Annotated in this window: 51 protein-coding genes and 2 pseudogenes (1 of these 53 cut by a window edge); 11 read left to right on the top strand and 42 right to left on the bottom strand. The window is 60.1% G+C overall.

The annotated features are described in order from the left end of the window. Positions 1 to 1,003: 1,003 nt before the first annotated feature. The 19 genes and pseudogenes from ASC90_RS19135 to ASC90_RS19210 all read right to left on the bottom strand — a co-directional run bounded on the left by ASC90_RS19135 (position 1,004) and on the right by ASC90_RS19210 (position 16,240). Positions 1,004 to 1,789, bottom strand: coding sequence for an HNH endonuclease signature motif containing protein (locus ASC90_RS19135; protein WP_156393057.1), 786 nt, complete (start codon positions 1,787 to 1,789; stop codon positions 1,004 to 1,006). A gap of 32 nt (positions 1,790 to 1,821) precedes the next feature. Next, a complete protein-coding gene (locus ASC90_RS19140) occupies positions 1,822 to 3,561 on the bottom strand; it encodes a hypothetical protein (RefSeq protein ID WP_156393059.1) in 1,740 nt (579 codons plus the stop codon). A 40-nt stretch (positions 3,562 to 3,601) separates the two neighbouring features. Then, positions 3,602 to 5,635, bottom strand: coding sequence for an SIR2 family protein (locus tag ASC90_RS19145; RefSeq protein WP_056543714.1), 2,034 nt, complete (start codon positions 5,633 to 5,635; stop codon positions 3,602 to 3,604). A gap of 263 nt (positions 5,636 to 5,898) precedes the next feature. Beyond that, complete coding sequence (locus tag ASC90_RS19150) at positions 5,899 to 6,879, bottom strand: HNH endonuclease signature motif containing protein (protein WP_056543717.1); 981 nt, start codon at positions 6,877 to 6,879, stop codon at positions 5,899 to 5,901. A 114-nt stretch (positions 6,880 to 6,993) separates the two neighbouring features. Then, positions 6,994 to 7,248 carry a helix-turn-helix transcriptional regulator gene (locus ASC90_RS19155; RefSeq protein ID WP_056543720.1) on the bottom strand — a complete coding sequence of 85 codons (255 nt, stop codon included), beginning with the start codon at positions 7,246 to 7,248 and terminating at the stop codon, positions 6,994 to 6,996. A gap of 74 nt (positions 7,249 to 7,322) precedes the next feature. Then, positions 7,323 to 7,451 carry a hypothetical protein gene (locus ASC90_RS30295; protein ID WP_280138333.1) on the bottom strand — a complete coding sequence of 43 codons (129 nt, stop codon included), beginning with the start codon at positions 7,449 to 7,451 and terminating at the stop codon, positions 7,323 to 7,325. 149 nt (positions 7,452 to 7,600) lie between these two features. Then, on the bottom strand, positions 7,601 to 8,314 hold the full coding sequence (locus tag ASC90_RS19160) for a recombinase family protein (RefSeq protein ID WP_056543722.1): 714 nt from the start codon (positions 8,312 to 8,314) through the stop codon (positions 7,601 to 7,603). Positions 8,315 to 8,453: 139 nt separating this feature from the next. Continuing rightward, positions 8,454 to 8,660 (bottom strand): annotated as a pseudogene (locus ASC90_RS30080) (sulfite exporter TauE/SafE family protein); the annotation flags it as partial. Positions 8,661 to 8,717: 57 nt separating this feature from the next. After that, positions 8,718 to 9,371 carry a hypothetical protein gene (locus tag ASC90_RS19165; protein ID WP_056543725.1) on the bottom strand — a complete coding sequence of 218 codons (654 nt, stop codon included), beginning with the start codon at positions 9,369 to 9,371 and terminating at the stop codon, positions 8,718 to 8,720. 110 nt (positions 9,372 to 9,481) lie between these two features. Continuing rightward, positions 9,482 to 9,634, bottom strand: coding sequence for a hypothetical protein (locus tag ASC90_RS28970; protein WP_156393061.1), 153 nt, complete (start codon positions 9,632 to 9,634; stop codon positions 9,482 to 9,484). Further along, positions 9,627 to 10,262, bottom strand: coding sequence for a terminase small subunit (locus tag ASC90_RS19170; RefSeq protein ID WP_244480424.1), 636 nt, complete (start codon positions 10,260 to 10,262; stop codon positions 9,627 to 9,629). Before ASC90_RS19170 ends, ASC90_RS28970 begins: the two co-directional genes overlap by 8 nt. Then, the gene (locus ASC90_RS19175) at positions 10,259 to 10,603 is read right to left on the bottom strand and encodes a hypothetical protein (protein WP_056543728.1); all 345 of its coding nucleotides are present in this window, start codon (positions 10,601 to 10,603) and stop codon (positions 10,259 to 10,261) included. The genes ASC90_RS19170 and ASC90_RS19175 overlap by 4 nt, the downstream gene beginning before the upstream one ends. 188 nt (positions 10,604 to 10,791) lie before the next feature. Continuing rightward, positions 10,792 to 12,000, bottom strand: coding sequence for an AAA family ATPase (locus tag ASC90_RS19180; RefSeq protein ID WP_056543732.1), 1,209 nt, complete (start codon positions 11,998 to 12,000; stop codon positions 10,792 to 10,794). After that, the gene (locus ASC90_RS19185; RefSeq protein WP_056543735.1) at positions 11,993 to 12,874 is read right to left on the bottom strand and encodes a bifunctional DNA primase/polymerase; all 882 of its coding nucleotides are present in this window, start codon (positions 12,872 to 12,874) and stop codon (positions 11,993 to 11,995) included. The genes ASC90_RS19180 and ASC90_RS19185 overlap by 8 nt, the downstream gene beginning before the upstream one ends. Next, the gene (locus ASC90_RS19190) at positions 12,871 to 13,050 is read right to left on the bottom strand and encodes a hypothetical protein (protein ID WP_056543738.1); all 180 of its coding nucleotides are present in this window, start codon (positions 13,048 to 13,050) and stop codon (positions 12,871 to 12,873) included. The genes ASC90_RS19185 and ASC90_RS19190 overlap by 4 nt, the downstream gene beginning before the upstream one ends. Beyond that, a complete protein-coding gene (locus ASC90_RS19195; protein ID WP_056543741.1) occupies positions 13,043 to 13,375 on the bottom strand; it encodes a hypothetical protein in 333 nt (110 codons plus the stop codon). The genes ASC90_RS19190 and ASC90_RS19195 overlap by 8 nt, the downstream gene beginning before the upstream one ends. Positions 13,376 to 13,498: 123 nt before the next feature. After that, complete coding sequence (locus tag ASC90_RS19200) at positions 13,499 to 13,729, bottom strand: helix-turn-helix domain-containing protein (RefSeq protein WP_056543743.1); 231 nt, start codon at positions 13,727 to 13,729, stop codon at positions 13,499 to 13,501. Between the two features lie 119 nt (positions 13,730 to 13,848). Then, positions 13,849 to 14,772, bottom strand: a complete 924-nt coding sequence (locus ASC90_RS19205) for a hypothetical protein (RefSeq protein ID WP_056543747.1) — start codon at positions 14,770 to 14,772, stop codon at positions 13,849 to 13,851. 151 nt (positions 14,773 to 14,923) lie between these two features. Then, entirely contained in the window at positions 14,924 to 16,240 is a 1,317-nt protein-coding gene (locus ASC90_RS19210) for a site-specific integrase (RefSeq protein WP_056543752.1), read from the bottom strand. Between the two features lie 343 nt (positions 16,241 to 16,583). On the opposite strand from ASC90_RS19210, the gene ASC90_RS19215 reads away from it, so the two are divergent. Next, positions 16,584 to 18,110 (top strand): ABC-F family ATP-binding cassette domain-containing protein, encoded by a 1,527-nt coding sequence (locus ASC90_RS19215; protein ID WP_056543755.1) that lies wholly within the window; start codon positions 16,584 to 16,586, stop codon positions 18,108 to 18,110. 36 nt (positions 18,111 to 18,146) lie between these two features. On the opposite strand, the gene ASC90_RS19220 is transcribed toward ASC90_RS19215, so the two are convergent. After that, positions 18,147 to 19,394: a hypothetical protein gene (locus ASC90_RS19220; protein WP_056543758.1), complete on the bottom strand. Its 1,248-nt coding sequence runs from the start codon at positions 19,392 to 19,394 to the stop codon at positions 18,147 to 18,149. A gap of 229 nt (positions 19,395 to 19,623) precedes the next feature. On the opposite strand from ASC90_RS19220, the gene ASC90_RS19225 reads away from it, so the two are divergent. After that, entirely contained in the window at positions 19,624 to 20,604 is a 981-nt protein-coding gene (locus ASC90_RS19225) for a transglutaminase-like cysteine peptidase (protein ID WP_056543761.1), read from the top strand. A 66-nt stretch (positions 20,605 to 20,670) separates the two neighbouring features. Here the strand turns inward: ASC90_RS19225 and ASC90_RS19230 are convergent, their stop codons facing one another. The 4 genes from ASC90_RS19230 to ASC90_RS19245 are packed head-to-tail and all read right to left on the bottom strand — an operon-like array spanning position 20,671 to position 26,162. Continuing rightward, positions 20,671 to 21,330 (bottom strand): ribbon-helix-helix domain-containing protein, encoded by a 660-nt coding sequence (locus tag ASC90_RS19230; RefSeq protein WP_056543764.1) that lies wholly within the window; start codon positions 21,328 to 21,330, stop codon positions 20,671 to 20,673. Between the two features lies 1 nt (position 21,331). Then, on the bottom strand, positions 21,332 to 22,624 hold the full coding sequence (locus ASC90_RS19235) for an HlyD family type I secretion periplasmic adaptor subunit (RefSeq protein ID WP_056543767.1): 1,293 nt from the start codon (positions 22,622 to 22,624) through the stop codon (positions 21,332 to 21,334). Beyond that, positions 22,621 to 24,780 carry a type I secretion system permease/ATPase gene (locus tag ASC90_RS19240; RefSeq protein ID WP_056543771.1) on the bottom strand — a complete coding sequence of 720 codons (2,160 nt, stop codon included), beginning with the start codon at positions 24,778 to 24,780 and terminating at the stop codon, positions 22,621 to 22,623. The genes ASC90_RS19235 and ASC90_RS19240 overlap by 4 nt, the downstream gene beginning before the upstream one ends. Positions 24,781 to 24,800: 20 nt before the next feature. After that, positions 24,801 to 26,162, bottom strand: a complete 1,362-nt coding sequence (locus ASC90_RS19245; protein ID WP_056543774.1) for a TolC family outer membrane protein — start codon at positions 26,160 to 26,162, stop codon at positions 24,801 to 24,803. A gap of 512 nt (positions 26,163 to 26,674) precedes the next feature. Between ASC90_RS19245 and ASC90_RS19250 the strand changes: the two genes are divergently transcribed. Beyond that, positions 26,675 to 27,241, top strand: coding sequence for a GGDEF domain-containing protein (locus ASC90_RS19250; protein WP_244480425.1), 567 nt, complete (start codon positions 26,675 to 26,677; stop codon positions 27,239 to 27,241). Positions 27,242 to 27,302: 61 nt separating this feature from the next. Here the strand turns inward: ASC90_RS19250 and ASC90_RS19255 are convergent, their stop codons facing one another. The 4 genes from ASC90_RS19255 to ASC90_RS19270 form a co-directional block, all read right to left on the bottom strand. Then, positions 27,303 to 35,351 (bottom strand): VCBS domain-containing protein, encoded by an 8,049-nt coding sequence (locus ASC90_RS19255; protein ID WP_056543780.1) that lies wholly within the window; start codon positions 35,349 to 35,351, stop codon positions 27,303 to 27,305. 337 nt (positions 35,352 to 35,688) lie between these two features. Beyond that, on the bottom strand, positions 35,689 to 36,468 hold the full coding sequence (locus ASC90_RS19260) for a VOC family protein (protein WP_056543784.1): 780 nt from the start codon (positions 36,466 to 36,468) through the stop codon (positions 35,689 to 35,691). 60 nt (positions 36,469 to 36,528) lie between these two features. After that, positions 36,529 to 36,996, bottom strand: coding sequence for a DUF1579 domain-containing protein (locus tag ASC90_RS19265; protein WP_056543786.1), 468 nt, complete (start codon positions 36,994 to 36,996; stop codon positions 36,529 to 36,531). A gap of 33 nt (positions 36,997 to 37,029) precedes the next feature. Next, positions 37,030 to 37,758 carry a thioredoxin family protein gene (locus ASC90_RS19270; protein ID WP_056544874.1) on the bottom strand — a complete coding sequence of 243 codons (729 nt, stop codon included), beginning with the start codon at positions 37,756 to 37,758 and terminating at the stop codon, positions 37,030 to 37,032. Positions 37,759 to 37,842: 84 nt separating this feature from the next. Here ASC90_RS19270 and ASC90_RS19275 point away from each other — a divergent pair, with 84 nt between their 5' ends. Next, positions 37,843 to 38,289 carry a MarR family winged helix-turn-helix transcriptional regulator gene (locus ASC90_RS19275; RefSeq protein WP_056544876.1) on the top strand — a complete coding sequence of 149 codons (447 nt, stop codon included), beginning with the start codon at positions 37,843 to 37,845 and terminating at the stop codon, positions 38,287 to 38,289. Here ASC90_RS19275 and ASC90_RS19280 read toward each other — a convergent pair. The 3 genes from ASC90_RS19280 to ASC90_RS19290 form a co-directional block, all read right to left on the bottom strand. Further along, positions 38,286 to 39,041 carry an RES family NAD+ phosphorylase gene (locus ASC90_RS19280; protein ID WP_056543789.1) on the bottom strand — a complete coding sequence of 252 codons (756 nt, stop codon included), beginning with the start codon at positions 39,039 to 39,041 and terminating at the stop codon, positions 38,286 to 38,288. The two genes, ASC90_RS19275 and ASC90_RS19280, sit on opposite strands and share 4 nt — an antisense overlap. After that, on the bottom strand, positions 39,001 to 39,384 hold the full coding sequence (locus tag ASC90_RS19285; RefSeq protein ID WP_056543792.1) for an MbcA/ParS/Xre antitoxin family protein: 384 nt from the start codon (positions 39,382 to 39,384) through the stop codon (positions 39,001 to 39,003). Before ASC90_RS19285 ends, ASC90_RS19280 begins: the two co-directional genes overlap by 41 nt. 91 nt (positions 39,385 to 39,475) lie before the next feature. Next, on the bottom strand, positions 39,476 to 39,898 hold the full coding sequence (locus tag ASC90_RS19290) for an organic hydroperoxide resistance protein (RefSeq protein WP_056543795.1): 423 nt from the start codon (positions 39,896 to 39,898) through the stop codon (positions 39,476 to 39,478). 124 nt (positions 39,899 to 40,022) lie between these two features. Here ASC90_RS19290 and ASC90_RS19295 point away from each other — a divergent pair, with 124 nt between their 5' ends. Beyond that, complete coding sequence (locus ASC90_RS19295; protein ID WP_156393063.1) at positions 40,023 to 40,490, top strand: MarR family transcriptional regulator; 468 nt, start codon at positions 40,023 to 40,025, stop codon at positions 40,488 to 40,490. Between the two features lie 125 nt (positions 40,491 to 40,615). Here ASC90_RS19295 and ASC90_RS19300 read toward each other — a convergent pair whose 3' ends face one another. The 5 genes from ASC90_RS19300 to ASC90_RS19320 form a co-directional block, all read right to left on the bottom strand. Then, positions 40,616 to 41,335 carry a L,D-transpeptidase gene (locus ASC90_RS19300; RefSeq protein ID WP_056543803.1) on the bottom strand — a complete coding sequence of 240 codons (720 nt, stop codon included), beginning with the start codon at positions 41,333 to 41,335 and terminating at the stop codon, positions 40,616 to 40,618. A gap of 169 nt (positions 41,336 to 41,504) precedes the next feature. Then, positions 41,505 to 42,341 (bottom strand): L,D-transpeptidase, encoded by an 837-nt coding sequence (locus ASC90_RS19305; RefSeq protein ID WP_056543806.1) that lies wholly within the window; start codon positions 42,339 to 42,341, stop codon positions 41,505 to 41,507. Between the two features lie 78 nt (positions 42,342 to 42,419). Further along, positions 42,420 to 43,343, bottom strand: coding sequence for an alpha/beta fold hydrolase (locus tag ASC90_RS19310; protein ID WP_056543809.1), 924 nt, complete (start codon positions 43,341 to 43,343; stop codon positions 42,420 to 42,422). 111 nt (positions 43,344 to 43,454) lie between these two features. Then, entirely contained in the window at positions 43,455 to 45,083 is a 1,629-nt protein-coding gene (locus ASC90_RS19315; RefSeq protein ID WP_056543812.1) for a cisplatin damage response ATP-dependent DNA ligase, read from the bottom strand. Then, positions 45,083 to 46,093 carry a ligase-associated DNA damage response exonuclease gene (locus tag ASC90_RS19320; protein WP_056543815.1) on the bottom strand — a complete coding sequence of 337 codons (1,011 nt, stop codon included), beginning with the start codon at positions 46,091 to 46,093 and terminating at the stop codon, positions 45,083 to 45,085. Before ASC90_RS19320 ends, ASC90_RS19315 begins: the two co-directional genes overlap by 1 nt. A gap of 133 nt (positions 46,094 to 46,226) precedes the next feature. On the opposite strand from ASC90_RS19320, the gene ASC90_RS19325 reads away from it, so the two are divergent. Together ASC90_RS19325 and ASC90_RS19330 are read left to right on the top strand one after the other, a co-directional pair. Further along, positions 46,227 to 47,603, top strand: a complete 1,377-nt coding sequence (locus ASC90_RS19325; protein WP_056543817.1) for a TIGR03808 family TAT-translocated repetitive protein — start codon at positions 46,227 to 46,229, stop codon at positions 47,601 to 47,603. Between the two features lie 100 nt (positions 47,604 to 47,703). Continuing rightward, the gene (locus ASC90_RS19330) at positions 47,704 to 48,363 is read left to right on the top strand and encodes a glutathione S-transferase family protein (RefSeq protein ID WP_056543820.1); all 660 of its coding nucleotides are present in this window, start codon (positions 47,704 to 47,706) and stop codon (positions 48,361 to 48,363) included. Here the strand turns inward: ASC90_RS19330 and ASC90_RS19335 are convergent, their stop codons facing one another. After that, positions 48,364 to 49,260, bottom strand: coding sequence for a LysR substrate-binding domain-containing protein (locus ASC90_RS19335; RefSeq protein ID WP_056543823.1), 897 nt, complete (start codon positions 49,258 to 49,260; stop codon positions 48,364 to 48,366). A gap of 358 nt (positions 49,261 to 49,618) precedes the next feature. Between ASC90_RS19335 and ASC90_RS19340 the strand changes: the two genes are divergently transcribed. Further along, positions 49,619 to 49,969 (top strand): MmcQ/YjbR family DNA-binding protein, encoded by a 351-nt coding sequence (locus ASC90_RS19340; protein ID WP_056543826.1) that lies wholly within the window; start codon positions 49,619 to 49,621, stop codon positions 49,967 to 49,969. 17 nt (positions 49,970 to 49,986) lie between these two features. Here ASC90_RS19340 and ASC90_RS19345 read toward each other — a convergent pair whose 3' ends face one another. Both ASC90_RS19345 and ASC90_RS19350 read right to left on the bottom strand, forming a co-directional pair. Beyond that, positions 49,987 to 50,604 (bottom strand): glutathione S-transferase family protein, encoded by a 618-nt coding sequence (locus tag ASC90_RS19345; RefSeq protein ID WP_056543829.1) that lies wholly within the window; start codon positions 50,602 to 50,604, stop codon positions 49,987 to 49,989. A gap of 87 nt (positions 50,605 to 50,691) precedes the next feature. Continuing rightward, a complete protein-coding gene (locus tag ASC90_RS19350; protein ID WP_056544879.1) occupies positions 50,692 to 51,057 on the bottom strand; it encodes a hypothetical protein in 366 nt (121 codons plus the stop codon). A 120-nt stretch (positions 51,058 to 51,177) separates the two neighbouring features. Here ASC90_RS19350 and ASC90_RS19355 point away from each other — a divergent pair, with 120 nt between their 5' ends. Then, positions 51,178 to 51,933, top strand: coding sequence for a DeoR/GlpR family DNA-binding transcription regulator (locus ASC90_RS19355; protein WP_056544882.1), 756 nt, complete (start codon positions 51,178 to 51,180; stop codon positions 51,931 to 51,933). Here the strand turns inward: ASC90_RS19355 and ASC90_RS19360 are convergent. Then, the gene (locus ASC90_RS19360; protein WP_056543830.1) at positions 51,908 to 52,657 is read right to left on the bottom strand and encodes a hypothetical protein; all 750 of its coding nucleotides are present in this window, start codon (positions 52,655 to 52,657) and stop codon (positions 51,908 to 51,910) included. The genes ASC90_RS19355 and ASC90_RS19360 overlap by 26 nt on opposite strands. Before the next feature lie 139 nt (positions 52,658 to 52,796). Beyond that, positions 52,797 to 53,804, bottom strand: coding sequence for an asparaginase (locus tag ASC90_RS19365; protein WP_056544885.1), 1,008 nt, complete (start codon positions 53,802 to 53,804; stop codon positions 52,797 to 52,799). A 153-nt stretch (positions 53,805 to 53,957) separates the two neighbouring features. Between ASC90_RS19365 and ASC90_RS19370 the strand changes: the two genes are divergently transcribed. Both ASC90_RS19370 and ASC90_RS19375 read left to right on the top strand, forming a co-directional pair. Further along, entirely contained in the window at positions 53,958 to 54,695 is a 738-nt protein-coding gene (locus ASC90_RS19370) for a DUF3750 domain-containing protein (protein WP_056543833.1), read from the top strand. A 118-nt stretch (positions 54,696 to 54,813) separates the two neighbouring features. After that, a pseudogene (locus tag ASC90_RS19375) lies at positions 54,814 to 56,020 on the top strand (MFS transporter). 80 nt (positions 56,021 to 56,100) lie between these two features. Here the strand turns inward: ASC90_RS19375 and ASC90_RS19380 are convergent. Further along, positions 56,101 to 56,734, bottom strand: partial view of an NAD(P)H-quinone oxidoreductase gene (locus ASC90_RS19380; protein WP_056543835.1) — the 3' portion only. It continues 365 nt past the right edge of the window; the window shows 634 of its 999 coding nt (coding positions 366-999); the start codon falls outside the window, past its right edge; the stop codon is at positions 56,101 to 56,103.

Below are 56,734 nucleotides of genomic sequence, written 5' to 3' on the forward strand. Positions count from 1 at the left end.
CCAAGAATGGAACGACTTCCTAGACAGCTTTGTTGACAACGAGCTGCTCGTCGCTCGCATCAAAGCCAAATCTACGCGGTAGCAATCGGGCGGTTACACCGGAATGCGCATTGGCGAGAGACGCGGTGCGAAGACTGCGCAAGCTTCATGGCGTCAATTTCGCCAATGGCGTCTATGCCAAAGAAATAGAAGCGCTTTACGCTGAAGCATTCCGACTGACAGCCACAACCGGAATACGGCATGAGGTCGATCATCTCGAGCGGCTCGTGACCGGTGTATCTTCTGGCCTCCACGTCCCTTGGAACCTTCGTGTTATCACGCGGGAAGCCAACCAGAGACGCAAGCGCAAACGGACTTCAGAAGAACTTACCCAACTCAGGAAGCAACTCCCTCCTAATTCTGGATAACCCCATCCACTGCTTTTAGCCGGACATAAGCCAAGCCTTTCGTGGTCGGATGATGGCTTCGCGCTTCCAAGGAGCATCACGCCGCCTCTTCCGGGTCCAGCCATGCGAGAGGTCCGTGGTATCGGACACCTCGGCGCATCGGACACCTCGCTCGCCGGAAGACCCGAAAGTGTTTTTCTGGTGTCGCCACCTTGTCGCCACCGGCGGAGAACCGTTTGGGCTGTACCCACTGTTCATCCATTCCCCTCACCGTTGATCTCCAAAGGGATCGCGGGCGCAGGGCTACCGAGGTACCTTGCCAAGCAAACACGCTTCAGAGGTTTTAAGATCGCTCACCGCAAGGTATACGGCTTCGATCCCCGTCGCTCGCACCAAATTGAAAACGCTAGATAAAATCGCCTTACTGCAGCCATGACGTTTGCTGCATGGCGACAGCTGGGGGCACGGAACGCGTTGGATTATCTGCCAAGCGCAGCGATGCAAGCGAGTTTTGTGCGAAATGGCCCCAATCGTAGGGTCGGATATCTATCGCTCGCCGAGTGGATCACTCTATTTTTCCCCGGAACTAACCTCGGTGCAGTAGCAGCACACCCCGATCATCCCCAAGAACGAGCATCAGCCTCTTTTTTCAAGAACTTATTGTCCACCTTGGGATAATTTTTCAACCGGGCAATCTTTTTCAAAATGCCCCCACGAAGGGGCTCTTTATCGCTACCGTAGTGAAGGCGTCGATGGCATGTTGGACAAACGGCTATAGTATTGTCCGCGCTATCTGGCCCCCCTTCCGCGAGAGGGCGAACGTGGTGGACCTCCAGATAAGGCTCGCCATCGTCACGAACAAATGGCGCCAGTTCGTCGCATGCCTCGCAAACACCGGCGGCCATCACCAAAACCCACGCGATCACGTTTGGATCACGTATGAACCGTGCCGTTATGCTTTGAATTCGGGTGCCACTTAAAAGATTAGTCGGCGGCGGAGTGGCCGGATTACGCTTGATCTTCTGGCGAGCCGAAAGAACGCGTGTCTCAAGGTCTTCACGGTCGGCAGTTGGCAATTCCGGTGAGTTTTGGCGTTGCCAAACCAAATTGATCATGGGGATTATTTTGGCAGCTACCTTTGCGCCGACATTCCCTCTGGGCAGGTAGCCGTTCAGCGTCTGCAAGCCCAATTCTTCTAATACAGCGGAGATATTGGCCATGCGAAATTCGTATGCACCTGCTGACCGCGATGACAGGGCATCCCTAAGAACCGAGTTCCTTTTTTCAGTCTTATTAACCCTCACTCCCGCCTGTTCCTCCATCTGCAGATCGCGATAAGCAACCACGCAAGCAAAAAGCTCCGCATCCGTCCAGTCACGACTATTTTCCGGCTTTATCGCCAAGACTATCCCTCGATAAGTGTGCAACCATCGGCTCAGTGGTGCGCCGGAATTGCTATCTCCAAAGTTTTAAGGTGTCCATTCCATCGTCGGAACGCTGCCTCTTCAGCAATCGCAGGATCGCTGACCGCTATACGATCAATCAACGTACGCATGTCTTTGATACGCCAACCGAAAGCTTGAGGCTTAAACATCTTTTCGATTAGAGAAAACGTGGGCCGTGGACGCACTTCGGGATGGGTCGATCGTAAAAGTTCGCGAAGGACCAACATGCCATCGGCAGGCACCAAGTACGGCAAAATCAACGCTACCGCCTCTTCGAAGGCTGTGTTCGTTGCTATTGCTGCCAACGCAAATTGCTCCGAAATTCCGGCGGATCGGATGGATGGATCAGAGGGCCAAACACGCTTAAGCCATGGCCCCACGCGCTCTCGCCATACTTCATCGACGCCGCTCGCTTCCATGGCATCGGTCGCAGCGGCTGCATGCTGCTGAACGTAACTTGCTATCCAAGCTGCCGCATCCAGCTGCATTTCTTTCGTCATAGCTCGAATTGCATCACGCACCCGATCACGAGGCATCTCGTCTACTCCGACTTCAATCCCTGCAAGCATCAGGAGCTGAGCAAGATTGCGGTCATAACGGCTCAGGCGCTGTATGCGCGCCGGAGTGAATATCTCAAAGAAGCTCGCTTTGATTGCCGACCAGAGTTGAGGATCAAACCGCGCCTGCCAACTAATACCTTGCCATAGGGCTACCGCTTCCTCCTCGTTGGTCCAGTCGAGGCCGGGTAGCAAGTTCCGCTCCACCCAGGACGGATCTACAGCATACAAGTAGGGGAGCCTCGACGCTGCGATGACCCTTGCTGGCCGATGTGGGATGAGATCGGCCCCGATTAACGCATCTAGTCGCGGTGCTAAATCACTGGGAATACCCGCGCCCACCCTCAGATTGCGACGAAATAGTTCGTTAAAGAATGCCTGCGCGAGATATCCCATGGATCGGTTAATTGTGAAGAAAACCCAATCCGCATCTTCCACATTGATGTTTGATAGGTCTGTCGCGGCGGCTTCCAGCGTACGGTCGAACAGCGACCAGAAGGGCGACATCAAATCAGAGGAAAGTTCAGTCTTACTGGCCGCTTGCACAATTTGAGCAGCGGCCTGCGAGAACTGGGGTTGCGAAAATAGGTCATCGGGCACCCGGCTCAGCAACGAGAAAAGGCGTCCCGCGATACCGCTCGCTATACTATCGCGCAGCCCCCACAGCCCATTTCTCCATACTTCCGCGCCTCCACGATTTGGACGCAGAGATAACATCTCAAGCGCCGATACCGCGCGGTCGCCATAGGCAGCCGCAAACTGCCGCCAGGTTTCGACGAGACCCTCCCCAGAGCTTTCATCCTTACTCAGAAGGTCCACTAGATCCTCTAGCTCCAGCACACCCAGGTCATCGACGTCATATTCCGTATCCGGCCCAAAGCGACTTTCCACCCAAACAGAAAAATGTGCTTGCTCTCCCTCAGCGGCACGCCACTTAGGATAAAGTGAACGTAGTCGTGCTAATTCGTTTTCGAGTATCTCAGTAAGCGGCGGGTTCTCGACGCGATGAATTGCAACTATTCGATCGAATATCCGCCTATCGCGGGAACTGGCACGCTCGTGCTCTTCAATCCCAGACATCAATTCTTCGGGCGGACCTTTGACGATCTCCAATGAAAGTTTGCTGCGCCCCGCATCGTCCAGGTCAGGCCAGATCTTCGCAAGAAGATCCATTGCCTCCTTCCGCAGTGAGGATCGCCAAAGCGGCGGCATCTTACCCATTTAAGAGCGCCTCCAATTTCTCATCGATTGTAACGTGAGCACTTTGTCCGGCGGCAGCCAAGGCTAGTCTTTGGAAGCCAAGGTATGGGATCCTCCTCCACCGAGCGACAAATTCACGGCTCAGCGTGGCATCCGTTGCCTCAAGACGCTGCCATCCGCGCCAGATCAAATCAAACAATTTTGCCCACGGCTTATGGTTGAAATTTTGGACATGAGGCTCGATCGAGGGTCTGCTTGCAAAGCTTGCATCATATGTTGCGTCTGCCTCTCCCGCCACCGCATATAGCTCCAAAACTCCGCGTAGAAGGCTCGTCAACAGGTCAAGTCTTGCTGCCCAGAACGCGTCCGGGTCAGGAAGGGCATCGATTGTATCGAGGATTTCTTGCAGCCTATCCTCGTCTCGAAATTCCACTTCGGCGCTTGCAACATGCGAAAGACGCGAGCCATCAGGCTTAGGATCAATCGCGTCAACATCCCCCATATATCTCAAGAATGACCGGTCCAGCGTCAACACGGGGCGTAGTGCTGCCTCTAACTCCCGCTCGGCAATCGGCGCCTCGGGATCGGTACTCAACTGCGTGTAGGGGTCCCATAGCGGTTGGTCCGATGGTCTTTTGAATGCCCAGTCGCCTTCTGCCGATACAATTTTCCAAAACAATGCATATCCCGCCGCCAAACTATCCAATCCAGCCAACCGGGCACGGAGATAGATCCGCAGTTCGGGATGGGGTCGCTTACCACTGCGAAGCTTTTCGATCACCCAATCTACAAGCTCAATTGATCCGAGATGGGATGCAAGCCATGCAATCAGCCCTTCAGCTGTCGAACTCAGTTGCTTAGGTTCGCCTCGAACGAACGGAAACAATTCTCTAAGGTGCAGTGTCGGAGAAGGAGGATCGTCGCGACCTTCGCTTCGCGCAGCGGCGAGCGACTTGAGGTGATCGTCGGCGATGACGTTCTCACGCTGCTCCAATACCTTGAGCCATTCGATTGGCGGTGAGGGATTGAGTGATGCAAAAATACGGGCGCCATGACCGTTGTCATCTGGCCTCCGCACCACTGCCCACAATAAATTCTCAACGTCGCTGGGATGTTGAGTGGCCGGGAGCCCCGGTGCGATGCGTTGGATCATCAACTGAGTATTTTTCAGATAGTCTTGTCGCGCCTCGGCCCACGCAACTAGCGTCTTCTTAAGAAGCGCATGTTTGCGCCCTTGGTTATAGAAGATCGGCTCAAGTTTGCGATCAATCCACGGCTGCCTATCGGGTTGAGTTCTGCCGGAGTAAGGGAGAAAAATGTAAGCTGGCTCACGGGGCGGCCGACCACGCACAGCAGTTTCCTCAGCGGCGAACGCATCGGTCATATAGCGCAGAACGGGATCATTTAGACTGTACCCAATGAACAAGACAGTGAAGTCTGAGAACAAGCGGGCGACAAAACGCGCTGCCCACGCCTCTGTCAGATAGGCACGACCGAAGTCGCCGCTCGTGAGCACGAGGTGATCGTTGCCCTCGTTTGCGGGCGCCAGCCTACCGTGCAAATATACGATGCTCCTCCAGGTCGCGATCCGATCGTTACGTGGAATAGGCAATACCGGTCCAGAGTGGAGGTCCCGTCCGAGTGCCATTCCGGCTTGTGCGTGCTCGAAGAAAGTATCGAAGTTCGTAGTTACAAGTCTCAGTCCATTGCCCTGTCGCATACTCGCGAGGCGAAGGATTGCCCGGTGCATATCTAAATCTGTCGGCTGCCGATCGAGGCGTTCGGCCACCTTGCGGCGAACTTCAGCAGAGGAAAACTTGCTTTCGATGACACCGAGCATGCGGTCGGGCCAAGCCCATTCAGCGCTCTTGTTGGGTGGCAAGGCTAGTCCGAGTTCGTCATAGCAATACGCTACAAGCCCTGCATAACTGGGAAGCCCGGCACCCATTGAAATGCCAGCTCCGCAGAAGATTACTACCCTGTCATCTTCCAGTTGCTGCACTAGTCGGTCAGGTACGAAGGGGCCCTTGGAAACAAAGGTCGGCATCTACAACATCTTAAAAATAGTGGAATATCCGGCAATAAGCGGCACTTCCCCGACAAACACAAGCCTCTTCTCGATCAACCACTAATTATGCGTTTCCTATCTACTAAAATATTGGTTGCGTGTGGGAGGTCCAGCCGGGTCGAAGAGCGATGCCGACTTGTTAACCATGTCTATACCCGCACTTGCATACCTTTGAACCATGGAGGAACGCCAGGGTCTTCCACTCTGCCAGCACTCTGTCAGCCGCACAGATCGAGCAGGCGTCAACAGTAATCGTCGATCGTGTCGCCGCCTTCCCACGGCAAGCCTTGCGCTATGGCGAACTCTTTCTCCGCCCCCTCCCGTGTGAAAAACGTGCCACGGCTCTCGTGCACGAACATGTCGTTCTCGAACGTCACTTGCGCAAGCGACCACGGTTTGATTGCCTCCTCGCCGTGTTCACCGAGTATGAACAGAGCGGCGCCGTCTTCGGACATGGCAGCTTTGCCCACCTTGGTAACACCAAAGGGTGAAACGACTGCTATCGCCCCTTCTTCCAAACGGTCGTAGTAGCTTGCCAGCGGTTTCTCTTCGGTCGTTTTGGGGCACAGGGGAAATTCTGCGGGGACTTTCCACTTCCGCTGGACGGCGCCCGGCGTTTGTGAGACGACGATTTCTGGAGGCGGTGGTTCCACTGGGGCAGCAGAGCGCCCGAATATCCATTCGCCGAGAGAACCTCCGCTTGAAGCACGATCGGACCGCGCCCAGACGAGCATTCGTTCGCGGCTGTAATCAGCTTCGGCAGGCGTTACGGTCCGCATCCATTCGAAGTCCGGGGTCAGCGCACCATTCTTCGGGTTATCCGGATCGGCAAGGAACTCTTCGATACTGCCGTAAAGAAATACTACCCGCTTCGCGGTGATCGGATTGAGTAGGATGTTTTCAAGCCGAGTGACCCAGCGGAGGTTATTCGGCCGGTTGTTGCAACGGTTGGTGTCGATGTGGTCAACCACGTGGCTTGCGCTCGGCTGATCGCCATGGAAGGCGGTTGCAACGATCCGGTGGACTTTATGCTCGGAAACGCTCAAATAGCCATCGCTCGCGCCCTGCGTGCCGAAGGTCCAGATTTCATCGAGGGGCCGCCGTCGCTTGCCCGCCACCCCCCGCCGGAGAACAGCGCCGTTATCTCGGACGGAGTACTCTTCCCCACGATAAGCGCAAGTGACTTCCCTTTCGAAGTTTTGAAGATCAGCTTTGTTCGACATAACGTGTCTTTCAGCTTGCAATGAACGTTGGCGGTTTCTCATTTAGTAAAGGTGCTATCGACGACAGCAAGGCGTATCACCGTTCTTTATGCGCCACGTTCGTTGTCGTATTCCTCAAGCTTCGCCATCGCGCGCCTCCTCCATCATGCCCTCAAGATTGATGATCAGCTTGACCAGCAGCGCCGGATAGCGGAACTCCCGGCCTTGCTCGATGCCTTCAAGCGTGCGCGCCGGAACACCCAAGAGGTAACCGGCTTCTGCGACGTTGATGCCAAGCTGCTTACGGAAGTGGCGCAGGGTGTCGGTGACAAATTGCGGATTGCCGCATTGCGCATGTAGTTTGTCGAATTCTGGTGTCTTAACGGACATGGCATTCCCTTTCAGAACTGTTCACGCCACATCTATAATACGCTGCACGCGTATACGCAAGCTGCGTATGTTCGCTAGTCGAAACTTTCCCAGAGCGATTGCGCCTTGGTCTTCGGGGCGCGGCGCGGCAGGTGGTTGAATGCCAAGTCCAACTCATCCTTGTCCCCGACGACCGGGCCGCCTTGGACGCGCGGCTCCGGCACATGCCTCCTCGCGGCGTTTAGGAAAGCACAAGGGCACGAAGGGCAGGACGATTGGGAGCGCCGCTTTCGGGCAATTTTGTGCGAACCGGGGGCCCCTTTTGCTACCCCCACCCCCGCCTGCCGAAGACCCGGGCAGCGGGAGCCCCGGCCTACTTCGTTTCTGGCTTCCGTTCCAGCATCCGGGCGACGGCCGCTCTGGTAAACCGCGTCCCCGCGCCCGACAGATACCCGGCTTCCTCCAATGCAACAGCAACATCGTTGAGCGAGCGTCGCTTGCCGTTGACCGGATAGCGGTCCAGCTTCTTGGCCAGCGCGACCATCTCCGCGCCGCCTTCAATCTCGGTGTAGTTCTTCCGGCCCCCGACCTTCTTTCCGGTCTCGCGGCGTTTGCGCTCACGTGCCCCTCTCAACTTCTCGACCAGCATCGCCTTCTCGAATTCGGAGACCGCACCGAGAACCTGCCGGATTAGCCGCGCGGTCGGCGTGTCAGCAACGAAGCTGTCGGGGCTGTCGATGGCGATCAGGTCGATGCCCCGCGCCTTCAGCATCTCGTGGCCGGTCTCCTGCACGATGAGGTCACGGGCAAAGCGGCTGGCGGTCTCGACGAGGATGGTGCGCACGCCATTCGACAGCAGGCGCTCGAGCATCGACGAGAAGCCGGGGCGTTCAGTGACCGCGTCAGCCCCGCTGACCGCCGCGTCGTAGTAGCTGTCGACGATCTCAAACCCAGCCGCCTTGGCAAAGCATTCGATGGCATCTCGCTGCCGCCGCTCGCTGTCCTTGTCCGCTCCAACATTGGCAGAACTGGACGTTCGAAGATAGGCCACAGCCTTGACCTTCCCCTTGCTGTTCAAAGCACCCATCCTGTTTTGTGTATCTTTTCCTTGAGCAAATGATACACTAACTCGCGTAATGCTGCTAGAGAAATCGCCACTCGCGCCCGCTACGGCTGGTCAACTTTTGGTTTGGACGGCTCAAGCTAAGATGTCGGGCACAATTGAATTAACGGTGTCGCCAGACCTTAGCCGCAGAAATCAGCAAGACCCAAAGCGAGGGCTGGCAACAGATGCCTTGGCACGATGCCAAGCAGTTTCCCGCCGACGAAGGTGCGACAAGCGACCCCGACAAGCAGAATAGCCGATTGCGTCCAAGAACGGAAAAACTTTGGTCCCTGCCGTAGCGCATGAGCCTAACAAGCATTGTTAGTGGGCCATCAAGCTGACGCTTAACCAGCTGATTTCCGCCGCGACAACGTTAAGCCCCGCCCTAGTCCGTCCACTTCCTGAAATGCTCAATGAGCGCATCGGACACTAAGCGGCGGGAACGTTCATGCTTGCCGCCGCGCTTCGCCTCCAACGCGGTGCGCCAGCGGTTGTTTCCGGCGTTGTCGAGCCAGCGCGCGTGGATGACATCCTCTTCTTCGTGGTGAAGGATGACACCGAACCCAGCCACAGTCCTCGTCCCATCGGGCATCTCCGTGCCGAGCATGGGCATCGCTATCATGCCCGGCAAGCGGTTTTCCCATTGGGCACGTTGGGCTTGGTAAAGCGTCGCATCGACTATCCAGCCCTCCTTCGGCAGCGCTAAGATCAAGTGGCCGCCCCAGTGGCCCGGCACGTCTTTCTGTCCGGGCTTGCCGATACCGAGCGAGTGCACTGTCTCCTTGCCCCGCCGCCGGTTGATGTAGAAGAACACCGAGCGGACTTCGGCGTCGGTGAAGCCCAACCGATAGAAATAATCGCGCAGCACCACCGAGACGAGGACGCAGCTACCGAGCGAGACCCCGCGTCCGAAGACCCGGTCGAAGGTCGGATGCAAGTGCGTTCCGATCACGGCGAGCGCCTTACGCAACTTCACAGGCGGCTCGCCACCTACTGTGAGGTCGCCCAACTTCATCTCGTTGAATGTGTCGTCCGTCATCGTCTAAGCTCAGTTGAAAATCTCAACCCTTTTAGTTGCCTATTTTACGTTGAGCCAGAGCGACCTCGGTCCGCGTCCGACGCCGAACCGCGCCGTCCAAATCTCTTCGGTCAGTGCAAGGTTGGCTTGTTCAGTTCGATGCGCGATGCCAGCTTCAATGCCCGCACCGCGACCACCCTGTCACCACTTTCCTCCGCCAGATCGGCGAGCCTCCGGAGATCGGCAGCAACACCTTCGCGCGTGACTGCTTTCGTATCAGTCAAGGTCAATCACTCCCCTGTGTGGCACATCGATCTCCTTCGCCGGTGCATCCCATGCGATCGCAGGTGCCACGACGACATCCCGATTGCCATCACGCGGACGACCGTTCATTTTTCGCTTCTCAGCTTTCCGCGCCTTGGCCCCCTCGGTCAGGGCAGGCCTCGGTCCCGGTCCCGTCGAAAACTGCGCGGTCCACTCCTCCTCGGTCAACTCGAGGATCGAGGTCGGCAATGGTGCGGGGCGATGCAAGATCTCCAGCTGGGACGGAGCCATTAGGCCGAGCAGCCTCGCCTGCGCCGTGACCGCAGCGACCATCGCTGCCGGGTTCCTGCATTGTCTAGCAAATTCAATGACCTCATCGAGGTCGGCGACCAGCGAAGCGACGGTTTTCTCGGTCCTCTTTGCCGCCTGCCCCTTCAGTTCCGCCACCCGGTCGATCACCTTAGCATTTCTCAGCAACCGGGAGCCGTTTACCTCAGCGACGTGACTGGCGACGTGGTAGACCGCACCGTATGCCGTTGACGCAGCTTCTCCCCGAGAGACGGCCCGGCAAAATCCTTCATGGCGTTGGTTCGAAAGCGGTGGCATGGCGGGAGAATACGCGATCTGGACGAGCTCGCCAAACTTCATGAGCCCGGCTCCTTCTCGCTGTCTGCCGAACCTTTGGTCTCGGGGCGGCCGTCATTTCTTCGTGTCGGCGCCTGCGGGAATTCAAACTCGCTGAGCTTGGAGTGCAGATCATCAATTTCGCCATGCAGCCATTTTGCGATCTTATCGACGTCATCGTTGTCGAATTTGTAGTACGCCCGGTTGGTGCCCATATTCCCCAGTATGTCGATGTGCCGGACGATGGCGGCAATCCGGCGTCCCGCGACGCGCTTAAATCTTGCGCGCTTGTCTTCCTTCGTGCGGGGAACGAGGCGCCCCAAACGCGCCGCTCTTGCGGCATCGAAATCAATAACCTCTGCCATTGCTTCCTCCTCCCTTTGGGATCTGCGCACTACGGATCAGGAGGGTGCCCCCACGGGCCCCCCTCTATTACGTAGTAATAGGGTGTGTGCGACGCGCACCGCGATAAGCAAGCGTTTCCAAGGACTTGCGATGGTGTGCCTCGCATCGCAAATTTGTGTGTGCTCCGCTTACCTGTGGTAGGCATTCTTCAACCCCCGCCTGTAGCCTTCAGCCATCGCTTTTCGCGAACCGTTCCCGGGTGAAGCACCTCGATTTCAATCCTCGTGCTATCCAGCAGCCGGTTCATCGCTGTCTCGAATTCCCGCTTTGAAATACCTTCGCGACCTTCGCGTTGGCGAAAAAAGTGCTCCGGCGCGTAGACGCTCTTGACGTTGTTCGAAACGCGCTGTCCCCGCCGCGTGAAAACAGCCAGCAGCTTCAAGAACACGCGCTCCGCCTTACCGGCCTTGCCGATGCCCTCATCACGGCGATCAGGCTTGTCGGTACAGACAAACACGCCACAATCCCAGCGCAGCCCAATGGGCTCTCCGAGCTCCCCGTAGTTCAGCTTCATCGGTTGCAGCAGGCGGACCCTCTCGTCCTCCTCCTTGCGGTTGCCGTCCACGTCCCGCCGCAGGTACAGGCGCGAGCGAACGCTGTTCGACCAGCCGGTCGAGCCGCTGGTCCCCGATCCGGAGTTCAGACCCGCCAAGCTTGGGTGACTGAGCAGCAGCACCGCGCAATTGAACTCGATGGCGAGGCCGCGCAGCAGGCGGATGAACTGCCGGGCCTGATTGCGGATGACTTCGTTGCCTCCGAAAACGTCGGCCAGATTGTCGACGATCAGCAACACCGGCTTCTGCCGCTCCAGAGTTAGCCGCAGACGCCTGTACATCTCGGTCGGCTCGATCTTGCCGCGCTTGGTCTCGGCAGCGAGTTCGGCGTCCTCCCCGGCGAGGCAGATAACCTCCGCATCGCCCAGCGCCTCGAGATCGAGCAGTTCGGCAGCGGCTATCTCCGCAGCCCGCGCATGCATCTCATGCAAATCGTCCTCGGCGGAAATGAACAGCACCGGCCCCTTCCCGACATCCTTGCCGAGCCACTTGCCGCCGGTCGCCACAGCGATTGCGAGCTGCAGGGCCAGCAGCGATTTGCCGGTCGCTCCATCGCCCGTCAGCGAGGCGACCTGTCGCATCGGGATGAGCTTTCGGTGATCGAGAAATTTACGCCCCGGCACCGCCTTACCGGCAAAAGAGGAAAGCTTGACGGTTTCGAGCGGGACCAGCGGCTTTTCATCGTCAGCCTGTTGCGTGTCGCCAGGGCGGCCACGAGGCGCGTCGTTATGGCGGCCACGAGGGATGAAATCATCCTCACCCGGCAGTGGCCCGTTATCGATCCATCCATCGGCATCAGCCATCTGACGCCTCCGCCGGATATCGCGGGCTCGCCATACCTGCCTTCATGCCTGACCGGATCGTGCCGCCCGCCTCGAAATTGGAGAGCCCGCAAGCAAGTGCTGCGTGCCAGAGATGCTGGTTGGCCTCGGTTTCCGGCAGCAGGCCAGCGCCGACGATCTGGCCGATGGCAAAGCTCGCCCGGTTCAATGCCTCGTTGCGGGTGCCCTTCGCGGCCCCTGCGATCGCCTTGCACTCGGCATCGAGGGCGGCAAGCCCCCAAGCCCGGCCAGCGTCACCGTTGGCGCCAGCGGGGCGCTCAGGCGGCTTGCGGGGCGGTGGGATATCCTTCAGCAGCCTGAGGACCGTGGCCAGCCACTCCGGCAGCGGCGCTGGCTCGGTGTCATTGTGCAGCAGCTCGTAGATGCCCCGGCTATTGCGAGACCCCGGCAGGATGATGCTGCCGCCCTGAGCGCGCACGTCGATGCCAGGCGCAAGCCTTCCGGCGGAGTTGCGGAGTTCCTCGCCCTCGGCCGGAAACTGGAACAGCAGGTGCCGCCCTCCCGAAGGCGTCAGCGTCATCCGCGTCACCGGCTCGCCAACACCGAAACGGATCAGCAGCGAGTTCAGCTCGCGCTCGCCATCGGGCCCATCGGGCTTCATGTCGATGTCGATGGCCAGGAGGCCGGATTGCTCGCCCGTGGGGCAGCCGATCATCGCGAGCGGCCAGCGCCTCCACCAGCGCTCGACCTGATCGAGATCGTGGCTGGCCTCCTTGTAGCCGTGCCGCGTCAGCGGGATTTTGTCCGGGTTCAAGGGAAACACCGGCAGGCCTCGTTCGGCGTGCCAGAGCGCCGCAGCCGGAGGCGGCAGATCATGGACGAGCGGCCTTCTCATGTGAGGCGCTTTCCGATTGCGTCACGCGCCACCTCGATGCGGCCAGCGGCAAGCAAAAAGGTAAGCAGGAGCAGGAAGGCGGCATGCTCGGCGTGAAGCCGATCGACATCGTGCTCACGCAGATTAAGCAGGGCTTTGATGGTCGCGAGTTCGTCTTGTGCGGAACGGCTAGCCATGAGCCGTCCCCTTAAGGTCCGGCGCGATGTCGAGAACCGCCTCGGCTGCGGCTGAACTGAACCGCTCGAGGAGGCGATGATCGTCAAAGGCAACGACGGGCGCGTATTTCTGTTTGCCCGCCTCGGCGCGATGCGGCTTCGTCGGCAGGCCGACCGACAGCCGGTCATCGCTCCGGAAAACCGGGCAGCCGAAGAACTTCAGACGGTAGGGGCTCGCCAGATGCAGGTCGGCATAGCCGATGAGCGTGCTGCCTACCTGCACCGCACGGAAGGCGGTGCAGGTGACGATGTTCGGGGTGGCCGGGTTTTCGAGTTCTGAAGACATTGCATCACCTTCTGGGGATGATGCCGCGCGTTTGCACCGGGAGGCGGGAACCGCTATTGTCCGAGCTGCCCAAAGTCGAACAAACAACGAAGCCCGTCGTGCTCCTGCGCGGCGGGTTTTCGTTTACCAGCGGCTGCCGGTTGGCTCCTCAAGGTTCGTTTCTTGAGCACGATTTGAAACCGGCGGCCCCGGAAGGTTTTTCAGATAGGTCTCAAGTTCAGTAACCAGAATAAGCGTCCGCCTGCCCGATTTTCGTGGCGTCAGCTTGCCGTCATTGAACAACTTATAGAAGCTCGTCCTTCCGATGCCCGAAAGCTCGACAGCCTCCGGCAATGTGACTGTGATTTTGTGCATGGTGGGTGATCCGCTGGCTACACGGCCAGTGCGCGGACACGCTTGGATACGTGAACATCGCCCAATGTTCACATGCAAAAAAAGAAAAATAGGGTCCACGATTATTTGGCCCGATGATTTTAATTCGATGATTTCTTCGGCGCTCCGGCTTTGATCCATGCCGTTGCGCCTGTTTCGGTAACCGCATCGCGCCAAACCCGGTCGAAGGCAAAATCTGAGATGGTGAATTTCTCCGTCCCCTCGACCCTGAATTGGGTTTTGGTTTTTGGACGGCGATGCGGTAACGCACGCATTTCGCTCTCCAGCCACCTCTGGCACGCCCGCTCACCTCCAATGGTTTGCCTTCCCTTGGCCGAAGGCGGCCACAGTCGGATAGCGTCCGCTCGACTGAAATTCACCTCGCGATACTCCACCTTCGGCGGCGTTTGCCTATAGCGCAATTCGTCCGCGAAGCCGTCATCGGCCTTAGCCATCAGATACGGCCATTCGTGAGCAGGAATTTGGATCGGCTTTGTCGATACCGTGTTAAGAGCTGTCGCCGTCAATTGGCCTTCGGTCAGCCGCATCCACAGCTCTTTCCGTGCCGCGTCCACCGAAACGCACCTTCGGCTTTCCCCTCCTCCCATCGTATCGTCGTATGCTTCGTCGAAACTGAGCCGAACGAGGGTAGCGCGTTTTCGCTTTTTTAACCTCCACCCTTCCGTCACTTTCCATGCCGAGCCACCTTCCGTAGGCGACTGGCGACGTTCATACATCCAGTCGGAACACTTACACCGATAGTCGTCCCAGTTATCGCGAACCGCTTCCTCCGTTCGCCAGACAATCCATGCGACGGTCATGGCGAGCGTCCACGTTGGTGTCGCCATCGGTTTAAAAAGCGCCGGATCGGGGTCAATTTTTAATGGCCTGAGCCCCTGTCTAGTCGCCTCTGCCTCCGCTTCTTCCGGCGTCATACGTCCGCAGGAAACATCATCGAACAGCTCGTCCAAGGCTGCCCAGGCTGCCGCGATATCCGGCGGGCAATCGTCATCAGCATCAGTCATCGCGTTGCACCTCGCGCTGCACCGTGAGGGCGCAGGGAAGCTGGCGGTGCAAAGCCAGCTTGTCGGATGCCTCCTATCCCTGCATGGGAAACAGTCTCACGCCGAGAAATGGGTGTCCATCCATCGCTTATGCAGCGATGCGATGTGGCTATTATTCGGCAACGCTCACTGTCGAGGCGGCGATTATGTCGTCACTGGCGTCAACGATAAAGGCACCGTAGTGCTTTTGGATCATTAGAGGCGACGTGTCGTGGAGCGCCGCAACGAGCGTCACCGGCAAGCCCGCTTGAAGTTGCCGAACGATAGAGGAGTGGCGGAAGGCATATGGCACGACGTGTCTCGGAAGCCTCGCCCGTTCCACAATTTGACGCCAAGGGCGGGCGATTTCGGAAGCGTGATACCATGTAGCACGGCCGCCACGTGTCCAAACGGTTGGCGAGAGTTCCTCGTTTTTCCATCGCTCCAGTAATGGTCTGTCCGGTCCAGTGTACGGCCCCGAGATGAGGATTTCAAAATCGCTTGCCATGACGATCCGTTTCGTGGACGGCTCGACTTTCCCGCTTTTCCCTTTTCGAGACGCAGGCACCATGATGACACAATCAGTCGCGTCAACACCGGTCCTCCGGTTCACGCGGCGTTGCTTGAACGCGTCTTTCCGGTCAATCCTTGCTACCTGTGAAAATCTTGCGCCTGTGGCGGCAAGCGCGACCATAAGGCGGTGCAGATCGCCATCCCAACCCCCTTCTCCGTCGATTTCCTTGGCGGCGCGCAGTGCGGCTTTGATTTGGTGGTCGGCAAGGACTTGGATGTCACGGCTGTTCGGTTCATCATTTTGGACAGTCAGCGCGCCTGAAATCTCAGCCATCCATGTGGCGGCGAGAGATTTCGCATGCTTGTCCCCGGTGAGCCGCAGTGCCGCTTTCAAGTCCCCGGCAAGCCGCTTTTTCGTTGCGGCCTTAAGCGGCACGTTGTCGAGCCATTCAAGCAGGCGTTCCCGCGTCGTGTCCTTGAGCAGTGTGTCGCACAGGTTCACATCGGACAGGACATGCCGCGATAGGCGAGTGTCTGCATCGGAGCGAATATCATCACGACCCTTGACCCTCTGATCGCGAGCATTCCGAACGGCAATGTACTCCTCCACTGAGCGGCGCACCGTTATAGGAAGGGCCCCCTTGGCACTGGGGACACTGGCGGCCTCAGCGAGTTTCAGCGCCTCGGCGGAAGCGCGCTTGAAGCTCAACGCTTCATCAGAGACGTGCGCATCGTCCGCGTTCGCAAAGACTTGCATCCTGTAGGGATTGCTCGCACCTTTAGGCGCGTCGGGATCTTGATAGCGGACCAACCATTTTCTTGCCTCTAGCGATTTTCGATAGCCGAGAAAGACGCCCGGTGCCAAACGCTCCCAAGCTGGCTTTTTCGCGATTGGAAGCTTGTTTCGCTTTGCGGGGGTGTCGATTTTCGATGCCATGTTCGATATCCGGTATCCAGTACAGTGCCCAATAGTGCCCAATATATACCGATGAACACCAGTAACAAGCATGAACGACTACGGATGAAAAATATGATAAAACAACCCATTAATTGCACGACCGCGAACGTCAGCGAGCAGGGTATACGCCCTGCAAATGCGTTTGCAGGGCTGACCAGAGATCGTTTCTCACAAATCTCTTCCTGGTCTGCCCCGCGTGGCGATGCAGTTCGAGCTTTTTGGCTCACCTGCGTTTTATCAACCACCGAGCTCCAGCACACGCACGCGATGAAGGCCGTAGGCCCTCGCTGCCGTGACTGCTCGGAAAGACCAGAGCAACATCATGACCCTTATCAATATTCGCAACCTCGGCGTCACGCTGAGCGCCCCGCTCTTTTCAAAACTCGATATCGCGGTCAATGCCGGCGACCGCATCGGCCTGGTCGCTGCCAACGGTCGTGGCAAGTCCACGTTGCTGCGCTGTATTGCCGGCACGCTGGAAGCAACGCATGGTGACGTAACGCGCTCGCGCGGCCTGACCGTCGGCTACGTCGAACAGGACATTCCGGCGACCTTGCTCGCTGCGCCATTCCAGCTGGCCGTGCTGCAGGCATTGCCCGCAGAACAGCAAATGAATGAAAGCTGGCGCGTCGACGTCGTATTGGAATCGCTGGAGGTGCCGGACACCTTGCGCGAAAGGCCCGTCGGGCAACTCAGCGGCGGCTGGCAGCGCCTGGCGATGCTGGCTCGCACGTGGGTGACGGAACCAGACGTGCTGCTGCTGGACGAGCCGACCAACCACCTCGATCTCGGCAAGATCGCGCGGCTCGAGGAATGGCTGAGCGCCCTGCCGCGCGACATGCCTGTGATCATTTCCAGCCACGACCGTGCATTCCTGGACGCAACCACGAACCGCACGCTTTTCCTCCGCCCGGAACAATCACCGGTCTTCGCCCTGCCCTATACGCGAGCGCGTATCTCACTCGATGACGCGGATGCCTCCGACGAGCGGCGCTATCAGCGCGACATGAAGACGGCACAGCAGCTTCGCCAGCAGGCGGCCAAGCTCAACAACATCGGTATCAATTCCGGCAGTGACCTGCTGGTGGTGAAGACGAAGCAATTGAAGCAGCGGGCGGACAAGCTGGAGGACGCTGCAAAACCGGCGCATCTCGAGCGCTCGGCCGGCGCAATCCAGCTGACCAATCGCGGCACGCACGCCAAGGTGCTGGCGACGCTTGACGATGCGGCGGTTACGACACCCGACGGCACCCTGCTGTTCCGAACCGGAAAACAGTTCATCTGCCAGGGCGACCGTATCGTCCTGCTTGGTCCCAACGGGGCGGGCAAGACGCGGCTGGTGTCGATGCTACGCAAGGCGATCGAGAACCGCGAAACAGCAGGAGACGGTATCAAAGCCACGCCATCGCTGGTGCTCGGCTATGGCGACCAGGTACTCGCCGATCTCTCGGACAGCGAGACGCCGATGCGCATGATCATCCGGCGCTTCGACGTCGGCGATCAGCGTGCTCGCGCGCTTCTCGCTGGTGCCGGCATGACGATCGACATGCAGGAAAAGCCGATCGGCCGTCTCTCAGGCGGACAGAAGGCGCGGCTTGGCATGCTCGCGTTGCGGCTGACCAATCCGAACTTCTACCTGCTCGATGAGCCCACCAACCATCTGGACATCGACGGCCAGGAAGCGCTCGAGGCCGAACTGATGGCGCATCAGGCAAGCTGCCTGCTGGTGTCGCACGACCGCCGGTTCATTCGCACCGTCGGCAACCGTTTCTGGTTGATCGAGAAACGGAGACTTGTGGAAGTGGAGAGCCCGGAGGACTTCTTCGCCTCGGCCGCACGGATGGACTGAGGAATACATCTGCGGCGCCGTTGGCGCCGCAGCCTGTCAGAACGAAGCGGGGGCAGCGCCCATCAGATTGAGCTTGCCGCCGCTGAGGGTGTAGAGGCTCAGCTTGCGGTCCACATTGCCCGCCGGTGTCAGCCTGAAGAGGCCGGTCACCCCACGGAATCCGACCTTGCTGGTCAGGCCCTCGGCGTTCAGCCCTTCAGGCCCCTTTGTCCTTATGATGCCGGAGGCGATTGCCACGGTGTCATAGGCGTAGGCGGCATCGGTGGAAAGCTGGCGCTTGTAATGGAGCTTGTAGCGCTCGCCAATCAGCGTTGCGGCCTCGGGTTCGACCATTGCAATCAGCGTGCCCGAGACGGACGAGTTGGTATGGGCCTGCGGCGGCCAGGCGCTGGTGCCCACGAAAGTCAGATTCGACTGGCCGCTCGCCTTGATCGCGCCGATCACGGTCGTGGCTATCACGGTCTTTCCAAGGACGAGGACGGTATCTGCGCCCTGCAGCATGGCCCTGCTCCGCTGAACGGCATCGGCGGCCGATGCGTCGGTCAAGTCGTACCGGGCAAGACCGATAAAGGTGCCGCCTCCGGTGCGAATGGCATCGGACAATCGCGTTTCACCGGCGGCGGGAAAGTCGCTCTGCGCAAAGGCGACTACCTTCTTGTGACCGCTGGCGGCGGCAGCGCGCGCTCCTTCGATCACACTATCGATCTCATCGGAAACCAGATTATAGACGTTGCCAGCACTCGCCGGGACCGACAGACCGAGATTGAGCAAGGCCGGGCGCTGATCGGACGGCATGGCGGCAATCGCAGACGTAACGGCGGGTTCGGCGTAACTGACGAGCAGCGCCGAGCCTCGCGCCTTGGCGGCGGCAACGGCGACCGCCGCGCTGGCTGGGCCGCCGCTCACATCGACAACTTTGACAAAAACCTGGTTGGCTCCGAGTTCCGCGACGCTGAGCGCGGCACCATCACGCACATCTCGGGCAGTTCCCTCGTAGACGCCGCTTGCGGCCTTTGGCAGCAGAAGCGTGATTTCAGCCCCGGTTTCCCCGAAGGACTCCTCCACCGCTGTCGATGGCGGCTTGATATCGTTCGTCTTCACGTTCCTGGCGATCCCATCGACATCCGACTGGCATCCGACGACAGTACTGCAAAGAGCAACGACCAATGGCGCCAGGACGAACCTGATCGGTTTCATCGGAAAGGCGCTGTTGGAGAACGGTGTCTGCCACGCCCGACGTAAACTATTCGGGCTGCGCGCCTGCTCGATCCGATGCACTGTCACTCGTCCCTCTATCGGTGTGATCGCGGCCTGAACCGGCCATTTTCCCGCGATTTCATATCTGCATAAGCCCCACGCGAAATCAAACCCCTCCGCCAAACATGGTTGATGGAGAAAATAAAACTTTACGCTTCTTTGAACGGATAATTTCGCCAGACCTTATCCATGCTTAAATACCTGATATTTATAGCTTATCCTTACATTTCTCTCGACCAGGGAGAAATCAGATCTCATGAAGCGCAGCATAAAAATAAAGAAAATTGCGGCTCTTACTTTGTTTCCCTTGATCTCTATTTTCGGGTGCGGAAACACCGAAGCGTCCGCATTATCCACAGCCCAGCTCGTTGGCGGCATTTACTCCACGACATTCGCCGCAGACAGCGCCCGCGTTCTCGTTCAGGGCGGCGGCATCTCGCGTTTTGTTGACCTGGTGAGCCATGCCGCGCGTGATATCGTGCAAGCGGCGGGCTCGTTGGATCACGCCGCCCTTTCCACAAAGCAGCAGCTCGAACCAGCTGGCTGGGTGCGCGAAAGCACGGGCTCGATCATACCTGCGCCACGCCCTGCGACCGCTCGGTCGCCCGGCAAAGCCGCATTCGGGACGGTCGCCATCCCCTTCAAGCGCCTTGCCGCCCTGAAGAAGATCGCCCCTTCCCTCGCAGAGATGGCCGATGGAACGGCGATCGCCTGCGGCGTGGGCAAGTGCTCCGAAGCCGCGACCGCAATCAATGCCTCGTTCCATAAGACGGCGCAGGCTTCGATCCGCGACAAGCTGAACGCCGTGAATGTCACCGTCAATCATGCGATCCGCTATCGCCGGGACATCGATACCTACCAAGTGGCCGACTACTGGGCAACGCCGGCCGAGACACTTCTGCGCCAACAGGGCGATTGCGAAGACTTCGCGATCCTGAAGATGGCGACGCTGCACGCCGAAGGCGTTGCCATGAAGGACATGGCGATCGTCATCCTCTTCGACCAGAAGCGGCATTTCTATCACGCGGTGCTCTCCGTCCAGGTGGACGACCGGCGTTTCATTCTCGACAACATGCGCGACCAGGTGCTGACCGATACCGCGCTCCCCGACTACCTGCCGCTCTATTCCATCGCTGATGGCAAGGGATACCTTCACGGCATACGCGTCGGCGGCAGCCAGTTGGCAGCTGCCGTGCCGATCGAAAAGGTGGCGCCCGGCGAAGGCATGGCCTTCTGAGGCTCTCGCTGCAGCAACGAAAGACGGCGGCGCTAAGCCGCCTTTTTCTTTTTGCGGCTGCGTCACTTAGAACCGGGAAATATAGCCGATCAGCATCGGCTTTTCGTGCGTCGGCGCGAGGGCAAGATTGATCTGCCCCTTCATGGTTTGCGAGCCGATCGTGACGCTGAAGCCTGTGTTCAGCGTCTTGCCCTTGTTCATGCTCAGGGTCGCAATCGCATCCTCGATGTGTGTATCGATCGAGAAGCGCAATCCCCGCGTCAACTGTGCCGCGTCTCCATAAGGCAGGCGCTGGCGCAGCATTGCGAGGAAGGGATCGTTGAAGAGCTGGACCTTCTTGTCCTGCGTCAGCAGGATGGTCGGCGACGGTGAAGCCTGAATGATGGCGTTGAGATTGGCCATCGACGAAATGTCCTCGACCGTGTCGAGCCTGCGCAATGCCCATTTCAGGCTGAGCACGCGCAGCAGGGAGGCTAGGTTTCCCGATTCCGGCATTTGCGACGCGGTGTAGTGGACGAGGTCGGCCGTGGTCATCTTGCCCAGCGTCGACATGCGGTTGAGGCCATCCCAGTAGATGCGTTCCAGGCGAATGCCACGCCGTTCGCCACCGCGCCCGACGACGGCCCGGAAACGCGGTTCGATCTCTTCGGCATCGATCGACGGCAAGGGCTCGTCGATCGGCTCGAGGTCGGACATCGCGTTGCCGCCGGGCTTGGCTGTCAACATCCTATCGCTCCGTCAGCGCTTCGGAGCGCGCCTTGTTGATCGGCTTCATGAGGTAACTCAGAACGGTCTTGCTGCCGGTCATGATTTCGACCGAGGCGACCATGCCCGGGATGATCGGATAGGCCTTGCCGTTCCGCTCGAGTTCGGAGCGATCCGTCTTTACCTGCACGAGGTAGTAGGTCTCGCCCTTTTCCTTTTCGACCAGACTGTCGGCGGAGATGTTTTCGACAATACCTTCGAGGCCGCCGAAAATGGAAAAGTCATAAGCCGTGACCTTGACGATCGCCGTTTGGCCGCGGCGGACGAAGGCAACGTCGCGCGGCGAGATCTTGGCCTCGATCAACAGCGTGTCGGCCGTTGGGACGATGCCGGCGATGACGCGGCCCGGATCGACGTAGGCGCCGATCGTATTGACCTCCAGCGTATTGACGATGCCATCGACCGGCGAACGGATATCGGTGCGCTTGACGCGGTCCGATGCACCGCGAATGGTCTCGTCGACAACGGAGAGCTCGGCAAGCGCCTGAGCCTTGTCGGTCAACGCCTGCTGGCGCAATTCGAGGGTGAGGTCGCCCAGTTGAAGCTTGGCTTCCTGGACGGCCGCCACAAGGCGATCGAGGCTTTCCTGATAGACCTTGAGCTGCCCTTTTTGGTCCGTGAGATCACGCTCGACCTTGAGTATTTCCGTCTGGGCGACAAGCTTCTTCTGCGCCAGCGGAAAGACCAGGTCGTACTGGCGTTGCGCGCCATCGATGTTCTGCTGCAGGCGATCGATATTGGCGCGGGCTTCGCTGAGTTCATTCTCGCGCTGCTTGACACGCTCCTGCAACACGCCGCGCTTGTTCTGGTAGCTGGCGCGGTCGGCGGCGAAAAGCTGCGCCTCGTTGTTGCAGACTTCCTTGGCAACGGCCAAAATCTGCTCCGGGCAGACGAACGGCGTGTCGTACTGCCCGTCCTCCTCCAGCTTGAGCCGCGCCACCTTGGCTCCGAGCGCCCGTGCCTTGGCAACAGATTCACCAAGTGACGACGTCGTGGTGGTGTTGTCGAGCTGCACGAGCAGCTGCCCCTTGCGAACGACCTGACCGAGAACGACCGAGATCTGCTGGACCACACCGGGCTCCGAAGACTGGATGATTTGGGTCTTCGAAACAGGGATGACCTTGCCCTCGCCGCGGGCGATTTCGTTGACATTGGCAATCGCCGCCCAGGCCAGGAAGCTGGCGATCACCAGCGCAACCAGCGCCAGGATGCCGCGGGCGAGAAGCGGCGGATTGTCGTGCCGATTGCTCGTCATTGCTGCCCTGTCTGCTTGCGCTGCATCGCCTCGATGACGGCATTTTTCGGCCCGTCGGCGATAATCCGACCCTTGTCAATGACGATCAAGCGGTCCACCAGTTCGAGCATGCTGAACCGATGCGTGGCGATCAGCAGCGTCGTGTTCCGATCGAAGGCCTTCGACAGGCGGGAAATCAGATGCCGTTCGGTCGCCAGGTCCATCGCGCCCGACGGCTCGTCGAGGAAAACGACCTTGGGCTTGGTGAGCAACAGGCGGGCAATCGTCAGCGCCTGCTTCTGGCCGCTAGACAGATTGTTGCCTCTTTCACCCACCGGCATGTCGAAACCGCGCGGATGGTTGCCGACGAACTCGTCGACGCCCGTCATGCGCGCTACCTCGAGCAACTCTTCGTCCGTTGCATCGGCGCGGCCGATCAGCAGGTTTTCCTTGACCGTCCCCGAAAACAGATCCGACGACTGTCCGGCAACAGCGACCGCGGAGCGCACTTCCGCCATATGATACTGGCGGATATCGACCCCATCGATCAGAACGCGGCCCTCCGAAGGGGCAAACAACCCATCAAGCAGGCGACCGATCGTCGTCTTGCCCGAGCCGATACGGCCGATGATGCCGATGCGTTCGCCCGGCGAAACGGTGAAGGACAACTTGTTGATGACCGGATAGTCAGAGCCCGGATACTGGAACGACACGTCCTGGAAGCTAAACGCGCCACGCAGGATCTGCCGGTTGACGAAACCTACCGTCGATGGCCGATCGTCCGGCTGCTCCATGATCTTGTCGAGGATACGCAGCGACATCGTCGCCTGGCGGAAACGGGCGAGCGTCATGGCGATCTGCCCCAGCGGCGCGCCGGCGCGGCTCGCCAGCATGACAGTCGCCACGATCGCGCCCATTGCGATGCGTCCCTCGGAAAACTCGTAGGTGCCGGCGATGACGATCAACACACTGACCATCTGCTGCACGAACATCGTCATGTTGATGGCGTTCGTGGAGATGTGCTTGATGTCTTCGCTGGTGCGGCTCGAATACTTGGTGAGTTCCTGCCAGCGACGCAGCATCGTGGCTTCCGCCCGAAGGCTCTTCAGCGTTTCGATCGTCGAGATCGTTTCGACCAGCAGCGATTGCCGGCGCGAGGCCTCGTTTGCCGCCGTCGCCATGCGCTTGCCGATTGCCGCCTGCGCATAAAGGCCAATGACCACGGACAGAAGAAAGGCCACCGCAGGAATTGCGACCAGCCAGCCAGCGATCAGATAGATCACCGCCAGGAAGACGAAGACGAAAAGACTGTCGATCAGGACGCCAATGGTGTTCGACGTAAAGAACTCGCGGACGAACTCATACTGGGTGACACGGTTGGCATATTCTCCGGTCGACATCGGTCGCGACGCAAGCGTCGAATTCAGCACCTTGTCGAAAATCAGCTGCGACAGACGCAGATCGGCCTTGCGGCCGGCATAGTCGATCAGGGAAGACCGGGCCGTCTTCAGCAGGAAGTCGAAGATGTAGGCGAGCGTTATGCCGGCGGCCAGCACCCAGAGTGTCGGGATCGCCTTGTTGGGCAATACCCTGTCGTAAACGTTCATGGTGAAGAGCGGCGAGCCAAGCGCGATCAGATTGATGAAAAGCGCTGCGACCATCACACGCACATAGGTGCGCCAGTATGGCGCCAGCGTATTGGCCAGCCAATGGCGCTTCTCGATCTCGACGGCATTGCCGACCAGCGCCTCTTCGGAGGCATTCTGATAATAGAGCGTGAAGGCAAAGGCGGTCTGCGGCCTCAGCGCCGCGAACTCCTTCGGCGTCAGGCGAAAGGGATTTCCCGCAATCGGCACGATGTCGGTCACATAGGAACCGTCCTCGGCGACTTCCAGTAGTGGAAGAACGCCACCATCGGCAAAAGCGACGATCGCCGGGCAATCGAAATTGCGCAACCGGCAATCGCGCTCCTGATGCTGGATGACCTGCAGACCGATGCGCTCGGCGAGCCGTTCCACATCGTCAAGTTCAAGCGACTCGGTCACTTCGTCCGGAAGACCGGAGAAGAGAACCGTGTCGGAGCTTGGTCGACCATAGAACGCAGCCACAGACTTGAAAGCGGCTCTGAATGTTTGCAGCGGTGTGCCGCTGTCAGTCTCTAGTGCAACGTTCAGCATCGTTCGATGGCCATTCTCGACTATTGCTGTCGAATCGGCGCCAGGAGGTCCAGCGGCATACCGGGCTTCTGGTGGGAATCAAGCTCGACATATCCGGGATTCGCGACGCTCGCCGGGACACCAAAATCCTGCCGCGCATATTCTTTCGCCTGTTCGACCGGCTTCAATTTCATCGTCTGAAGCAGGTTGCCGGAGGCTGCGAGTATCTTGTACTCGGCAAACTGCGACGCAAGGCGAGCGGTGTCAGCGAGAACCTTCGTGTTGAATTTGGTGTTTTGCGCATCGAGCACATCGAGCAGCGAACGCTGGCCGACCTTGAACTGCTCCTTGTATGAGGAAACGAGCCTGTCGTTGATCGACGCCTGCTCGCTGAGGATCTTGGCAAGATCGCCGCGGCTCATGCGCTCGTTCCACGCGGACCGGACCGATTGCTCTACCTCGCGATGGACTTGCGCCAGCGAGTAGCGTTGCTCGTCGGCACGGCGGATCTGCTCCTGTTCGCGTGCGACATCGATGCCGCCGCGATACAGATTCCAGCGGGCGACGACGCGCATCTCGTAGTCGTTGGTGTTGCCCTCATCGCCATCGATATCGTCACCGACGCGAGCCGTACCTTCGAGGTTGACCTTCGGAAGGTAGTTGGCGCGCGAACCGCGCACGCCGGCATCGGCGGCATCGATATCCGCATTGGCGGAATAAATGCGCGGGCTGTTCTTGGCGGCGATGAAAACGGCGTCGTTGAGGGTCCGCGGCACATACTTGCCGACGGACGGAGGCGTCTGAGCATTGGTGATCGGCTCACCTACGGCCTGAAGAAAGCGGATCTTCGTCTGCTCCAGCTCTTCCGTCGCCTCGCGCAGGCGAGCCTTGGCCGCCTGAAGGCGCTCACTGCCCTGCAAGCGGTCGGCATCGGTCAGCGCGCCACCCTTGATGCTCTCATCGATATCGCCAAGCATGCCCGTGTGGAAGGCGACGTTCTGCTTGGCCGCGCCGACGATCTGGTTCTGCAGGATGTATTCCAGGTAATCCTGCGTCACTTCGAGGGCGAGCGACTCAGAGCGCTCGAGGACGCGAAACGACGCACCGTCGACCCGTGACGCCTGCTGATCGACCTGCGACTTGCGGCTACCGCCGTCAAACAACGTCTGCGAGACTGTCAGGCCGACATCCCCCGGCGTCAAATAATCGTGGTCATCGCGCAAAGAACTGGAACTCGCATTCGACAGCCTGCGCCTGCCGATCCCTGCCTCAAGATCAACCGAGGGCAAGTATAAACCGCGCGCCTGGCGCAATTCGAACTCGACCGCTTCACGATCCTTGGCAGCCTGCAAGATCTGCGGGTTGGTCTTCATCGTTTTTTCGATTGCCTGCTGCAACGACATCGCACTGGCATCAGCATAAAACGTAAAACTTAAAGCAACGGTCGCAGACAATGCTGCAAAAATTCTTTTGCCTCTAAACAAGATCGATGCCCCTCAACATCCAAGATTCACACGGTGTACCCGTATACCGAATATTTTTCTTCGGGGAACAAGTAACACCAATCTTTCCACATTCCAATTATGGCACGGAGCATTCCTGCCAAGACAGTTAATCCCCGTGGATAACTGCCTAAAGCAAGAATTTTACAGGATTTTTTAACCGGGGGTTTCCCTGGACCTGCTTATCTGACGTTACTTTCAAACGGACATAAACCGCGATGAATTTCGGCCAGCGTTACTCTTCCGCCACAATCATTTCAGCTCTTCGGATCGCCACGTTCGGTGCGTTCTGCTACGCGGCGGCATCCGTCGGCGTTTTACTTATCTTAAACCTTCTTGTGCCGGATCGACCATTTTTGGTCGGATTTGCCGGCGCAAGTCTAATTTCCCTTTTTGTTGCATTTCCGCTTCTAATGCTCCTGCAGGTCAAGGTCGGCGAACTCCGAAAACTGCAGGAGACCGTTAACTATACCGCGCGCCACGACAGCGTTACCAACACCCTGAACGGCGCTGCGTTCGCTGCGGCGGTCGAACACTACATCGAGCGTCGCAGGCGGATCGCCACCGATGCAGGCGGCGTCATGATCGCTGTCGTCATCGACACGCTTGACGACATCGGCCGCCGCTACGGGCCGCAATGGGCCGATACGGTGATGCAATCGCTCGCGTCGATCATCCAGTCCTCGGTCAGAAGCGGCGACCTCGTCGCCCGCCTTGCCACCAACGAACTTGGCGTCTTCCTGCCGGGAGCGACGGTCGAGAACGCCCAGGACGTCGGCACCCGTATCCGCCGACGCGTCGCCGATGCCTCCTTCGCGACCGAGGGGGCACCCCTCTCGATCGGCATCCGACTTGGCGGTGCTGTGTTCGAGGGACCAACCGATTTCAATCACATCCGCCAGCTGGCTGACGAAATGGCCTTCGAGCGCGGCGGCGAGGCCGACGAACCCATACCGATCCGCCGTCTGCCGGCAGCGTAGCCGAAAGGCAACAAAAAGCCGCCCGTCTCCGGGCGGCTTCGTTTCGTTGTGGCCACCTCGATCAGGCGTTGTGCGAGTTGATCGTGTGATCCTGATCGTGGAACAGAATCTTGATCGCCTGGCCCGCATCCACGTGTTCAAGCGTGGCCACGGCGTGCGTGTCCGTTGCACTCGTCGTGATCGACAGCGTCGTCGTGTTGCCGGTCGTCGTCGCGGTAAGCTTCGAAAGCGCATCCGCACCGGACATGCCCGGCTGCTGCGCGATCAGCGCATCGAGCAGGCTCGAAACATCGAGCTTGTCGCTGCTGTCTCCAGTCGCCTTGTAATCGGTGATGATGTCTGCGGGATCGAGCTGGCTCAACGCCGAGGCGTCGATGAAGAACGTGTCGTGGCCATCGCCGCCGGTCAGGGTGTTTTGGCCCGCACCGCCGTAGAGGTAGTTTTCTCCCGAATTGCCCTGCAGGGTGTCATTGAAGTCAGTCCCGATGACACCTTCTATGCCAGAGTAGACTGTTGTCCCGAACTGGGTCGAGATCGACCCACTACCCGACGAAAGGGCTACGTTTACTCCAGAACCGAAAGCTGAGAAATCCAGCAGGTCGATGCCGCCATCCCCGTCTACAAGGTTGGTCGCAGTTGTACCGAGAACGAAGTGGTCGTTGCCACTTCCACCATGCATCTCGTTTGTCGCGTTCGAGCCGCCAACAAGCAAATCATCGCCGCTACCGCCCCACATGACGTTTGTGGCAGACTTGCCGCCGACAAGCAGATCATCGCCGCCGCCGCCCCACATGGTATTTGTGGCAGAGTTGCCGCCGATAAGCAGATCGTTGCCGTCTGTAAGAGATTCAGTCTGGCCGTCGCCGTAGAGTACGTTGGTCGAGCTACTTCCACCTATCAAGACATCATCGCCGCCCTTGGCGATAAGGCTGTAGGTATTGTTGCCGGCGGCGACGAAGAAGTCATCGTGGTCGGTAGCAACGAACGCGCTCTTTCCGGTCACAGCCACATCGGCGGTGACCGGCGCATTTACGCCGTCGCTTACCATATAGTGGAAACCGGGTACCGACGCCTGGATAACATAGTTCACGTGATCGCTCCCCTGGGCGTAGCTCACATGCGGCTGATTTCCCGGCAGCGCGAATTTAAGCGCACTGCCTTCCGCATCATGCGCATGCCACAGCAGTGCGGCTACAGGGATGTCGATGTTGCTTTTGGCGTCGGTGAGAATTGTGACATTCTCGACGGTCGGGGCTGCATTCGGGATGGTCACATCCAGATGGAACGGCTGAGAAACAGGCACCGATCCATCCTGGTTACCGTCCTCGACCTTGATATCGAACCCGGCGGAGTTACCAGCCGAATTGTCGTGGGCGAAGGTAACGATACCGGCGAGCAGATCTGCTGAGGTGAACGACGTCGCCGCGGCCCCTCCGACCTGGATGGTGCCATGCTGCTGGTTCGAGACCAGGAAGGTGACCACCGTGTTGTCCGGATCCGTGAAGAACACGTCCGACTTCGTGAGCACGTAGCTGTGGCCTTTTTCGACGCTTGCCGTCAGATCGCCGGCAAGGACAGGAGCATCATTGATCGGATTGACGTGGATCGTCGCATGTTGCGTGGTGCTCTTGTCGCCATCGCTGACGGTGATGTCTATCACGCGGTCGGTGTGTGACGACGGATTGTCGCTGGTGTTGTTGTAGACGAGACCGCGCAGGATGCTTTCGTAGGTCGATACCGACGCATTGCCCGTTACCGAGACCACGCCGTTGTCACCGATACTCACCGTGAGATGGTAGAGCGCTGCGAGCGCCAGCGCGTTGCTGTTGAGATAAAGCGTATCGGCGGCGCCGTCTGGCCGGTTTGTCAGCGTAGCCGTCAGTGACTGCAGGTCGCTGCTGTCCACATCGCTGAGCTTGGCGTAGTCGGCAAACCACATCGGCGTCTGCTCGTGGACACCCATCTGCAGATCGTTGCCAGTCGCGCCTGCACGGCTGTCAAGGTCAAGCACCGGAGCGTCGTTGACCGGCGTGACGTTGATCGAGAAAGATCCCGTATCCGTGAGCCCGGTCGGCCCGCCAATGCCGCCATGGTCGTCCAGCGTATACTGGACGTTGACCGTGCCGTTGTAGTCGTGGTCCGGCGTGAAGGCGATCCCGTTCAGGTTGCCGGGGTTGTGGTTGTCGCCACGCAGCAGGCTGTTGAGGATGGCGTAGGCGTCCCGCGAATTGTTCGAGTCCGCGGTGGTGGTGATCGAGATCGTGTGCCCGTCGTCGGACGTGACGATATTGAAGCCGCCGCTGAGACCATATTGAGAAGCGGTGAAGGTGCCGCCGGCGTCGACATGCAGCGTCAGTGTTACTGTCTGCACCGTACCATAGGGCTGGTCCGGATCGGAGGAGACCCAATTCTTCGCGCCGGTTTCTGCGAAATAGAGCCGGGTGTCTTCGGCGATCGTCAGCCCCGTCGTCTGGCCGAGAGCAAGATGCGGAGCATCGTTTTCGGGCGTGACGTTGACGGTGATCGTCTGGACGGCCGAAGCGCTTGCCGGCAGGCCGTCATCACCCCTGTCATTGTAGGACAGGGTGATGATCGCCTGACCGTTGAAGTTGGCGTCCGGGTTGAAGGTGATGCCGGTGCCGTGATCGGAGTCGGTCAGCTGGTCGATCGGGCCGTTCTTGCCCGCTGCGCCTTCGACCACGATCGAATGGCCGGTGTAGGAGCCGTGGCCGCCCTCGCTGACGGCAACGCCATCGACGGAGAGGATCTTGAGGCCCGGATACTGCGCCAGGTTGACCGTGACGACACCATGGGTCGATGCGATCGTCAGCTGGCCAAGCGTGCCGCCCTGTGCGCCGCTGTCGTCGTCCAGGTCCTCGAAGGTGATCTTCGTGTCGCCAACGCTTTGCGGCGTGAAGGCGAAGGCATGGTCTTCGCCAGTGGTCACCGAGAAGTCCTTGTAGGCCGTCGGCGCGTCGTTGGTGCCCGTGACGTTGACGGTGATGCCGAGCGGTGCGCTGAGGCCGCCATCGGCGTCCTCGACGACGATGGCGATGTGATGCGTCTCGCTCGCGGCCGTATGCTCGCCCGTGTGGAAGATGATCTTCTGCAAGATCGCCTTCACCTCGGCTTCGGTCATCATGTGGCCGTCAGCCGCGGTGATGATCAGCGTGTTCGAAGACTTCTCGCTCTGGGTAATGGTGATCTCACCATTGTTGAGCTTCAGTCCGCCTTGGTCCGACTGGCGTATGAAGAGCCGGTCGCCTTCGTCTGCAGTGACCGTCACCGACTTGTAGCCAGCATTGTGGACGTCGGCGTCGGAGACTGTAAAGCCGTTCGCCGCAGAGAAGATCTTGTAGCCGTCGAGCTTGCCGATGTTCGAGCCGTTGGGCTCGACATAGTTCGCCGTGGTGACCGCCGCCGCGACAACCGGTGCATCGTTGGAGCCATGAACAGTGATCGTCACCTGCTGGGTCGCAGTCGCGCCGTATTCGTCGGTGACCGTTGCCGTGTAGGTTTCCGTCGCGGTTTCGCCGGCGCCGAGGCCCTGCGTTCCCGCACGGCTGTCGTCGAGCTGATAGATCCACTTGCCGGTCGACGCATCGATCGACATTGCGCCGTAGGTGTTCGAGCCGCTGATCGACCAGGTGAGCGTGTGGTTCAGGTCGACATCGGTGGCGGTGAACTGGCCATGTGCGGTCGAAACGTAACCGTGCTGCTGGTCCCAGGTGCGAACATCACTGTCCGAACCCTCGGTACCGGAGTGGTACGGGCGATCGAGCAGGCTGGCATCCGCCGCCGTGACCTGTGCCTTGTACTGGTCGAACAGGGTGGCATCGCTGCCGTAGCGTTGTGTAAGTGCATAGGTCGTCAGGTTGCCGAGCAGGTTGTCGTGCAGCGACTGCAGGCGGTCCGGAAGCGTGTCGGCGTCGGCGCCGTCGGCCGCATACTTGGCGATGATGTCCGTCAGCGGCGCGCCGCCGTCCTTCAGGTACTGGACGTAGGCGAGACCCAACTGGGTGAAGCCCTGGTTGATGTTGATCTGGTTTGCACCGGCGGATGTGTAGCTATCGTCGAGCGCGTTCCAGAGAACGGTGATCGCCGTCGCCCGGTCGGCAAGCGCATCGCCGCCGGCCGGAAGGTCGTGACCGATCCCATGCAGAGCGGCATTGAAATTGGCTGCCGTCGGAGCCGTGGCAATCAGCGCGATTGCTGCCGTCGTCGCAGTCGAGAGCGCAACATGTGCACTCAGCCCGCCGCCGCTGCCGGCATCGGAGATGCCGGTCAGATCACCAGCTTCCGTCACCGAAGCGCTCACCGGAGCGCTGGTGATGACAGGGGCATCGTTCGTGCCGGTCAGCTTGACCTGAACGACGTGCGTGTCGACTCCGCCGTGGCTGTCGGTTACCTGCACGGTGTAGCTGATGATCGATTGCCAGCCCTTCGGCAGGAAGTTGAACGCCTCGGTGCCGGAGTTGAATTTCCAGTGGATATCCCCGGCATGCGCACCACCGCTGATGACCGCGCCGCTATCGACGCTGAAGAAGCCCTTCAACTGATCGGCTGTGAAACGGCTCTCGATGTTCGAACCGGTCGCAGAAACGCCGGTGACCGAAACCGCGACCACGTCGTTGTTGTCGACGTCGGAGACGCTCAGCGTGCCGTCAGCCGAGAGGCCGGCATTGCCTTCCGTCAATGAGACGAAGTCACGATCGCCGCCTTCCAGCGAGATGACCGGCGCGTCGTTGCTGCCGTGGATCGTAAGCGTGATCTGCTGCGTGCCCGTGGCGCCATGCTCGTCGGTCACGGTGGCGGTGAAGATCTGCTGGACCGTTTCGCCTTCGTTCAAGCCCTGCGTTGCCGCAGCACCGTCAATGAGGAGGTAAACCCACTTGCCGGTCGCGGGATCGATGGAAATCGTGCCGTAGGTGTTCGGCCCGGCAATCGACCAGGTAAGATGAGCATCGTGATCGACGTCCGTCGCGACGAGCTGGCCACCGGCAACCGGCACTAGGCCGTGCTGCTGATCCCAGGCAAGGGCATTGTTCGTCACGCCTTCGTTGCCACTGTAGATCGGGCGGGTCAGGAGACCATCCAGATGATTGGCATGCAGCAGATCGAGGATCGCCTGATAGACGCCTGGAACCGGGTTCGCATTGGAACCCTGGCCAGCGCCGAGCAGCTTGTCGATCAGCGATGCACCGTCGAGGTTGCCGAGCAGGTTGTCGTGCAGCGACTGCAGGCGATCTGGAGCGCTTCCGGCATCGACGCCATCCGGCGTGTACTTGGCGACGACGTCGAGCAGCGGCTTGCCGCCGGCCTCCAAATACTTCGCATACTCAATCCCGAGCCGCGCCGACATCTCGTTCAGCACGTTGTTGTAGTAGCTGCCATGATCGTCGACGTAGTCCCAGACGGTGGCGATGGCATCGGCCACGCTGGCCTTGGGGCCGATCTGCTGCTGCACTTGCGCCAGCAGACCTTGCATATCGACGCCGCTCACCAGCTTGGTCGCAAGGAAGCCGTCGATATTGACGGTCGGCTCGAAGCGGTGATCGGCCGCCATGTCCGCGCCGACCGCATCGAGGTTGCCCTTCTCGAAGACATCCGCAGAGATCTGCGAGTCGCCGTTGATCACAGGCGCGTCGTTGGTGCCGAAGACGACAACCGTGACGGTCGTGGTATCCGTGCCGCCATGGCCGTCCGAAAGCGTGACGCCATAGGTCAGCGTCAGCTTCTCGCCCTTGGCAAGGTGGTCGAACGTGTTGTCCGGCGCCTTGAACGTCCAGTCGATCGTGCCGGTCGCAGAACCGGCGGCTTCCGATACCGAAACGCTCAGGAACTTGCTGTAATCCGGCGCGGCATTGCCCGTCGCACCCGTCGCAAGCACACCCGTCACCGAAGCCGTATGGCCATCGCTCAGGTCAACGTCGGCAAAGCCGATCTTGCCGGAGGTCGTATCGTTCGACGTGTCGCCCGTATGGCCAGCCTGCTCGACCACAAAGCCGCCGCCCGGAAGGCCGATCACCGGACTATCGTTGGTGCCGGTCACCACGACGTCAACCGTCTGCGTCACCTTGGCGCCGTGCTTGTCGTTCACCTCGATCGTGTAGCGCAGCGTCAGCTGCTCGCCGGCCGCGAGATAGTCGAACACCAGATCCCGCGCCGCGAAGGTCGCATTGACCTGGCCATTCGCAGAACCGGCAGCCTTCGTCACGCCGTCGATGTCCAGCGCATGCTCAAGCGCAAAATGGCTCAAAGGATTGAGGCCGCTCGTCACCCCGAGGGCCTGGAAGTCCGTCACCTTCGCGGAATGGCCGGTGTCGCTCAGATCCGCATCGCTGAAGTGGATCGAAAGATGCGCAACGTCGTTCGACAGCGAAAGCGTCTTGCCGGCCTGCTCCGTCACGTTCGCCGTCGTCTGGGCGATCACAGGCGCATCGTTGGTACCGGTGACGGTGATCGTCACCACCTGCGTGCCCTTGCCGCCGTCATGGTCGTCAACCTCGACCGTGTAGCGCAGCGTCACCGTCTCGCCCCGGCCAAGATAATCGAAAGTCTTGTCGTCGGCGGCAAAGTTCCAGCCGATCGTGCCCGTCGCAGAGCCGGCCGCCTTCACGACCGTGCCCGTCTGCATGAAGGCCAGAAGCGCCGCCTGCGACGGAAGACCCGCCGAGATGCCGCTGACCGACACACCCGTGACCGAAGCCGTGTGGCCCGTGTCGTTCAGGTCCACATCCGTGAACGACAGCGTGCCCGAAGCCGTCCGGTCGTCTTCCGAACCCGTGACGCCCGTAAGCTCGCTGAACGACCCAGCACCGCCCGCCGTGATCACAGGCGCGTCGTTGGTGCCGGTGATGGTGATGGTGATCGGCTGCTGCGCCGTGCCGTCCGACGAAGTGACAACCAGCGTATCGTGTACCGTCTGCCCAGCCGACAGACCCTGGACGACCTGCGACCCGTTGTTCAGCGCATAGGTCCAAGCGCCGGTTTGCGCATTGAAGGTGAAGGTCCCGTATTGGCCGGTCTTTGCTTCCGTTTCCGGCTCCTGAAAATGTCCATCACCGGTGTCGCGGTCGCTGACGGTGAGCTGACCTTGAGCGGAGAGAGCTTCGCCGCTGTCTTCAACCACCACGCCGGCAGCAGAACCCGAAATCGACGCCGTGTCGTTGGTGCCATGAACCTCCACGGTCCAGGTCTGCGAGGCTGAAGCCCCTGCATTGTCGGTCACGGTGAAGGTGAAGCTTTCCGATTGGAGAGTCTTGAGCCCTTCGATCGCACCGTCATTGGGCAGATAGGTATAGGCACCCGTGGCGCTGTTCAGCATCAGCGTGCCGTAGCTGCCAACCTTGATGATATCGTAGTCGGGATTGCCGCTTTGCGGAACGCCGCCCGTGACGCTGTAGCGCAGCACATCGTTGCCATCGGCATCGAACCCAGGAAGCTTGCCGACGAATGGCGCGAAGTTGTCGTCCTCAGCCGTGTCGTTATAGACCAGCGACGTGATCGGTTGCATCTCCGGCAGATGATTGAAGCTTTCATCCTCGTCATTCTGCAAGAGGCCATCCGCCTGCTGCGTATCCTCCAGCAGTTGTGCCAAGTCGGTCGGCGCATCATCGTTCTGCTGGATCGCATCCTGGAATTCGGCGCCGGAGCTCGGGGGAGCAGAGCTTGCCGAATAGGAGCCGTCGGGACCGGCTGCGACGTTGATGTTGCTCTGTTCGAGAGCGGCGATCACCGCCTGCTGCGGCAACGCGACTTCGCCGAGAAGGAAGGTCGGCACATGCAGGGCGCCGTTGACGATGACGATCTCGGTGCCGTCGGCTTGGACGAGAACCAGGTTGTTGCCTTCGATGCGGATGTCGTCGATCGCCGCGTCGGCCGGCAGGTGGGCGATGTTGTTCTGATCCGGGACGACTTCGGCTGCAGCCACGACAGGCGCTGCCGGCACGCGATCGGTCTTTTCCGGTTGCTGGCTGCCAGCCTGCGCGACCTCAACGCCTTCAGCGGCGGAAGCCTGAAGCTGCGCATCCTCATGAATGTCCTGACGGAAGTCGTGCGAGACGTTTTCGCTGCCAATAGCGGAAATGCGCGGATCTTCGATAGACATAACAAAATAACCCCAATGAGAAACTGGGGGCAATCAATTACGCCGACGTTACAAAAGCAATACTTCCTTAACCCTCCCGATATAGCCGGTTATGCTTCCACCCAAAAATGTTTAGAGACGGTTAACCGCGAAGCTGCCCGGGCGAGCGTTAAAACGCTAAAATTCGAATAAAATTAATGAAATACCAATGCCGACAACTGTCGAGGGACGAGGCATGGGCAGCGCGATTCGACAGGTAGAGCCCGATAAATCGGCCGGACAAATTGCTCTTACAACGACCATGCGCGGGCCTCCTTCACAGGTGCCCGCGACAGGTTGACGATGGGTTGCCCGACCGCTACCGCCCGGGTGCGACGAGGCAGAAGAATGCGCCTTCCGGATCACTGGCCTGAATGATCCAGCTGCCGCCCGGCACCTCCATCGGACCGTTCAGCAGCTTTCCGCCTCCCGCCTTGACGCGCTCGATGGCCGCGTCGATGGCCGGGACGTTGAAGTAGTAGCACCATGCCGCCATCGGAACGCCGGGCGGCTTTGTCATGATACCGCCGACAGGCTTGCCGTGTTCGGCAAAGATCCGGTAGGTACCCATTTCGCCCATCTCGAGGTCACGATCCTTCGTCCAGCCGAAAATCTTAGAGTAGAAGGCGAAGGCCTCCTCGCCGTTTCCGGCATAGAGTTCGTGCCAGCCAATGTTCCCGGGGGCGCCCATCGGCGCTTCGGGAGGCGGATTGTCCATCGGCGCCGGGGTCATGATGCAAACCACCGCGCCATGCGGATCGGCGACCACTGCAAATCGGCCGATCGTCGGGATGTCCTCCGGCTGGCGGCGTACGGTGCCGCCGTTTGCCGCGTAGTCCTTCGCGGACTTGTCGACGTCGTCGACGGCGATGTAACCGGTCCAGTTCGGCGGGATCCCCTGCCCCTCCAGTTCGGCCGGAAAATCCATCATGCCGCCCACGCCCACGCCATCCGCCTCGAAGATGGTGTAGGGAGGCTGACCCGGAACGGTCATTTCCGAGGTCGTCCAGCCGACGACATTGCCGTAGAATTTGACGGCCGCCTCGGTGTCGTGGGTCATCAACTCACACCAGATGAGCTTTCCATCTGTATCGGACATCGTGATCTCCCTTTCACGCCCTCTGTTCTGTTTTGGTAGCGATGCCCACCAGGGGGCCATCTATCGCCGGCGAGTGTATTGCGCTTCCATAAACTGCTTCCAAGAGCCGTCGGGCTGCCTGGCGGACGAGTTGAAGGTGCGATTGTCGCGATCGTGGAGGATGATCTGCTCGCGGTAGTCGGTGAGCTTTTTCGCATCGTCGAAATCGGGGCCGCTGGTATAGAGGTTCAGGACCTTGCCGCCATCGGACACGTCGCCTTCGTAGACCCACATGTAGTCCATCATGCTGCCGATCCAGCTGCCGACATACTTGCCCTTCTCGGCGCTGTAGCCGAGGGTCAGAATGGTCGTGGCCGTGCCGCCTCCCGGCATCTGGCCGGAACCTTCCGCGACAAACCAGATTCCGTGCAGCGAACGGACGATTTCCGTCCACCGCTCCTGCCCCGTCATCCCGGGGGCCGCGACATCCCAGATGCCCACCAGTTCCTCGAGGAATTCATGCTCCTTCAACACTTTCGCGTGCTGCATCGTCCTTCTCCCTTGGGATGATGGTCGCAAATATCAGTGACAGCAGGATGGCGACTTTTCCGCAGGCGCGTATTCGTCGTGACGTTTGATGAAATCCATCGTCGCGTCTTCGTTGCGGCCCTTGGGCGCCCGGTCGAGGATCATCAGGGTGCCGACCATTTCCTCCAGTCCGCGAGCGTAAGTAGAGTAGGTGTGGAAGATTTCACCCCTCTCGTTCTTGTAAAAGGCACTGCAGCCCGGCAGCTCATCATTGGCATCGGCGGATCCGATGGGCGTGAAATTGTAGAAGACCTTGTCCCCGGAAAGATCCTCCTGGCTGAAGGAGACGTGGTAGTCGAAGTTGAAATCGTTGCCGAAAGACGACGCCCAGGGAAATCCCCAGCCCATTCGCGCCCTGTAGGCCTCGATCTTGGCGAGCGGCGCACGGGAAACGGCGACCCAGGTGACATCGTGGTTGTTGAGATGCGGCAAGGTTCCGTCAACATGGTCGGAGAGAAAGGAGCAGCCGGGGCAACCGGCGTCCCAATCCGGGCCGAGCATGAAGTGGTAGACCAGCAATTGGCTGCGACCATCGAAAAGGTCGGACAGGTTTTTCTTCCCCTGCGGCGTGTCGAAGACATAGTCCTTGTCGACCTTCACCCAGGGCAACGCCATGCGCGCGGCGTTGACTTTGTCCCTGAGACGCGTTGCTTCCTTCTCCTTCAAAAGCAGCGAGCGGCGGGCGTCGAGCCATTCTTCACGGGAAACGACTTGGTTCTGCATCATGTGCGCCCTCCTCCGGCGCGACCGAGACGGTCCATTCTCCTTTTCCTTGACTATTTACATTGATATCAATAGAAAATGATCATGTCAAACGCGATAGAAATTCCCTTCTCGACAACGCTGCTGGTGCGAGACACCTGCCTGTGCCTGCATGTCCAGCGGGCGGCACGTGCTCTGGCACGACTTTTCGACGATGCGCTTCGCCCGGTAGGGCTGACGAATGGCCAGTTCTCACTGATGATGTCGCTGAACCGACCCGAGCCGCCGCCGATGGGACCGGTGGCCAGCCTCCTTGCGATGGACCAGACGACGTTGACGGCGGCATTGAAACCCTTGCAGCGCAAGGGTTGGGTGATGGTCACTCCCAATCCGAAGGACCGGCGCGGACGGCTGCTCAGCCTGACGCCGGAAGGCAAGGCTGTGCTCCTGACGGCATTGCCGATCTGGGAGGACACGCACGCGAGCCTTGAAGCGGCTTTGCCGGGCGGTAACGCCGGCAAGCTGCGGCAGGATCTGCAAGCGCTTGCCTAGCTGCGTGAGATACGCGGGTCGCTTGCGAAGTTTTCGCGGGAAAAGCCGATCCTCGCTCTCGGAAATTCGCAGATTGCCTGAACGCCGGTCGCCGAGAGGCGGATGCGCCATGTCTGCCGCTCCACCGGTTCTCGCGCCGCGAAGCCGAACGCGCTCAACAGCGCGATATTCCGACCATGCTGCGGATCTCGAATGGATTCGTAGAGGACAGCCTGACAGCCGGCCTCCCGAGCAGCGTCGGCCAGCGTCTGGCAGGGTGCATAGTTCAGCGGATCGGCCCAGAGGGCGCGGTCGGCATCCAAAGGCGGCCTGGTAAGGTCGATCGCAGTCGCTGTGGCGATCGCGACCGCGAAGGCGGTGTATTCGGCGGCATTGGCGGGGAGCGGTGTCCGGGGAGACTCGGAGAAGAACAGCAAACGGTAGAAAGCCATCTCGGCAAGCGCCGTCTCCACCTTGCCGGAAGCATAGAAGACGCCGAGCGTGCGCCCTGCCCTGCGGAAGCGCGAGCCATGAGGGTAGACGGCGCCATAGCGGAACGGGGTTGAAAGAAGGTAGTCAAGCCCGGCACATTCGGGTGGCAGGGAAGGCTTGCTTTCCTCAAGCACGCTCTCGAGCAGCGCCTGCTCTTCCAATGTATCGACGATCTTCAGCGTCGAGATCTGATGCTGTGCCTCGACCAAGCGCCAGAAGCGGCCCGAGACCGGGCGCGCCTCAGACGACAGCACGGCGGGCGTCCAGGTAGGCAAGGACATCGGTCAATCCGGAAATGCTGACGATCTTTTCGAGCGGGGAAGCGCCGAGCGCGGTGTTCATGTTGCGCAGCCACTGCCGGGCAACGGCCTCGTCGCCGCCGACGATCGCATCAAGCGAACGGAACAGACGAACGAGCAGAACGGCGAGCTCAAAGGACTTGGAGCCGCGCTCCAGCATGTAGTCTTGCCGCTTCATGCGCGAGACAGTGGCCTCCGAAAGGCCGAGAACGCCGGATAGCGTGCGCGCGCTGATGCCGAGACGATCGGCGGCGTTGACAGCAGCCTTGGTAACAACCGCAGCTTCCGAGGCCTGCACACCAGAGATCGCGTTTGCTATAGCCATGGTCACATCCTTTCCTTGGAAAGAATATAGCGATTTTATTTCAGATGAAAAGGGCGCCATGCACCGCATGGCGCTCTTTTGCTTAAGCTGCTCAGGCGACCGTGACTGGAACTTCAGTCGAGGTGCGCATGGCGTGGCTGTAGGGGCATACGATGTGGGCGGCAGCGGCCAGCTTTTCAGCAGTCGCCTTGTCCAAACCGGGAATATTGACGGTCAGGGCGACCTCGATACCGAAACCGGCACCGTCTTCGCGCGGGCCGATACCGACAGTGGCGCTGACAGTCGTGTCTTCCGGAATCTTGACCTTTTCCTTTGCGGCGACAAATTTCAGGGCACCGAGGAAGCAGGCCGAGTAGCCGGCTGCAAAGAGCTGTTCCGGATTGGTGCCGGTCGCGCCGTCGCCGCCGAGCTCCTTGGGAACGGTCAGCGTGACATCGAGAACGCCGTTTTCGGAAACGGCGCGGCCCGCGCGGCCACCGGTGGCGGAAGCTTTGGTCGTGTAGAGGATTGGCATGTCAGTCTCCTTTGCGTTGGGGTTGGATTTTGTATATTGCGCAATTAAATTGTACGCAAGTTACTTTTGCAAATTGCATTCGGAATCTTTAAAGACGACACTGCCACCCTGAGGAACGATGACAATGAAAGCGCGGACGGCAAAGACGATGAAAATACCGGACGGAGAAAAGCGGCTGGAAAGACAGCTATGCTTTGCGGTCTACTCAACGGCGCACGCATTCACGCGCGCCTACAAGTCGATCCTCGACAAGGTCGGTCTCACCTACCCGCAATATCTGGTCATGCTGGTGCTGTGGGAAAAGTCGGAGCTGCCGGTAAAGACGATCGGGGAGCAGCTTGATCTTGATTCCGGCACGCTCTCGCCGCTGCTGAAACGCCTGGAGCACAACGGCCTGATCACCCGGACGCGCGATGCCCGCGACGAACGGCAGGTCATCGTCTCACTGACACCAAAGGGGCAGGCGATGCGCAGCGAGATCGACATAATCATGACATCAATCGGTGACGCTACCGGATGCACTCTCGACGAGATGGCAACAATTCGGGAAGCGCTGCAAAGGCTGCGTGGAAATCTGACCGCGACGGCATAGTTTGCAAGCGCCGAGGCCGAGTGCCGATTGCGCACGGCTGCGGCCGAGGACGGCGTCGAGCCCGCAGCCGCCGCACGTGGCTCAAATGTGATGAGCGGCACGACTGCCGCCCATCCGAATCCCGACTACTGCCAGACGACGATCGGCGCCTTGTTCGGCACCCGGTCGTAGAGGTCGATGATGTCCTGGTTCAGCAGGCGAACGCAGCCCGATGAAACCGCCTTGCCGATCGAACGCCAATCCGGATTGCCGTGAAGTCGGTAGAGCGTGTCTTCGCCATTCGAGAAGATATAGAGCGCGCGTGCACCGAGCGGGTTTTTCAGCCCCGGCTCCATGCCGCCATTCTCGATCGAATACTTGGCGAGCTCCGGCTGGCGGGCAACCATCTCGTTCGGCGGCTTCCAGCGCGGCCATCTCTGACGCCACTGAATGACGCCCGAGCCCTGCCAGGCAAAGCCTTCGCGGCCGATGCCGACGCCGTAGCGCATCGCGGTCCCACCGGGCTGCACCAGATAGAGGAAGCGCGAGGGGGTATCGACGACGATCGTGCCGGGAGGCTGGCCTGTCGGGTCGATGACCTGCTGTCGATAGAAGCGCGGATCGATCTGCTGATAGGGAACGGCGGGGATGAGGAACCCGCCATCCTCGACCGGCCCGTACATGACGGCAAGCTCGGCGTCACTCGGAGCCGGAACCGTCTGGAATGCACGAATCGGATTCGGGAATGAAATCGGCTGCTGGGTGGGGCTTCCAGATGTGGACGCGCATCCTGCCAACGCCGAAGCCGCAGTCAAAGCCGAAAGGGAGAGAAAGCTGCGGCGGGAAAGAGTTTTTTCGAAGTTCATAACGCGTGTCTGGTTTCCTTGTGCGCGGGAAGGACGAACGCCCTTCCCGGAGGGTTATTCAACGCCGGTGAAGACGACAAGAAAACTATCTCGTTATGCCGAATAAGCCATAACCTCACGAAGACGTGTCCCCCTGTGGGCACACGATAAACCTCGCCCTGTTGCGCGACTACATCACGACAATCTCACTCTTGGCCGGAACACGATCATAAAGGTCGACCACGTCCTGATTCAGCATGCGCACGCAGCCCGACGAGGTTGCCTTGCCGACCGATTGCCAGTCCGGCGTTCCATGGATGCGATACAGCGTGTCCTGCCCATCCTTGAAGATATAAAGAGCGCGTGCGCCGAGCGGGTTTCCGAGGCCCGGATTCATGCCGCCGTTCGCGGCAGAAAAGGCACGGACGTCCGGCTGGCGCGAGACCATTTCATCCGGTGGCGTCCAGCGTGGCCATTTCTGCTTCCACTGGATGACCCCGCGGCCCGACCAGGCGTAACCTTCACGGCCGAGGCCAACGCCGTAGCGCATCGCCTTGCCACCCGGCTCGACAAGGTAGAGATGTTTGCTGCTGGTATCGACAACGATCGTGCCGGGCTTCTCTCTGGTGGGGTAATCCACCTCCTGACGCAGATATTGCGGATCGACACGGCTAACGGGAACGGCCGGAAGCGTGAAATCGTTGTCGCGCAGCTCGGCGTACATGGCAGCGTTTACGGGATTGGTGACTGGCAACCCGTAGGTTCGGCTGGAGCTGGCGCCAGGGATGCCGTAGCTCTGATTGTACAACGTCGCCGGGACGCCTGGCCTTTGCGGCACTGGCGCATCTATCGCCCTGACGCGGTCGGGATTGACACCGGGAGGATGATAAAACACCGGCGACGTCTCCTGGGCGAAGCGGGCAGGATCGGTCGCACCGGTATCCGGAACAAGGATGTTGCAGCCACTCAAGCAGAGAGCGGACACTGCAAGCCCGGCAAGGCCCGGCATCCGGCTGAGAAAAATCATAGACCTACCCTCATCGACGACAGCGACACGTATAGCTGCAACAGCAATGGCAGCGTCGGCTGGCGCGAAGCTGATCAGCTAGGCCGAGATGCCTTGAAAGAAACGGATGCTTTGTACGATCTCCGTCGGCAGCGCCGAGGTGTGGTCGCCTTTTACCGTATCCGTCTCAATACGCACACCGCCGGCGCGTGCGCGGCTGGCGAGCAGACCGGCGCGATCGTTGAAATGCGGCTCCTCCGTGCCATGAACAACACGAACCGGGCACTTGAAGCTTTCAGCATAGCAGAGCGCCGTGCGCACCTCGAACTCATGGGCGTTTTGGACGTCGAAGCGAATGTCCTGCGGGTAGCGCTTGAAAAAGCGGAAGCCGTCCGGATTTCCCGAAATCGGCGCCGCAGCCCGGAACTTGTGGCTGCTCATCGCTGCCAGCATCGTCAGCGTGCCGCCAATGCTATGGCCGGCGATAAAGAGGCGATTCGGATCGACGCCCGGCAGATGCTGCAGGCGATCGGCGGCGGCAAGCACGTCGTCGACTTCGTCGTAGAAACCGGAGAAATTGCCCATCTGGCCGTTTTCGCCGCGCAATGACGGCATCATCACGACAAACCCGGCATCGGCATAGGCCTTCAGCAACTCCCAATGGCCGATGCCCATCGCATTGCCGCCGTGCAGGAAAAGAACCGCAGGTTTCGGTTTTTGCTCGCGCTTGTATTTGGAGAGCCAGGCGACGAGCTCCAACTCGCCGCCGTAGCCGGAGCGGTAAAGTATCCTGTCTCCGTCGGCAGGCGTGTCGAGCGGTTCATACCTGTCGGGAGCTGGCCCCTTCTGCAGCAAGCTGGTCCGAAAGCGCTTGCGGACCTTGGCGTAGTCATGATTGATCAGCCTCGGCAACTCGGGCACATCAAAGGCGTTTGCCATGCGCGGGAGAACGAGGGATCCGGCCAGGCCCGCAAGAACCATGCGGCGTTGGCGGAAAAAAGAATTTCCTTCGTCTGACGTCATTTCATACTTCCATCGTTCCCGGTGAACTAAAAATGGCATCGGGAGGACCCGATATCCAACACACGTTGTGTTGAAAAAGCGATCCTGCGTCGTTTTGCCGTCATCTATACTTCATTGCTGCGTCTTGGCATCGATCATCGCTACCAGCGTCTGGAGGCGATCGGCCTCATACGACGGCTTTTCCGGGCGAAGCCGGGCGATGCGGGGAAAGCGCATGGCCACGCCCGATTTGTGACGGGTCGATCGATTGATGCCCTCGAAGGCCACCTCCACGACGAAACCGAACTCCCGATCGGCCCTGACGGCGCGAACAGGGCCGAAGCGCTCGGTGGTGTTGTTGCGGACGAACTTGTCGAGGACTTCCAGTTCGGCATCGGTGAAGCCGAAGTAGGCCTTTCCGACGGGAACCAGCTGCTCGCCATCCGGCGTTTCCGTCCAGACGCCGAAGGTGAAGTCGGAATAGTAGCTGGAGCGCTTGCCGTGGCCGCGTTGCGCGTACATCAGCACGGCATCGACATTGTAGGGATTGCGCTTCCACTTGAACCACGGCCCCTTCATGCGTCCGGCCTGATAGACGCTGTCCCGCCGCTTGATCATCACGCCCTCGATCACCGGATCAGGTGGGGTGGAACGCAACTGGTCGAGCTCATCCCAGGAATTGAAATCAACCAGCGGCGACAGGTCGAAGCGGTCGTGCGGTGCATGTTCGATGACTTCCGACAGCCGGTCGCGGCGCTCGACATAGGTGCTTCCCCGGACATCGGCATCGCCATCGAACAGCAGATCGTACGCACGAATGAAGGCCGGATATTCCTCGAGCATCTTCGCGGTTACGGTCTTGCGGTTCAGGCGTTGCTGCAGGTCGGAAAACGTCCGCGTCGGATTGTTGGAGCGCGCCGTGCCGCCCACCAGCAACTCGCCGTCCAGCACGCCGTCGAAACTGAGCGACTCCAGAATGTCGGGAAAGGCAGCCGAGATATCGTCACCGGAGCGGGAGTATATCTTTCGCGTCTCGCCCGAACGCGACAGCTGGACGCGGATGCCATCCCACTTCCATTCCGCTGCATAGTCAGCCGGATCGAGACCATCCAGATCCCCCTCCTGCACCGGATTGGCCAACATGACCGAGTGGAATATTGCTGGCGTCGCCAGCACCGGCTTGCCGCCCCTGCCCTCCAGCCATTGGAACAGCGTCTCATAAGGCGGTTCCAGACCATGCCAGAGCGTCTCGATCTCGGTCACGTCCCGTTCGCCGAGATCGGCCAGCGCCTGCTTTGCCAGCCGGGCGGAAACGCCGATGCGCAGCGCCCCGGTCGCAAGCTTGATAAAGGCGAAGCGACCGGAGGCATCCAGGCGGTCGAGCAGGTCGCGCACGAAACCGCGAACCTCGGTGCGACCGAGCGAGTTCATCTGCCTCACCACATCGCCAAGCCGCGGTTGTACCAGAGCCGAACGCTCGATGTCCTTCTCGTTGTCCCAGACCAGCGAAATCGTCTCGGCGAGATCGCCGACATAGTCGTAGGAATAGCGGAACAGAACCTCGTCCATGCGCTCCAGAACGAGTTCGCGCAGCATGCCGGGCTTGACGTCGCGAACCTTGAGCGTTCCCGCTATGGCGGCAAGGCCGTAGCCCCGATCCGGATCCGGTGTGTCGCGGAAGTAATCGGTGAGCAGCTTCAGCTTGCCGTTGCGGGCGGGTGTCAGCACCAGGCGATCGAGGAGGTCGGCGAAAGCTTTCATCAATCCCCCTCGTCTTCATAGCCGACCAGATGCAACGGCTTTGCCTTGATGCCCTGCAATTGGCACCAGCGCACCAGGGCCTCCTCGCGGCCATGCGTCACCCAGACCTCGGCGGGATGCAGCTCTGTGATCGTTTCGGTGAGTTCCGGCCAATCGCAATGGTCGGAGATGACCAGCGGCAATTCCACGCCCTGCTGCTTGGCGCGCTGGCGCACCATCATCCAGCCGGAGGCAAAAGCCGCCAGCGGTTCGTTGAAGCGCCTTGCCCAGCGGTCTGCGAAAGCCGAAGAGGGGCCAACGACGATCGCGCCCTTGAAGGCCGCCTTGTCACGACTTTCAATTGTTGCCGGAAGCAGCTCGCCAAGATCGATTCCCTGCCCGACATAGTACTCGCAGAGGCGCTCCATCGCGCCATGGATGTAGATCGGCTTGTCATAACCGGTATCGCGCAGGAGCCGGATCACCCGCTGCGCCTTGCCCAGCGCATAGGCGCCGATCATATGCGTTCGCTCGGGAAACTGCCGCAGCGACGCATAGAGCTTCCCCATCTCGTCAGCGGGGTCGGGATGATGGAAGACCGGCAATCCGAAGGTCGCTTCCGTAATGAACACATCGCAGGGCACGGGCACATAGGCCGCGCAGGTCGGGTCGGAACGCCGCTTGTAATCGCCGGAGACGACGATCCGGGTGCCGCCCTTCTCGATGGCGATCTGCGCCGAGCCGAGCACATGGCCGGCGGGGTGAAAACTCACCTTGACGCCATTCACCATCAACTCCTCGCCGTAGGCGGCTGCCTGCCCGCTGACGCAGAAGTCGTCGCCATAGCGGATCTTCATTATGTCGAGCGTCTGGCGGGTGGCGAGCACGTTCACGTGGCCGGACCGGGCATGGTCGGAATGGCCGTGGGTGATCAATGCCTGCTCCACCGGCCGCACGGGATCGACATAGAATCCTCCCTCCGGGCAAAAAAGCCCCTCGGGCGCGGGATAGAGCAGTGTTTCGGGTCTCATCCGCCTAGAGATAGCGGCAAAGGATGGAAGCGCCAGTGGCGACACGTCTCATTGCCGCGAGCAGGCGGCAGTTCCCTACTCCTGTATCAAAACGAGACATGTCCGATGGCATGCTTCCTGCTTGTTAGCCGTGATGAAGAAGCCGAGATTTGCACCGTCCCGCCGTAATCTGCTCCGAATGGCCGCAGGCTCCGCGATGGCGCTTGTCGCGGCGCGCAGTTTCGCGGCGGCGCGGCAGACGGATCTGCGCGGACCGATCGACGCCGTGCAGCTCGAGGCGTTTCCCGTCGCGACCGACCGGAAGAGCGTTAGCCTGCAAGCGATGATCGATCGGGCGTCGGCGGCCAACGTGCCGGTTTTCCTGCCGCCGGGCACCTACAAGGTGTCGAACCTCGTGCTCCCCGAGAATACCCGGATCACAGGTGTCCCCGGTGCCTCGCGTATCGTCTATACGGGCGCAGGACGTCTGTTCAGCGCCGAGAATGTCAAGCGGATCGAGCTTTCCAACATCGTCATCGACGGACAAAACCGATGGCTTGGCGACGACGACGCCGCGCTGGTGCAGTTTACCGGTGTTGACGAGGTAGTGATCGACAACTGCGAGATCGGCGGCAGCCGCAAGCATGCCGTGCAACTTGAGCGTTGCGGCGGACGTATCGAGCGAAGCCGCATATCGGGCGCTGCACAATCGGGCCTCTACGCTGTCGAATCCCTGGGCCTCTCCGTCACCGGAAACGAGGTGTTCGATTGCGGCAACGGCGGGATCCTGGTGCATCGCTGGAAGAAAGCGGCAGACGACAGCATCGTCAGCGGCAACCGGGTCTACCGGATCCGGGCGAACGACGGCGGCACCGGTCAGAACGGCAACGGCATCAATATTTTCCGCGCCGACAGCGTGATGGTGACGAACAACCACATTTCCGACTGCGCCTTCACCGCGATCCGCGCGAATTCGGCATCAGACATCCAGATCACCGGCAATCAATGCCGGCGCTCGGGCGAGACGGCGATCTATGTGGAGTTCGAATTCGAAGGTGCCGTCGTTTCCAACAACCTGGTGGATGGCGCTGCGAACGGGATTTCCATCGCCAATTTCGATCAGGGTGGACGGCTTGCGAGTGTGACCGGCAATGTCGTGCGCAATCTTGCTCTCAAGGGACCTTACGAACATGAAGTCGGCTTCGGCATCGGCATCGCCGCCGAGGCCGATACGCTGGTGTCCGGCAACATCATCGAGGGGGCGCCGCGATGGGGCATGCAACTCGGCTGGGGACCCTACCTGCGCAATCTCGTCGTCACCGGCAATATCGTTCGCAAGGCGCCTGTCGGCTGCGCCGTGTCCGTTGCCGATGGCGGGGGAACGGCCGTCATCACCGACAACGTCTTCCAGGAAGTGTCCATTGGCGCCATCCTCGGCTTCGAGTGGGACAAGAAGGCGTCCAGGGAATTGGCAACTTCGGCGACCTCGCCCTACCCGCAGTTAACCATCGAGCGCAACCGTATCTCGTAGTGGCTATCAAAAGCTTTGATCGATCTATAAGGACCGGGTCCTTCCGCTGGGCCGCATCTGATCATAGTTTCGGCGCAGCACATACGAGGGGATATCTGATATGCTGACAATCTACGGTGTCTATCGCTCGCGCGCCTCGCGCGTCTACTGGATGGCAGGGGAGCTCGGGCTGGAATTCACGTCTGTTCCCGTGCTGCAGGCGCGGCGATTGGACAACCCGCTCGCATCCGATGCTGCAATCAACACCCTGTCGCCGGATTTTGTCGCGATCAACCCGATGGGCCTGATCCCGGCTATCAAGGACGGCGATCTCGTCATGCATGAATCGCTGGCGATCACCCTTTATCTCGCGCGCAAGCATGGCGGGCCTTTTGCCGCACAAACCATCGAGGAAGACGGTTTGCTGACAATGTGGACGATATGGGCAGCAGCCGAGGTCGAACCGCACTCGGTCGAGATCGTCTATACCTATGACAACGCGGCGGAAAAGACGGAAAGCGGAAAGGCCACGATCAGCGTCGCCTGCCGATCGCTGAAGAAGCCGCTCGCGATTCTGGAAAACCACCTTGGCGAGAGCGAATACCTCGTCGGCGGGCGATTCACGGTGGCGGATCTCAACCTCGCCGAAGTGCTGCGCTACGCCCAGACCGAACAGGCGCTCTTCGACGCGCATCCCAACGTAAACGCCTGGATCAAGCGCTGCCAGTCGCGGCCGGCCTATATCGCCATGCAGGCAACCCGCTCTCAGGAGCCTGCTTGATCAGGGAAAGAGCTTAAGAGTGCCGGCCATTTCCTCACGGATCCAGGCCTTGAAGTCCCTGACTTTCCTTGGTTCGCGTGAACCTTCGGCCGTTACGAAGTAGTGGCCGAAGCCGGTCTTTGCGCGAATCCCGAACGGCGCGACGAGTTGCCCTTGTTGCAGGGCATAGCCGGCAAGGGTCTGCCAGGCCAGCATGACGCCTTGCCCGGCAATTGCGGCATCGAGACACAGCGACGCGTCGTTGAAGACGTGGCGGGTTTCAAGGGTCGAGCCCGGGAGACCCGCTTCCCGCATCCAGACTTCCCAGGAAAACATGGCGCGTCCGTCGATGATGGCGGGAAGGCCCAGGAGATCGGCAGGTTGGCGCAGTCCAGCCGCCATCGCCGCCGAGCAGACGGGGAAGACCTCCTGCGCGAGAAGCATTTCCGCCTTCACATCCGGCCATTGGCCGCTGCCGACACGGATGCCGATATCGACGTCACATAGCGCCGGATTGACGAGCTTGGTGGTCGCGTCCATTCGCAGGCTGATTTCCGGATGGCGCTCGGCGAAGCGATCGAGCCGATAGACCAGCCAGCGTGCAGCGAAAACCGGCGCCACGGAGACGGTCAGGACGCTGTCATCCCGGCGCTGCGCCATGGCGACGGCCTGAGAGAGCGAGCCGAAGCCTTCCGAAAGCATCGGCAACAGCCGCGCGCCCTGCTCTGTGGCGACCATGCCCTTCGGCGTTCTCTCGAACATCAGATAGTCGAGTTGTGTCTCCGCCTTGATGACCTGCTGGCTCACCGCGCCGATCGAGACCCCCAGTTCTTCGGCAGCCGCCTGCAACGAGCCGAGACGACCGACGGCTTCCAACGCCCGCAAACCGTTCAAGTGAACCGAGTTGAGATTTCGCATATAGTTTTTCTACAGCATACGCCTTTTATTCTCAATTGAAAGTTCGGCGCGGGATGCCGATAATCCAGCATCGAACGCGGAGGACCAAGCCCTTTCCGCGATACGAAAGCGAGGCACGCCATGCAATTGCTGCAGTTTTTCTTGAGCTCAGAAATCGTTGAGCCACCCTACGTTGCCGATGTCGCTCGTGACCCGTTGAACGATCCCGACCTGGCACGAATGTCACTGCGGGCGCTGGCCGACCTGCCGATCAGCCCTTCAACGCCCTCACCCAAGCCGGAGACGCGATCACACGCCAGGTGCGCATGATGCACCAAGTCTGCTAGTTTCGTCCGGCAACGGTAGCCGGGGAAGCGTAATGGACAACGTCGACAGCATATTCAAGCGGCTACGACATCTTGCCGCCGAGGCAAATTTGCCGGGCGTCGAGGAAAGCACGTCCTATGGAAACCCCGCCTTGAAGGTGGGAGGGAAATCCTTTGTCGCGGTCAAGGACAACGAGACGATCGTGCTGTCGATCTCGATCGACGACAAGGAGCGACTGATCGAGATGGCGCCTGACATCTACTATCAGACGGCTCACTATGTCGGCTGGTCATTTATGCCAGTTCGCATCGCTGCCATCAGCGATGACGAACTGAAGGACAGGCTGATTGGCGCGTGGCTGTTTCGCGCGCCGAAAAAGCTGGCCGCAACGTTCGGGCGTTAGCCAGGCGCCACGACGCCCTAGATCTGATCGCGCTCAAGCGCCCGTTGTACCGCGGGACGTTCCATCATGCGGGCGTAGTGCGCGGTCGCCTTGGCAAAGCGCATCGGGTCGACACCGTCCCCACGCAGCCAGCCCGTCATGACGAAAAGGTAGGGGTCGGAAACAGAGTAGTTTTCGCCCAGCACCCACGGCCCCTCCAGCATCGTTTTCTCGATCAGCGCGAAGCAGTCGGCCATGGTCTGCGGAACCTTTGCCTTCATCGCTTCAAGGGCAGCTGGATCGTCGGCCCAGCGACTGCCGCGACGCCCGTGCGCGTGGTTCACATGCACCGTGGAGCAAAGATAGTTGTTGAACCCCTGCATGCGGGCGAACGCGAAAGGCTCGTGCGGCGCAAGCCGCGCAGCCGGCGCAATCTGTGCGATGTAGGCAAGGATCGCCGGTGTTTCCGTAACCACGCCGTGGTCGGTCACAAGAGCCGGCACACGGCCTTTCGGATTGATCTGCAGATACTGGGGAGACTGCTGCTCCGTCTCGGCGAAATTCACCTTTTTCGTCTCAAATGGCAAGCCGGACTCTTCAAGCGCAATGAGACTTGCCAGCGCGCAGGTGCGCGGCGCGAAATACAATGTCAGCATATGGGACTCCTTTTTATGAGTCCTTATACCGCGACAATTCGCGAACGAACATGCGGGAAATCGAGGCCGGCGAGCCGGCCTCTCGCATCAGGCGGCCTTGGCGCAGCCCGGCACGTCCTCCAGCCTGTACCAGACTGGGATGCCACGTTCACGTGCAATTCGCACATCGTTGTCCGCACCCTTGGACTGGCCTTCCAGCCGCAACACGCCGTCGCAAAGCTGAAGCAGACGGCCGGCAACAGGGTGGAAAATCCGTTCGTAAAGGTCATCGCCAACATTCTTGCCACCTGCGGCATGCCACACCGGCAGTGCGACCCATTCGCCGATCATCGGCACATGCCCTGCCTTGAACAAGGCATGTGATGGCTGTTCGAGACGTGTCAGATTGGCCGCCATCTTATCCGGATCGTCACCAGTGCCCGACCGGTAGGGTCCTGCAATGAGTATCAACATATCAACCTCCATTTGTTGCCCGGCTTCATGCACGGATCTCCCGAAAATGCACGATATTTCTTGCTTGTCGAATCTTTTCGTGCAAATTCGTTACAATCCATTCATTTCCAGGCAGGTTCCATGCTAACGACCCAACGCAAATCGCTCATCCTCGACATCCTTCGCCGTGACGGCCAGGTGATCGCCAAACGCGTTGCGGAGGATCTGTCGCTATCCGAGGACACCATCCGACGCGACCTCAGGGAAATGGCCGCGGATGGCCTGCTGAAGCGCGTTCATGGCGGCGCTACGCCTCTCGTACCGGAACTCCCGGATTTTACGGCGCGCAAGACTGTTTCATCGGAGGCCAAGCTTCGCCTCGGGGCAAAGGCCAGGTCTCTCGTACAGCCCGGCCAGTTGATATTCCTTGACGGAGGAACGACGACCGCAGAGGTTGCGCGGCAGTTGCCGCGTGAGTTTGCCTTCACGGTCGCAACGCACAGTCCGACGATCGCCGCCGAACTGGAGCATCATCCGACCGCTGCCGTCATCCTTGTCGGCGGCACGCTCTACAAGCATTCCATGGTGGCGACCGGTGCCGTTGCCATGGGGATGATTTCGCAGCTTCGCCCGGACATATTCTTCCTCGGAGTGACGGCAGCCCATCCCGTGCACGGGCTTTCGACAGGTGATTTCGAGGAGGCTGCGATCAAGCGGCATGTCGCGAACTGTTCTGCGGAAACCTATGTCCTGCTGACGGAAGAGAAGCTCGATCGCGTGTCATCCTGCCACGTTCTGCCGATTTCCGGGGTCTCGGGGTTGATCGTCGCCGGGGGATCCGAGACGACGGACATGAAGCCCTACCGTGACCTCAATGCCGCGATCCTCGAAGCATGAAAGGCGGAGTGAAACGGGCCCGCAGTTCCTCGAGATTCTGCGGAAGGAGGCTTGCGGCGAGACCGACGGCAAAGATGCCGAAGGCGAGATAGGCAAATGTCTCGATATTCACTCCCAGCGTCAGAACGCCGTGGAGCGCCGACTGCAAGGCGGCAACAGATGTCGAGAGAACCGGCTCGCCGAGAAGTCGGCCGGGAATTCTTGCGAATGCCGGTGTTTGCGCCACGGCAACGAGCGCGCCGCAGACAGCGGAAAGCCTGATCGCCATTCTGATGCCACTCCACACGCCCAGCGGCCTTGCCCCACTCTCTTCAAAGGCCCAGCCGATATAGGCGCAGAAGGCGACGAGGAACAGGAACGCCGGCGGCAGGCCTTCAAGCACAGCCTGCGGCTTCAACTGCCCGGTCCAGCCGTTGGCAAGCAGCAGCGGAAACGGCGCCGAAGCGACAAACCAGATGGCGACGACGGCGCCCCAAGCCCAGCTCATTCCCAGGTAATGGATGCGGGCAAATGTCACGACGAGGATGATGGCGCCGGCGAGATAGACACCGGCCGGCTTCATGGAGCCCGACATTGTCAGGATAATCGGTCCGCAGGAGCCGGCGACCCTGGCGCAACCCGACGATGCGACGGTCGCCCAGGTGACGTAGTCGAAGCACATCGTGAAGAACAGAAAGACCGCTATCGCGATCAACATCCACCAAAGATAGCGTCCTGCAAACATATCCTGCCCTCATGGCGTTCGATGTACTGCGCCAAGGGTAGCTCAAAGCGGCAAGACCGCACCTCTTCTCACCGGCTGTAGTTTCACATACATTAGCGGTTACTATTTTTTGCCGGCGAATGTGCCGTTCCGGAACGGCTCAAACCATCAGCGCAGCCGTGGCGCGAACGTCGCCAACGTGAATACCGTTCCAATTGTGCATGTTGACGGTCGCCATCGCCTGCAACGCGGCGCGAATCGCACTGTCCTTTTCGAAAAACCGGCTGAGCACCGCCGCAACCATGGCTTCGGATGCACGCGAATGCCCGTCGTCGCACTTGAGGGCGATTGCGATCCCCTGCTCCGGAATGGCGGCGCAGAAGACGCCCTCGGCCCCGGTCTTGGCAAAGATCCGCCCCGGCGCGACCTGCATCAGCGCCGTGCAGGCCTTGCCGGTACCTGCAACAAAGAATGGCTCGGCCATACAGGCGTTGAACAGCCGCCGGGATGCCCTGGCACGGAGCGGCTCCAGACCGACACCGGTCGCCATCCTGGCAAAGCCGTGTGCGAGACCGCGGAGCGGGACTGCATAGGTGGGAATGGAACAACCATCCGTGCCGCAATTGTCATGTCCGAGCGCGGCTCCCGTCAGGCTTTCCATCGTGCCGCGGATGGCTTTCTGCAGGGGATGGTCGTAGCCGACATAGCCCTTCGGATCGATATCCTGGTGGCAGCAGGCACAAACGAAACCCGCGTGCTTGCCCGAACAATTGTTGTGGAGCGCGGTCGGCGTTTCCATGGTGCGCGCCTGGTGGATCAGCACCTTCTGACTCGACGACCAGTGAGCACCGCATTCGAGCGTATCGACGTCGCGCCCGGCCTTCTCAAGCATCGCAGCGGCAAGCGCGACATGCTCGTCCTCACCGCTGTGCGAGGCGCAGGCCAGCGCCAGTTCCTTGTCACCGAAGCCATAAGCGTCTGCCGCGCCGCTCTCGACCAACGGCAGCGCCTGCATGGCCTTGCAGGCCGAGCGCGGAAAGACGGCCGCCTCGACGTCGCCTAGCGAGAACACGATCCTTCCATCACCGTCGACCGCGACGACTGAGCCGCGATGCCGGCTTTCGACGTGCGATCCGCGGGTGATTTCAACGGTGACGGGATTGGTCATGCTGGCATCCTGATCTTCTGACGAGGCTGCCACGCATAAATGATAGCCTTGATAAAGCAATCGGCTGTGGGCGGAAAAAGCGGCCCAATTGCGCCATCTTGGTCGGTAAATCTCCGAGTGCAACGGCACGTCAGCAAGGGTCATCGGCGTTTCATGCGTCATATCAAGCGGCTGCTTCTTCTGATTCTCGTCGTCTACCTGCTGCCGGCGCTGGCATCCGCCGGCTGGTGGTCGCTACAAAGCCACCCGAAGAGCTGGCGGGAAGCCGACTGGACGACGTCGGGTGTGCTGCCGAAAGCGGACGCCGACCGACAGGCTGCGATCTACATCATGTCGGCCACCACCGGCGGACTGAAGGGTTCGGTCGCCAGCCACTCCTGGATCGTCACCAAGGCATCAGGCGACACGGCCTACAATCGTTACGACAAGGTCGGCTGGGGTGCGCCCATCCGGCGCAACGCCTATGTCGCCGATGCCTACTGGTATTCCAACACGCCACGTATCGTGCACGAGATCAAAGGGGCCGAGGCGGAGAGGCTCATTCCGCAGGTGGAAGCGGCAATCCAGTCCTATCCCCATGCCGGTGTCGGCGATTATCGAATCTATCCCGGTCCGAATTCCAACAGCTTCGTCGCCCATGTGCTGCGGAGGGTGCCCGATCTCGGGGCCGTGCTGCCGCCCGACGCGGTCGGGCGCGATTTTCTCACCTATGGCCGGATGTTCGCAATCGATGCCGACGGGCGTGACATGCATGCCACGCTCTACGGCCTGATCGGGTTTGCCGCCGGTCAGCGCAGCGGCTTCGAGGTGCATTTCATGGGGCTGGTCGCCGGCGTCGACATCGCCAATCCCGGGCTGAAGATCCCGGCGATCGGCCGCATCGGGCTTTAGTGGCGAAAGTCGTCACCAAGTCTGACCACCCATCACGTGATTTGACCACGGCCATCACAAACTCTGGTTATTCGAGAGCGCACTACTGGTTTATAGCTGGGGCATCGGGAATCATGCCATGCCATCCGCTTTTTCTTCCATTCTCCGCGATCATCGGATCCGCGTCCCAACGCTGACGCTGGTGGCGCTGGCCTTCACCTATGCCTCGACGATGCCGTATCAATCGATCATCGGCATTAACGAGCTCGGACTGTCGGACCGCACCTATTCGGGGCTGATATTCCTTGCCGCGCTCGTCAATGTCACCACCAGCCTGACGCTCGGCATCTGGTCGGACAAGCTCAGTGATCGCCGGCCGCTGGTGCTGGCGCTGTCGGTTTGCGGCATGCTTGGCTTCGGGATGATCTACGCGTTCCGCACAGCCGGCGTCTTTATCTTCGCCACGCTGGTGCTGATCCCGATGAGTAACTCCACCTACTCGATCCTGTTTGCCAGTATCCGGGCGACCACCAACACGATGGACCGCGGGCGCGGGGCGGCGATCACGTCCACCGTGCGCGCGCTGTTTTCGGGTTCCTGGGCGCTGGCGCCGGGGATGATCGGCCTCTATCTCATCCACTCGCAATCGATGACGCCGGCCTATGGCATTGCCGGGCTCGCCAGCTTGACCTGCTTCTGCTTTTACCTGTTCCTCGCCAGGCCGGCGCCGAAACGCGAGGGACCGCCCGCGCAACAGATCGGCTTCCTCTCGTCTCTCGGCCGGATCCTTTCACCCCATGTGCTGGCGCGCATTGGCGTGATGGCATTGCTGCTCGGGCTGCAGCGGTCGAACAGTGTGGTGTCGCCGCTGATAATCACCCATGCCGCCGGCGGCAGCGTGGTCGATGTCGGCTTCATGGCCGGGCTCGTCGCCTTCCTGGAGATGCCGTTCATGATGATGTGGGGTGCGCTGCAGCGGCGCTTCCGCACCGTCCACGTTCTTGCTGTGGGGACGCTGATCTACTGCCTTTACCTGGTGCTTCTGGGCTTTGCATCAGCGCCATGGCATGTCTATGCGCTCGAACGCCTGTGGCGCCGCGGCGATCCTCAGCGTTCCCATCACCTACATGCAGGACCTGATCGCCGATCGGCCGGGGCTCGGAAGTTCACTGATTTCCGTCAACACCTTCGTCGCCAACGGCATCAGCGCCTCGATCTTCGCAGCCGGCACCAGTTTTACCAGCTATTCCGGCACCGCACAGATCGCCGCCGCCATCGGCCTTGCGTCCGTGGGCCTGCTGCTTTTCCTCGAAAGGACCCCGCGAGCGGTCCGGCAGCCGACCTGAGAAAACCCCGGCCTTCGCCCGGAATGCCCTGATGCGCGCGCAACGGACCCGCTAGAGGTCAACGGCCAATCTGCCGATCCTCAGAGCCGCAGCATGATCTTGCCGATATGGCTGCCTTCTTCCATCAACCTGTGCGCTTCGATGACGTCCTCGAACGCGAAGGTCTTGTGAATGACGGGTGCAACTTTTCCTGCATCGAGGAGCGGCCATACCTGTGAGAGAAGGTCGTCGCGAATGGCACGCTTCTCTTCGGCGGTGCGCGGTCGCATGGTTGATCCCGTCACCGTCAGCCGCTTGACCATGATCGGCGCGAGGTTGACTTTCTCGGCCACGGCACCGCCCAGAAAGGCGATGATCGACAGACAACCGTCCCTGGCGAGCGAGGCAATGTTCTTCTCGAAATAGGCCGCTCCGATCATGTCGAGCACGATATCGACGCCGTGACCGCCTGTCTCGGATCCGATGACCTCGGCAAAATCCTCGGTCTTGTAGTCGATCGCGCGCTTTGCGCCGAGCTTCTCGCAAGCTTCGCACTTATCCCGTGAACCCGCCGTCGCATAAACCTCGGCACCAAAGGCGCGCGCCAACTGGATCGCCGTGGTGCCGATGCCACTGGAGCCGCCGTGAATCAGAACGCTTTCGCCTTCCGTCAGCCCGGCCATCTGAAAGAGGTTGGCCCAGACGGTGAAGAAGGTTTCCGGCAGTGCCGCCGCT

The sequence above is a fragment of the Rhizobium sp. Root1220 genome, from assembly GCF_001426265.1.
Classification (GTDB): Bacteria; Pseudomonadota; Alphaproteobacteria; order Rhizobiales; family Rhizobiaceae; genus Rhizobium.

Bases quoted from the DNA above. Each gene is read 5' to 3' on its own strand.
- ASC90_RS19140 (WP_156393059.1), bottom strand. From the start codon at position 3,561: ATGGATCTTCTTGCGAAGATCTGGCCTGACCTGGACGATGCGGGGCGC.
- ASC90_RS19145 (WP_056543714.1), bottom strand. From the start codon at position 5,635: ATGCCGACCTTTGTTTCCAAGGGCCCCTTCGTACCTGACCGACTAGTG.
- ASC90_RS19150 (WP_056543717.1), bottom strand. From the start codon at position 6,879: ATGTCGAACAAAGCTGATCTTCAAAACTTCGAAAGGGAAGTCACTTGC.
- ASC90_RS19155 (WP_056543720.1), bottom strand. From the start codon at position 7,248: ATGTCCGTTAAGACACCAGAATTCGACAAACTACATGCGCAATGCGGC.
- ASC90_RS19160 (WP_056543722.1), bottom strand. From the start codon at position 8,314: ATGGGTGCTTTGAACAGCAAGGGGAAGGTCAAGGCTGTGGCCTATCTT.
- ASC90_RS19165 (WP_056543725.1), bottom strand. From the start codon at position 9,371: ATGACGGACGACACATTCAACGAGATGAAGTTGGGCGACCTCACAGTA.
- ASC90_RS19170 (WP_244480424.1), bottom strand. From the start codon at position 10,262: ATGAAGTTTGGCGAGCTCGTCCAGATCGCGTATTCTCCCGCCATGCCA.
- ASC90_RS19175 (WP_056543728.1), bottom strand. From the start codon at position 10,603: ATGGCAGAGGTTATTGATTTCGATGCCGCAAGAGCGGCGCGTTTGGGG.
- ASC90_RS19180 (WP_056543732.1), bottom strand. From the start codon at position 12,000: ATGGCTGATGCCGATGGATGGATCGATAACGGGCCACTGCCGGGTGAG.
- ASC90_RS19185 (WP_056543735.1), bottom strand. From the start codon at position 12,874: ATGAGAAGGCCGCTCGTCCATGATCTGCCGCCTCCGGCTGCGGCGCTC.
- ASC90_RS19190 (WP_056543738.1), bottom strand. From the start codon at position 13,050: ATGGCTAGCCGTTCCGCACAAGACGAACTCGCGACCATCAAAGCCCTG.
- ASC90_RS19195 (WP_056543741.1), bottom strand. From the start codon at position 13,375: ATGTCTTCAGAACTCGAAAACCCGGCCACCCCGAACATCGTCACCTGC.
- ASC90_RS19200 (WP_056543743.1), bottom strand. From the start codon at position 13,729: ATGCACAAAATCACAGTCACATTGCCGGAGGCTGTCGAGCTTTCGGGC.
- ASC90_RS19205 (WP_056543747.1), bottom strand. From the start codon at position 14,772: ATGACTGATGCTGATGACGATTGCCCGCCGGATATCGCGGCAGCCTGG.
- ASC90_RS19210 (WP_056543752.1), bottom strand. From the start codon at position 16,240: ATGGCATCGAAAATCGACACCCCCGCAAAGCGAAACAAGCTTCCAATC.
- ASC90_RS19215 (WP_056543755.1), top strand. From the start codon at position 16,584: ATGACCCTTATCAATATTCGCAACCTCGGCGTCACGCTGAGCGCCCCG.
- ASC90_RS19225 (WP_056543761.1), top strand. From the start codon at position 19,624: ATGAAGCGCAGCATAAAAATAAAGAAAATTGCGGCTCTTACTTTGTTT.
- ASC90_RS19230 (WP_056543764.1), bottom strand. From the start codon at position 21,330: ATGTTGACAGCCAAGCCCGGCGGCAACGCGATGTCCGACCTCGAGCCG.
- ASC90_RS19235 (WP_056543767.1), bottom strand. From the start codon at position 22,624: ATGACGAGCAATCGGCACGACAATCCGCCGCTTCTCGCCCGCGGCATC.
- ASC90_RS19240 (WP_056543771.1), bottom strand. From the start codon at position 24,780: ATGCTGAACGTTGCACTAGAGACTGACAGCGGCACACCGCTGCAAACA.
- ASC90_RS19245 (WP_056543774.1), bottom strand. From the start codon at position 26,162: ATGTCGTTGCAGCAGGCAATCGAAAAAACGATGAAGACCAACCCGCAG.
- ASC90_RS19250 (WP_244480425.1), top strand. From the start codon at position 26,675: ATGCTCCTGCAGGTCAAGGTCGGCGAACTCCGAAAACTGCAGGAGACC.
- ASC90_RS19255 (WP_056543780.1), bottom strand. From the start codon at position 35,351: ATGTCTATCGAAGATCCGCGCATTTCCGCTATTGGCAGCGAAAACGTC.
- ASC90_RS19260 (WP_056543784.1), bottom strand. From the start codon at position 36,468: ATGTCCGATACAGATGGAAAGCTCATCTGGTGTGAGTTGATGACCCAC.
- ASC90_RS19265 (WP_056543786.1), bottom strand. From the start codon at position 36,996: ATGCAGCACGCGAAAGTGTTGAAGGAGCATGAATTCCTCGAGGAACTG.
- ASC90_RS19270 (WP_056544874.1), bottom strand. From the start codon at position 37,758: ATGCAGAACCAAGTCGTTTCCCGTGAAGAATGGCTCGACGCCCGCCGC.
- ASC90_RS19275 (WP_056544876.1), top strand. From the start codon at position 37,843: ATGTCAAACGCGATAGAAATTCCCTTCTCGACAACGCTGCTGGTGCGA.
- ASC90_RS19280 (WP_056543789.1), bottom strand. From the start codon at position 39,041: ATGTCCTTGCCTACCTGGACGCCCGCCGTGCTGTCGTCTGAGGCGCGC.
- ASC90_RS19285 (WP_056543792.1), bottom strand. From the start codon at position 39,384: ATGGCTATAGCAAACGCGATCTCTGGTGTGCAGGCCTCGGAAGCTGCG.
- ASC90_RS19290 (WP_056543795.1), bottom strand. From the start codon at position 39,898: ATGCCAATCCTCTACACGACCAAAGCTTCCGCCACCGGTGGCCGCGCG.
- ASC90_RS19295 (WP_156393063.1), top strand. From the start codon at position 40,023: ATGAAAGCGCGGACGGCAAAGACGATGAAAATACCGGACGGAGAAAAG.
- ASC90_RS19300 (WP_056543803.1), bottom strand. From the start codon at position 41,335: ATGAACTTCGAAAAAACTCTTTCCCGCCGCAGCTTTCTCTCCCTTTCG.
- ASC90_RS19305 (WP_056543806.1), bottom strand. From the start codon at position 42,341: ATGATTTTTCTCAGCCGGATGCCGGGCCTTGCCGGGCTTGCAGTGTCC.
- ASC90_RS19310 (WP_056543809.1), bottom strand. From the start codon at position 43,343: ATGACGTCAGACGAAGGAAATTCTTTTTTCCGCCAACGCCGCATGGTT.
- ASC90_RS19315 (WP_056543812.1), bottom strand. From the start codon at position 45,083: ATGAAAGCTTTCGCCGACCTCCTCGATCGCCTGGTGCTGACACCCGCC.
- ASC90_RS19320 (WP_056543815.1), bottom strand. From the start codon at position 46,093: ATGAGACCCGAAACACTGCTCTATCCCGCGCCCGAGGGGCTTTTTTGC.
- ASC90_RS19325 (WP_056543817.1), top strand. From the start codon at position 46,227: ATGAAGAAGCCGAGATTTGCACCGTCCCGCCGTAATCTGCTCCGAATG.
- ASC90_RS19330 (WP_056543820.1), top strand. From the start codon at position 47,704: ATGCTGACAATCTACGGTGTCTATCGCTCGCGCGCCTCGCGCGTCTAC.
- ASC90_RS19335 (WP_056543823.1), bottom strand. From the start codon at position 49,260: ATGCGAAATCTCAACTCGGTTCACTTGAACGGTTTGCGGGCGTTGGAA.
- ASC90_RS19340 (WP_056543826.1), top strand. From the start codon at position 49,619: ATGGACAACGTCGACAGCATATTCAAGCGGCTACGACATCTTGCCGCC.
- ASC90_RS19345 (WP_056543829.1), bottom strand. From the start codon at position 50,604: ATGCTGACATTGTATTTCGCGCCGCGCACCTGCGCGCTGGCAAGTCTC.
- ASC90_RS19350 (WP_056544879.1), bottom strand. From the start codon at position 51,057: ATGTTGATACTCATTGCAGGACCCTACCGGTCGGGCACTGGTGACGAT.
- ASC90_RS19355 (WP_056544882.1), top strand. From the start codon at position 51,178: ATGCTAACGACCCAACGCAAATCGCTCATCCTCGACATCCTTCGCCGT.
- ASC90_RS19360 (WP_056543830.1), bottom strand. From the start codon at position 52,657: ATGTTTGCAGGACGCTATCTTTGGTGGATGTTGATCGCGATAGCGGTC.
- ASC90_RS19365 (WP_056544885.1), bottom strand. From the start codon at position 53,804: ATGACCAATCCCGTCACCGTTGAAATCACCCGCGGATCGCACGTCGAA.
- ASC90_RS19370 (WP_056543833.1), top strand. From the start codon at position 53,958: ATGCGTCATATCAAGCGGCTGCTTCTTCTGATTCTCGTCGTCTACCTG.